We start from the raw sequence: 56,620 nt of genomic DNA, 5'->3' as shown, positions 1-56,620 counted from the left end.
GGTCGGCGACACCGGTGGCGAAGTGCAGGTTCTGTTCGACCAGCAGCACTGTCACCCCGTGCCGTTTGGCCTCGCGCAGCAGGTCGCCGACCTGCTGCACCAGCAGTGGCGACAGCCCTTCGGTGGGCTCGTCGCAGAGCAGCAGCCGGGCGCCCATCCGCAGCACCCGGGCCAGCGCGAGCATCTGCTGCTCGCCGCCGGAGAGCATGGTGGCCGCCGAGTCCCGTCGGGTGTACAGGGCCGGGAACGCCTCGTACACCCGCTCCAGCGACCACGGGTCGGGGCCGACAGTGGGTGGCAGCGTGAGGTTCTCGGTGACTGTCAACGTGGCGTAGCTGCCCCGGTCGTCGGGCACCCAGCCCAGCCCCAGGCGGGCCCGCTTGTGCGCCGGCAACCTGGTGATGTCCCGCCCGTCCAGCTCCACAGTGCCGCGCTGACCGGGGTGCAGCCCCATCACGCAGCGCAGCAGGGTGGACTTGCCGGCGCCGTTGCGGCCGACCAGGGTGACCACCTCGCCGGCGGAAACCTCAAGGCTGACGTCGCGCAACACCTGCGCCTCGCCGTAGAAGGCGGACAGGTTCTCAATGCGCAGCATCGGCGGCTCCCAGGTAGGCGGTGATCACGCGCTCGTCGGCGCGGACCTGCTCGTATGGACCCTCGACGAGGACCTTGCCGGCCTGGAGCACGGTGACGGTGTCGGCGAGACGGCCGACCACGCTCATGTTGTGCTCGACCATCACCACGGTCCGGCCCTGACGGACCCGACCGATCAGCTCGACGGTGCGGTCGACGTCCTCCAGGCCCATGCCCGCGGTCGGCTCGTCGAGCAGCAGCACCTTCGGGTCCAGTGCCAGGGCGATGGCCAGCTCCAGGGCGCGTTTCCGGCCGTACGCCAGGGACGCCGAGGGGGCGTCCGCCAGCTCGGCCAACCCCACCATGGCCAGCAGTTCGTCGGCCCGTTCGGTGTAGCGGCCCATCAGCTTCGCCGACCGCCAGAACCGCCAGCCCAGCCCGCTGGGCGACTGCAACGCCAGCGCGACGTGTTCGCGCGCGGACAGTTGGGGAAAGAGACTGGTGATCTGGAACGAGCGGGCCACACCGAGCCGGGCCACCTGCTCGGGGGGCAGCCCGGTGACGTCCCGTCCGGCCAGTTCGATCCGGCCACCACTGGGTCGCAGGAAGCCGGTGAGCAGGTTGAACAGGGTGGTCTTGCCCGCGCCGTTCGGGCCGACCAGCGCGTGCACGCTGTCCGACGCCACGTCGAGGTCGACGTCGTCGACCGCCCGGAAGCCCCGGAAGTCGCGGGTCAGCCCACGGGCCGACAGGAGCGCTTGCCCGGCCATCGCCTCATCCTCCGCACGTCGCGGCGACGGTCGGTTCGGTGACCGTGGTCACAGGCCCGTCGCGTGGACGAAACCTACGGCGGTCCGCCGGAGTCGAACCATGTCGATGAGCTCCATATTCGACCCACGTTTGGCGTGCGCGAACTCCACTCCCCGCGCCGTCGACTTGACCAGACCCCCTAGGTTGATGATCCACACAGCCCATCGGAAGGTCCCCACCCCATGCCCGTCGGCTTCACCATGGCGATCGTCTTCGCCGTCGCCCTGGCGGTCAGCGCCGTCGTCGCTCTCGTCGCTCCCGCACGGTCGCTCAAGCGGATGGCCGCCCTCGCGGCGCTCGGCTTTCTCGCCCTCACGCTGGTGGTCGGCGTCGCCTCCAGCGCCCACTCGGTGCCCATCCGCTCGGTCGGCATCGTCACCAGCTTCGGCAAGCCCACCGGTGAGGTGACCGGCTCTGGCCTGAAGTGGGTGGCCCCCTGGCAGAAGGTCGGCGAGTGGGACGCGGGCCGCCAGAAGTACGACCACATCGGCGGCAACAACTGCGTACGTGTGCGCACCGGCACCCTCGCCGACGCCTGCGTCGAGGTGCTCGTCGAATGGCAGGTCAAGCCGGAGAACGCGCCGAAGCAGTTCATGGACTACAAGGGCGACTTCGGCAGCTTCCGGGGTCAGCGGGTGGGTGTGCAGCTCGACAGCGCGGTCAACGACGCCTTCGCCGCGTACAACCCGCTGGAGAAGATCGACGCCCAGACCGGCGACCTCAACGTCGACCTGAAGCCGTTCGCCGCGAACATCAAGACCAGCGCGGAGGCCCGCCTCGCCACCGACGTGGACATCCTCTCGGTGACCATCACCCGGGTGAACCACGACGACAAGACCGAGGGCAACATCAAGGCGTTCCAGGACAAGCTGGCGCAGACCCGCAACCTGGAGCAGGACCGCAAGAACGCCGAGATCTCCAAGCAGATCACCGAGACCAACGCCAAAGTCGACAAGGTGACCCGTTGTCTGGAGATCGCGGAGAAGAACGGCGCGAACCCGGGGCTCTGCATCAACCCGGGCATCGTCACCGGCAAGTGACCCGCAATCCCAGGACGATCACCATCGGTCACCTTCGCCGGGGCGGATACGGCACCAAGCGGTATACCTCAGAGGCATATTTATACCTCTGAGGTATACCGCTCCCCGGCAGATCGACATGGCGGGTCAGCCGGGCCCACGGTGGAGGCCGTGAGGAATCACTCGTCTAGGCGAAGCTGAACAGCGGCGGGAAGACGAGGACCACGATCCAGGCCCACGCCGCGTACACCGGCAGGTAGCCGGTCTGCCACCGTTCGAGCGCCGCGAACGGCGTGCGCCGACGGATGAAGGACAGCAGCAGCCACGCCGACCACGCGAGGTTGACCAGCAGAATCACGTTCTCGCCGAGCGCGGCCGCCCGGTTCGGCGTACCGCCGTACTCGTCGGTGATGCGCCCGGTGATCTCCAGCAGCACCAGCACGTCGATGGCCAACGCACTGACCACGAGCGCGAGTTGGAGCTTGTCGAACGGGCCGGGCGGGGCCAGCGGGTCACGGGCCGAGAGTGAGTAGAGCAGCAACCCCAGCACCACGACCAGCAGGAGGTCGAAGAGGAGCAGCGCCTCCCGCTCGACGTCGATGCCGTGGCTGGTCCAGACGACAGCGACGAGGAAGGCGAGCAGGGCGGCCGTGAAGAGCGGGGTGAACAGCCGGGTGAGGACCGGCGCGATGTTCTCGACGACACTCTGCTTGGCCTCGACGAGCCACCCGGCCACCACGACCGCGGCCGCGGCGCCACCGGGCAGCAGCCACTGCGAGATGAACGCCTCCGGGACGATCCCGATGGCCGCGAAGGTGTTGAACAGGAACGCGGAGAGCACGCCGCCACCGAGGGCCATCAGCACCAGGTAGATGAACCACTCACCGGTGAACCGGATGAAGTCCATGCGTCGACGGGAGGAGCGCCAGTCGTCGGCGACATAGGCCAGGCCGACCACCAGCCATAGGGCGATGGGCAGGTGGACGCTGGTGACGACAACGGACTGTGAATCGTCCGCCAGAGGGTAGGCGTTAGCCGCCACGGCGCCGAGAACGAAGAGCACCGCCAGTGCCGCGATCACCGTCCGTCGGGCCCCCCGGCGCCAGGCCAGGTACGCCGCCAGCCAGGGCAGCGCGAACAGTGTGAAGTTCCGCGCGTAGAACGAGCCGTCGTCGGCGAAGCTCAGCCCGAACAGCGCCGGCACCTTGACGGACACCACAGCACCCGCCGCACAGCCGAGCATGACCCACAGGTCCCGGCGGGAGCGGGTGCCGCCGACCGGGCTGCCGGAGTCGCCGGTCAGCACCAACTGCTTCCACAACCGTTCGGAGTGTTCCCGGGCGAACTCGCGGGAGAGGTCGTCGAGGCTGCCCATTCGTTTCACAGCGACCAGGAACGCCTCGTCCGGGCTCAGGCCAGCAGCGACGAGCTCGTCAACGGAGCCACGAAGGTGGTCTTCCAGTTCGTCGGCGTCCACCGCTTGCAGCTCCCGGCGGCGCAGCACGTACTGGCGCCACTGCTCGAACTGCGCTTCAAGCTCCTGCGGCCCCTCGTGCGCCGTCATGCCAGGCCCTCCAACGGGTGCACCGTCAGCGGCGCGCGGTCGTGCCAGATCTCCTTGAGCGCACCCACCACCGTGTCCCACTGTCGGCGCTGTTCGGCCAGCTCGGCCAGACCCCGGTCGGTGATGCGGTAGTACTTGCGCTTCCGCTCGCCGGCGACCGCCTGCCAGCTCGACTCCAGGTGACCGAGGCGCTCGAGCCGGTGCAGCAACGGGTAGAGCAGCCCTTCGGTCCAGTCCAGCTCACCCCCGGACAGCTCGTTGATCCGCCGGAGGATGGCGTAGCCGTAGCTCTCGCCCTCCGCCAGGATGCCGAGCACCATCGGCGTCGCCGAGGCGGCGACCAGATCCTTGGCGACCTTCATGAAACCCCCACTCCGAAACCTAGAGGTACGATGCATAGTACTGCTAGGTATCGCTCCCGGCGCAACGTCCCGGGACGAGAGGTCAACCGAATCGCCGTTCCGGGCAGCTGTGGTGCCGCGAACGGCATGGTCCGGGTTAGCCTTGGCGCATATGGCTACCTTTCGCAGCGCCTCAGTGCTCCTTTCCTCAGACGGCACCAGGACCCCCGGCACCGCCGCGCTCTTCGCCGAGCCGGCCCGTAGGGGCGGGATTCCGCCCTGGGCAGGCGACTTCCGACCCGCCAACAGCGCCGGCAACGGCCCCAAGAACGCGGTCGGCAAGACCTTCACGTTGGAACTGCCCGACGGCAGCACCGGCAAGGTCGTCGTCCAGGGCCTCAAGAGCGGCAAGGGCGGCGTCGTGCTGGCGCTGATGGGCGAGGACGCCCCACCCTTCTGACCAGTCGCCCCGGCCTCGTTGCCCGGGTGCCCAGGGTTGGCCCTTCCCGGGTCGACCCAGGGCACCTGGCCAACCACGCCAGTCGCCCCCGACAAATCGCTGGGACTGCGACGAGTTGACATCGCAGCTCGACACCGAGTGCGAGTGGCTCATCGCCAACGGCGTCCTCCCCACCGACCTGGTCACGCGCAACCGCCAGGTCGCCGAGGCGGCGCTCCGGCCGTGGACCCCGGTGTTCACGCACGGCGACCTACAGATCACCCACGTGTTCGTCGACGGTGACCAGATCACCGGCGTACTCGACTGGTCCGAGGCGTGCCAGGGCGACGCCCTCTTCGACCTCGCCACCTTGACACTCGGCCACGAGGAGCACCTCGGCGACGTCCTCGCCGGTTACCGCGCCGACGTCGACCTCGACGTGATCCGCGCGTGGTGGTCGTTGCGAAGCCTGCTGGCGATCCGCTGGCTCGTCGAGCACGGCTTCGACCCGTGGGCACCAGGCTGCGAAGTCGACGTGCTGAGATCGTCGACGCGCTGAGTTCCCGGCTGTGACCAGCGTCAGTCCAGGGTGACCACCCAGCGAGCGCCCTCGCCCCGCGCCAGTCTGTCGAACGCCGCGGGCGCCTCGTCCAACGGAACCGTCCCGCTGACCAGCACACCCAGATCCAGTGCACTGTCGGCGAGTTCGGCAGCCAGCACCGGCACCTCCCGGTCCGGATCGGACGAGCCGTACACCGAGGAGCGCAGCGTGCGCGCGGAGTGGAAGATGTCCAGCGCGCCCAGGCTGACCATGTCGTCCTTGGCGCCCATGCCGACCACCGTCACCGCTCCCCCGCGCCGGGTCAGCCGCCAGGCGGCGCGGATGGTGGCGGCCCGACCGACGCACTCGAAGGCGTGGTCGACGCCCCGGCTCTCGGTGCGCGCCCGTACCTCCTTGGAGAGCCGGTCGTCGGAGAGCAGGAAGTCGGTCGCCCCGGCGGCCAGCGCCAGGTCCCGTTTCGCCTCGGCGACGTCGATGGCCAGGATCGTCGTGGCACCGGCCCGCCGGGCCGCGCTGAGCACGGCGAGCCCGACCCCACCGAGCCCGACGACAGCGACCGACTCGCCGGGTGTCACCCGGGCGGTGTTCCGGACCGCGCCGACGCCGGTGAGCACCGCACAGCCGAGCAGTGCGGCCTGCTCGGGCGGCAGCCCGGCGGGGATCGGGATGACGGCACGCTCGGGTACCACGACCGCCTCGGCGAGCGCGCCGAGACCGAGGGTCAGGTGCAGCGGGACCCCGTCGTCGGTCTCGCCGCGCGGCACTGTCGGGGCCGTGGTGTCGGCGCAGAGCCACGGCTCGCCGCGCCGACACCACCAGCAGGCCCGGCAGGCGGGTGCCCAGTTGAGCACGACCGGCGTGCCGACGGTCAGCTGACTGCCCGGCCCGACCTCGGCCACCACGCCTGTCGCCTCGTGCCCGAGCACCAGTGGGAACCTCGCGGCGAGGGTGCCGTTGACCATGGACAGGTCGGAATGGCAGACACCGGCCGCCCGGATCGTCACCCGCACCTCGCCGGGGCCGGGCGCTGGCAGGCGTACCCGCTCGACCCGCAGCTCGGCGCCGGACCCACGCGCGACCAGCGCGCGAACAATGACCGGCGCGGACGCCGGCTCGGTGCCGCCACCCGGAGCGGCCGGGGACAGTTCGGGGTCGGTCATCGCTGGATCGCCTTCAGCTCGCAGAACTCGGCCAGCCCGTGCACGCCCAACTCCCGGCCCAGGCCGGACTGCTTGTAGCCGCCGAACGGTGCGAGCGGGTTGAACGGCGCACCGTTGATGTCGACAGCGCCGGTGCGCAGCCGCCGGGCCACGGCGAGCGCCGCGTCGGTGTCGGCGGACCAGACCGCGCCGGCCAGCCCGTACTTCGAGTTGTTGGCGATGGCGACCGCCTCGTCGGTGTCGGCGAACGGGATGACGGCGAGCACCGGGCCGAAGACCTCCTCCTGGGCGAGCGCGCTGTCGGGGTGCACGTCGGCGAAGACGGTCGGGGCGACGAAGTGCCCCCGGGTCGGCACCGGGGCGTCGGGCCCGCCGGCGACCAGCCGGGCGCCGTCGGCGAGGGCCCGGTCGATGTGGCCACGCACCCGCTCGGCCTGGGCGGCGGAGACCAGCGGGCCGAGCCGGGTCGCCGGGTCGAACGGGTCGCCGAGTCGGTAGCCGGCCACCGCCGTGGCGATCAGGTGGAGGGCTTCGTCGTACCGGTCGCGGTGCACCAGCATCCGGGTCCAGGCGGTACAGGTCTGCCCGGAGTTGAGCAGGGCGTTGCCGACGCCCACCTTGACGGCGGTGGCCAGGTCGGCGTCGGGGAGGATCACGTTGGCGGACTTGCCGCCCAACTCCAGCGCGACCCGGGCGATCCGGTCGGCGGCGAGCCTCATGATTCGCGCGCCGGTGGCGGTGGAGCCGGTGAAGGAGACCAGGTCGACGTCGGGGTGCCCGGCGAGCGCCTCACCGACCACCGGCCCGGTGCCGGGGACCAGGTTGAGCACGCCCGGCGGCAGGCCGGCTTCGGTGACCGCGTCGAAGAGCAGGTACGCGGTCAACGGGGTCAGCTCACTGGGTTTGAGCACCACAGTGCAACCGGCGGCCAGGGCGGGTGCGAGCTTCGCCATCACCTGGTGCAGTGGGTAGTTCCACGGGGTGATCGCGCCGACCACGCCGATCGGCTCGCGGACGACCAGGGAGTTGCCGATGCTCTCCTCGACCGGCACGCGGGCGGCGAGCGCGACGTGGTCCCGCAGCACTGTCAGTGGGAGCCCGACCTGCACCCGGGTGGCGAGCTTGAGCGGCGAGCCCAGCTCCACGGCGATGGTGCGGGCGAGGTCGTCGGCGCGGGCGGTGAGCGCCGCGTGCAGCCGGTCGAGGTGGGCGGAGCGCTCGGCGGGGGTGGCGCCCGACCAGCCGGGAAACGCGGCCCGGGCCGCGGCCACTGCGCGATCCACGTCGGCAGCGGTGCCGGCCGGCACCTGCCCGATCAGCTCTCCGGTGCTCGGGTTCTCCACATCGATGAGACCGGCGTCGGCGGGAGGCGTCCACTCCCCGCCGACGTGCAGGTGGCGCCGGAGGCGCAGGGAGTCGGGCAACAGCGACGGCGGGGCGGCGAGGTCCATGTCGTCCCTTCGAGGGTGGGCGATGGGCGATGGCGACGGGGGTCGCGACGGGCGATGAAACTAGCGCTGGGAGTTTGGACGCTACCCCGTGGGCCGAGCGGACTCCACCGTCTCGACGGTGCGGGTGTACTCGGCGGCCAGACCGTGCAGCAGGGCGTCTAGGCCGAGGGCGAAGGCGCCCTCGTCCACGCTCTGCTGGTGTTCGGCGAGCCGGTGGGCCTGGCGCAGGTGCGGGTAGTGCGCCGCGTACAGCTCCGGGTCCTCGACGAAGCCGCGGGCGAACGAGCCGAGCGCCGACCCGGCCACGAAGTAACGCAGCGCCGCGCCGATGTGGGTGGCGCGGGCCGGCGGCCAACCGGCCCGGACCAGCCCGCCGTAGACCGCGTCGGCCATGGCGAGGGCAGCCGGTCGTCGACCCGGCCCCTGCGCCAGGTACGGCACGATGTTCGGGTGCGAGGTGAGCGCCCGCCGGTACGACCACGCCCAGTCCCGCAGCGCCGCGAGCCAGTCCCGGCTGGCGAAGCCGCTGGTGTCGACGGCACCGGTGACAGTGTCGGCGACCGCGTCGAGGATCTCGTCCTTGGTGGCGAAGTGGTTGTAGAGCGAGGGGCCCTGTACCCCGAGCGCGGCGGCGAGTCGGCGGGTGGAGAGCGCGCCGAGCCCGTCGGCGTCGATCAGCGCGAGCGCCGTCTCGACGATCCGGTCGCGGGTGAGCAGAGGCCGTCGAGGTCGGGGCACGTCAGAACTCCTCGGTCTGCGGTGTCCCTCCCCGTGGGAACACCTGTTCACGCACCCTATCGGGGACCGCCTGCGGGCAGGCGTCACCATGTCGGCCGGAGAAGGGGTCTGGACGAATGAAAACTTACACCGCTAGTTTATGAGGAACCGCTACGGCCCGTGGCGGCACACCACCACGCCGACCGAGGGGGAACCGTGGACTTCGCACTGTCCGACGAGGAACGCGCCGTCCGGGACACCGTGCGCGCGTTCATCACCCGCGAGGTGATGCCCCTGGAAGCGGAGGTGCTCCGCCGGGAACGGGCGCACCAGCCGGGCCTCGACCACTCCGAGGTGCGCGAACTGCAACTCAAGGCGCGCAAGTTCGGCTTCTGGGGCCTGGCCACCCCGGAGGAGTACGGCGGGATGAACCTGCCGGCCGTACTCCAGTCGTTGATCTGGACCGAGCTGGGCCGCACGTTCGTGCCGTTCCGCTTCGGCGGCGAGGCGGACAACATCCTGTTCCACGCCACCGAGGAGCAGAAGCAGGAGTTCCTCATCCCGACCATCGAGGGCGAGCGACGCTCCTGCTTCGCGATCACCGAGCCGGGCGCCGGATCCGACGCGGCAAACATCCGGCTGTCCGCCCGCCGCGACGGCGACGACTGGATCCTCGACGGCGAGAAGACCTTCATCACCGGCGGCCACGACGCCGACTTCGCCATCGTGGTCGCGGTGACCGACCGGGATAAGGGCGCCCGCAACGGCGGCGCCACCGCGTTCCTGGTGGACCGGTCGATGGGCTGGCGCTCCGAGTTCATCCAGACGATGGGCGAGGGCGGGCCCGCGTCGCTCATCTTCGACGGCGTACGCGTGCCGCACCGCAACATCCTCGGTGAGATCGGGCAGGGCTTCACGCTCGGCATGGAGTGGATCGGCAAGGGGCGTTACACCATCCCGTCGCACGCCATCGGCATCGCCGAGCGGGTGTTGCAGATGGCCATCGAGTACGCCAACACCCGGGAGACCTTCGGCACGAAGATCGGCACCAACCAGGCCATCCAGTGGATGATCGCCGACTCCGAGACGGAGCTGGAGGCGGCCCGCTGGCTGGTGCTGCGCTCGGCGTGGACGGTCGACGCGGGCCTGGACCCCCGGCACGCCTCGTCGATGGGCAAGCTCTACGGGGCCGGCATGGTCAACCGGGTGGTCGACCGGGTGCTCCAGATCCACGGCGGCATGGGCTACACCCGAGAGCTGCCGATCGAACGTTGGTACCGGCAGGTCCGGCTCTACCGGATCTTCGAGGGCACCGACGAGATGCAGCGGCTGATCATCTCGCGGGACCTGCTGCGCGGCTACACCAAGATCGGTGGCCACCTGGCCTGACGTCGAATGTCCGGCCGCCGTGAACAAAGTAGGTCCGCCGGCCATCTACCCCCATGACAGCTGCCACTCAGCCAAGGGGGATGTTCCATGCACCTACGAATCAGGGCCGTGGCGACGGCGATCGTCGTCGCCACGGTCGGCGCCGTCGCCATCCCGGCCGCGCCGGCGTCGGCCAACGTCAGCCAGGGGTACATCGCGGGCTCGGGCACCTGGACCGACGACTGGAACGACGAGGGGCCCATCTCCGCGTCGACCCGGTCGTACAACAACGTCGTCGCCATGTGGCAGAAGATCCTGGTTGCCGACGGCTACCTTGCCGCCTCCGGCGTCGACTGCAGGTTCGGTGCGGTGACGACGGCCGCCACCAAGCGGTGGCAGAGCGACAGGGGCCTCGTGAGCGACGGCGTCGTCGGTCCCAAGACACTCGCCAGGGCAGCAACCCGCCTCACCACGTACGAGAGCGACAACTGGTTCTACTACGACGGGCTCGGCAGCAACTTCATCTACTTCGGCCGTCTCCCGGACGGTAGGTGGGACATGAGCCTCGGGGTCGACCTGGAGTGGAAGCCTCTCGCGTACACGCACGCGAACTTCAGCATCTGCTCCTGACCGGCCGGCCGGCCGTGCCCCACAGCGGGCACGGCCGGTCTAACCGGTCAACGCCGTGAGCGCGGCGTCCACGTCGGCCTCGGTGGAGTAGATGTGGAACGAGGCCCGGACCCGTCCGGCGCGCACCGCCGCCCGGATGCCGGCCGCCGCGAGGCGCTGCTCCGCGTCCGGCACGTCCACGCTGACGATGGCGCTCTCCCCCGGCGCCCGGCCCAGCCCGGTCAGGAACCGGTTGGCCAGCGCCACGTTGTGCGCCCCGATCGCCGACACGCCGATCTCGGCGACCACGTCCAGGGCGGGCGCCGCACCGACCCAACTGAACCAGGCCGGTGAGATGTCGAACCGGCGGGCGTCGTCGGCCAGCCGCAGCGGCGGGCCGTAGTAGGAGGCGTGCGGGTCCCGGCCCGCGTACCAGCCGGCCGCGTCGGGGCGCAACCGCTCACGCAACCCGGGGGCCAGATAGGCGTACGCGGTCCCGCGCGGATTCATCAGCCACTTGTAGCCGCCCACCGCCACCGCGTCGGCCCGGCTGCCGTCGAACGGCAGCCAGCCGCACGCCTGGGTAGCGTCCACCGCCACCAGCGCGTCGTGGGCGCGGGCCGCTGCCACGATCTCGTCGTACGCGGCGACCGCCCCGTCAGCCGACTGCACCAGGCTGAACGCCACCAGGTCGGTATCGGCGTCGATGGCGTCGACCAGAGACTCCAGCGGCACCGTGCGGACCTTGACGCCACGCTCCTCCTGAACCAGCCAGGGGAAGAGATTCGAGGTGAACTCGACCTCGGGGACCACCACAGTGGCACCCGCCGGCAGCGCCGCCGCGACCGGCGCGAGGAGCTGCGACACCGCCGCGCCGACCGCCACGTCACCGACCGGCACCCCGATGAGGTCGGCGAAGGTGACGCGAGCCCGGTGCGTCGACTCGCCCCAGCCCTCCCACGACGTACGACCAACCCGCCAGGCCGCGAGAGCCTCCTGCAACGCCGCCCACGCCGGCTCCGGCGGCAACCCGTAGCTGGCGGTGTTCAACCAGCCAGGCTCCGGCTGCCACAGCTTCTGCGCCTGCTCGATCTCCATGTCGTCGACGTTAGGCCGAGCGACGCGCGACGGGCACGGCCAATCGGCGATCGGCGGCCTGTCAGATGCGGACGAAGTCCTGACCGAGCAACGCCCGCAGCCTGGTCAGCGCGCGGGCGTTCTGCATCTTGACCACCGACACGGAGACGTCGAGGGTGCTGGCGACGGCCTCGACGCTCTGGTCCTCCCAGTGCCGGAGCACCACGATGGCCTGGTCGCGGATCGGCAGGGTGGCCAACGCCTGGAGCAGGGCGACGTGCAGCTCCGTGGTGTCGTCGGGCCGTTGCGGCGACCCCTCCGGCAGCTCGGCGAGCACGACCTCGGCGGCGCTGCGCCGCTTGTTCTGGTCGAAGACGGCGTTCATGAGGACCCGACGGCTGTACGCCTCAAGGTTCGCGGTGTGCCGGATCCGGCCCCAGTTCGCGTACATCTTCGCGAAGGTCGTCTGGGTCAGGTCCTGGGCGAGGTGCCAGTCGCGACACATCAGATAGGCGGTACGCCGAAGCCTCGGTGCGGTGGTCTCGACGAAGGCGGTGAACTCCGCCTGCTGGGCGCTCTGCTCACGCCGTCGAGCCGCGCCCCAGCGGGCAGCCGCCATCAGTCGACCGCCGACGCGTTGGTGCCGGCCGGGCAGTCGATGCCGATGATCTCGTCGACCCCGGACAGGCGTTTGACGCGCTCAGCCAGCTCCGCGTACCTCGACCGCACGACGAGCGTGATCCGGAATGACTCCGGCAGTTGGCTGGGCACGATGTGGTCGACGAGTTCGGGAGCGTCCGCGTACACCTTCTTGAACTTCTTCAGCGCCTCTTCGCGGCTCTCATACGCCACCGTCCCGACCGCCGGGTCCGCGTCCAGCGCGCGGTTGACCGCGCTGCGCTGCTGGTCGGTGATCTCGGGAGCAAGGTAGACCGCGGCGTCGGTCGCGGTCTCGTCAGCGGGGGCCTGGCACGCCCTGTTCACGAGCATGCCGAACGCCGCCGGCACCGTCGTCGGTGGCGGCGCCGACCGTTGCGGCGGTGTCGCCACGTTCACCGCCCCCACGGCCGCGACGGCGATCACGGCGGCAACACCTGTCGCCACCAGCCGTTGTCGGCGTCGACGCAGGCCGGTGCCGGCGGTCACCGCGTCACCGACCAGGTCGACCAGGGGTAGTTCCGGCTCGTCGGCGACAGCGCGGTCGAAGAGCACCCGTAGGTTCTGATCCATGTTTCCTCCCGTGGCCCCGGTGGGCTTCCACAGGTCATGACTGGTTGGGACACCGGATCGGTCACATCGACCCCGGCGGCACCGGTGTCACCGCTTCCGGGAGCGCCCGATCGACTCGTCAGCAGCGGGCAGGGGGATCCGGGCAAGACTGTCGGCGAGGCCGGCGAGCCACCGGTCGACCTCCACCAGGTGCCGGACCGACTGATGGTCGGCCTCGCCGAGGAGCGGACGGATCCGGTCCAGCTGATCGACGCAGCTGGTCGAGACCGGTGCCCGGTCCGACGTCCGGCCGTGGGCGACCTCGTCGGCGAGGGCGTCGTACGCCGATCGCAGGCGCGCGGCGGAGTCCCGCAGCAGCGCCGCCGCCCCGGGCCAGTCGGCGAGGCAGCCGGGCGGGTTGCGGCGCAGCAGCGACTCCGCGCCGGGCACGACGTGGTGCCCGGCGCTCAGCACGGCGTCCCAGTTCACCTGTTGACGGTGCGGATCGTGCCGCTCAGAGTGGTACTGGCAGTACGACGAGTCGATCAGGATCATCCGGCGACGGACCCGGGCGAGGGCACGCGCGGGTGGCGGAGCATCGCCGAGCATCGACTGGACCGTCTGTTCGACAGCGTCCGCGCTGGCCGCCAGGTACCGGGTGGCGTTGTGCCGCAGGTCATGGCCCGCGCCGCGCGGCCAGATCGCCACCCCGGCGAACACACCGATCACCGCGCCGAGCAGCACGTCGACGAGGCGGGCCTCGGCGAGCCGCCACCCTTCCGGGCTGAGCTGGGCGAAGACGACAGTCAGCAGCACTGTGAACAGCGCCTGCTGCCACACCGGACCGAGCAGGCGGCCGACGCCGAAGGCCAGCAGCAGGGTGACCGGCAGGACGACGGCGTACACGATCGGATCGTCGACGACAACCATCACCCCGCCGCTGACGACCGCACCGATGATCGTGCCCAGCACGGCCGGCCGCAGAGCGGTACGGGTGTCGGCGGCCGACGTGCGCAGGACCGTGAGGGTGGCCAGCAGCACCCAGAAGCCGTGGGTCAGCTGCAACACCCCGGCGGCCACCCGGGCGATGGCCAGCGCCACGGCCAGCCGCAGCGAGCTGTGCAGGTGGACCGAGCGCGGCGCCAGGTGGGAGCGGAACTGCCACCAGTACAGCGTCCACGGGCTGCGTCGGGCGTACTCGAACAGCGCCGAGGAGGCGTCGTCGCCGCCGAGCCGCGCCCCGGTGGCCACCCGGGAACCGACGACGAAGACCCGCACCTGGTCCGCGAGGGCCAGCGCGGTCGCGTCCCTGCACAACCGTGGTACGTCCGGCGCGTCGCGGACCTGGCCGTCTCCCACCGGGTACGCCGCCTCGGCTCGTCCGACCGCCACATCCAGGTCGGCCGGGGTCACCGCCGGGGCACCCGGCGACAGGCTCCGGCCGACCGCGCGGGTGGTGTCCGCGCACGAGCGCAGCAGACGCGCCGCCGCCAGGTCCGGGATCGGCTCCGGCGGGGCGTCCGCCGCCAACCGGTCCGCCTCGCCGAGCACCTCCCGTAACGCGGCCGCGCAGATCCGCAACGCCCGATCCTGAGCGCCCGCCGCGGTGGGCGCCCACGCCGGAGGGCTGCGGTTCAGCTCGATCGCCGCCACCACGTCGTGCGCCCGCTCGCGCCGCCCGTCCGGGTCACCCGCAGCGGCGTGCGGGTCGGTCAACTTCTCGGCGGCGGCGTCGAGGAAGGCGGCGACGCCGTCCGCCGCCTCGGCGAGGCGCTGCCGGTAGGAGACCGGCACCGGGTCGGGCCAGAGAAACACCTCGGCCGCGGCGAGCAGCACGACGGCGAGGGTCACCCCACCGAGTCGCTCCGGCAGGATGTCCGGCTGGTACGGCGGGAACGACGCCAGGATGTAGAAGAGCTGGAACGCGCTCGCCAAACCCACCAGACGCGGGTTGCCGACCCCGGCGAACGCCACCACGAACCCGACGACCAGCATGCCACCGGCGGCCGCCCAGGTGCTCCACGCCAACAGCGAGCCCGCCGCGATCAGCGCCCACACCACCGGCAGCGACAGCACGAGGAGCCGCGCCCGTTGCGGCGCCGGACCAGGGAGCTGCGCGAACGACCCGGCGGCGATCGTGCCGAACAACCCGTACGTGGCGAGCGTCGAACTGCCCGCGCCGTACCGGCAGCCGTAGAAGACGACCGACGCGACGAGCGTCAGCCGGGCCGCGCGTCGCAGGATGGCGTCACCCGGGTCACGGCGGCGAAGCCGGCCAAGGAGGCTGGTTCCGAGCACTACCGCTCCCCCGGTTCGTCGCAGCACCCCTCCCCGGCCCACCATTCTCCACCGCGCGCCGCGACCGGCGACGGGTTGGCGACGAATCACCGCCGGGAGCCGCCGAGCAGGCCGAGCCGGAGGGCCCGGAACAGGGTGCCGGGGCGGCTCAGGGCGGCCGGGTGGTCGAGCATGGTGGTGACCCGACCCAGCCGGGCGTTGAGCACCGGGTCGGTCAGCGACGCCCGGAAGAGCAGGTCCCCGAACCACTTGGTGACCTTGTAGCCGGGCGGGTACGGCCCGTCGACGTGCGGCAGCTCGATGTCGGCGGTGGTGGAGATCTGCCAGGCGGCGTCGACCACCACGCGGACCTGGTCGAAGTACGCGTGCGCGGGCTCGTCGTGCGGCTTCGGACCGGAGCGCAGGTACTTCGACAGACAGGAGGCGTGCAGTGTCGCGGAGGTCATTCCCTGGCCGTACACCGGGTTGAAGGACGCGACCGCGTCGCCGGCGGCGACCAACCCGGCGGGCAGACGGTCGAGCTTGTGGAAGTCGCGGCGTCGGCTGTCCGCCTGGTGGTACGTGACCACGCCACCGAGCATCTCCCCGCGTTCGGCGATGTCACCGAACATCTGCGGGTAGTGCTCCCGGCAACGGGCCGTGAAGTCGGCGACGTCGCGGCTGGGCCGGTCCCCGTCGTAGCCGGCCACCAGCATGATCCAGCGGTCCCCCTCGACCGAGTTGATCCCACCGATCCGGGCGGTACGCCCCTTGCCCGCCATGGTGTGGAAGACCGCCACCCAGGCGTCGCTGACCGACTCGTCGCGCTTGAAGAGCGCCGTGGCGTAGTTCAGCTTGATCGGCATGCGGTGCAGCGGCGGGCGCGGCCACCCGTGCTCGGCCAGCCAGTCGCTCAACCGGCTGGACCGCCCCATCGCGTCGACCACCAGGTCCGCCGCTTCGACGATGGGCTCGGTGCCACCCTCGGGCACGTACCGGGCGCCGGTGACCCGCCGCTCGTCGAAGAGCAGACCCTCCGCCCGGCCGTACACCATGCGGATGTTGTCGATGGTGAGGGTGCGTCGGCGGACCAGCGCCTCCAGGAACGGACGCGTGGTGATCAGCGCCGGCCCGGTGCCGGTCGCCGCGGGCGGCAGACCCAACATGCCGTTCACGAAGACCTTCGCCGTGCCCGGGTCGCGCGGTGGCGGCGGGGCGCCGAGCGCGAGCGCCTCCTCGGCGATGCCGGGAAACCAGCGCTCCAACTGGACCTGACCGGCGGGCAGCAGCGCGTGCACCTGACTGCCCTGGGGCACACCCGGCCGTGGACCGGCGCCGACATCGGACGGATCCCGTTCGATGATCAGCACTTCCTCGGCGTGGTCGCTCAACACCCGGGCCGCCAGCAACCCGGCCATGCTGCCACCGAGCACCACCGCCCGTCGCATGACCACTCTGGTCTCGGCGGGTGGTTCGGCCGTCGCTATCTCGGCGAAGAGCCGGGACGGAGAGGGGGGCATGCGATCACTCCTCGAACGGTCGGGATACCTCGGCATCCACGACCGTAACCATCGCGGGCCCCGTCGTCAGCGCTGAGTTGGCCCGCCACTTCGAGCTGGCGCCCCGGATGCGGTAGTCAGACAGGCGGCGAGCCCCGCCGGCCGGGACCGCGCCGGGGCCGGCCACTGATCAACTCGACTTTCAGGAAGTCGCGGTGTCCGGGCGGCTCGGATGCCCCGATTTTCGGGATGCCGAGTGGATCACGGCCGGAGGGGGTCGCGGCGGCGCTGCGCTGCCGGACCGGGGTCGCGGCGGCACTCGGCCGCCGCGACCCGGTGCACGCCGTGACTCAGGCCGGGGCTCCGGCCGGCGCGGCCTGCTTCTCGTCGGGGTGGGACGCCGCCTCGTCGTCGTGCTCGTCGACCATGGTGGCCTCGTCGAACGGGTCGTTGCCGCTCAGCACACCGGCCGCCCGCTCCCGGTCGAACTCCCCAGTCCAGGTTCCCACCAGTACGGTCGCCACCGCGTTGCCGGCGAAGTTGGTCAGCGCCCGAGCCTCCGACATGAACCGGTCGATGCCGACGATCAGCCCAACCCCGTCGACGAGGTCCGGGCGGTGCGACTGGAGGCCGCCGGCCAGCGTGGCCAGCCCGGCGCCGGTGACCCCGGCGGCGCCCTTCGACGCGATGATCATGAACAGCAGCAGTGAGATCTGCTCGCCGATGGCCAGCGGCTTACCCAGCGCGTCGGCGATGAACAGCGACGCCATGGTCAGGTAGATCGCCGTACCGTCCAGGTTGAACGAGTAGCCGGTCGGCACCGTGATGCCGACGACCGGCTTGCTCACACCGAAGTGCTCCATCTTGGCGATCAGCCGCGGCAGCGCCGACTCCGACGACGAGGTCGACAGGATCAGCAGGAACTCCCGGCCCAGGTAACGCAGCAACGAGAAGATCGAGATCCGGGCCACGAACCACAGCAGCGCGCCCAGGAACACCAGCACGAAGATCAGACAGGTGGCGTAGAAGCCCACCATGATCTGGGCGAGGCTCTTGAGGGCGTCGACGCCGGTCGCGCCGACCACGGCGGCCATCGCGCCGAACGCCCCGATCGGCGCCAGCCACATGATCATGGCGAGGACCTTGAAGACGACCCGCTGGATGACGGTGATGGCGCTGAGCACCGGCTCACCGCGCCGGCCCATGGCCTGGACGGCGAAGCCGACCAGCAGGGCGACCAGCAGCGTCTGGAGCACCTTGCCCTCGGTGAGCGAGGAGAGCAGCGTCGTCGGGATGATCCCGAGCAGGAAGTCGGCCGTACCAGCGGCCTCGTCACCGGCGGCGGCCTTGCCGGAGCCGACGAGGTCCGGGCCGAGGTTCAGGCCCGAGCCGGGGTGGATGAGGTTGCCGACGACCAGGCCGATGGCCAGCGCGACGGTCGACATGGTCAGGAAGTAGCCGAGGGCCAGGCCGCCGACCTTGCCGACCTTCGCGGCCTGCCGGACGGAGCCGACGCCGAGCACGATGGTGCAGAAGATGACCGGGCTGATCATCATCTTGATCAGGTTGACGAAGCCGGTGCCGATCGGCTTGAGTTCCTTGCCGAAATCGGGCGCGACCAGGCCGACCACGATGCCGGCGACCACGGCCACGATGACGGCCAGATACAGGTAACGGGTACGGTCCCGGCGGGCCGCCGGTGCCGGGGTGGTGGCGGATGCGGTGGTGTCCATGTCGACAATGTGAAGCGCGTCTCACCCGTTGACAGCCTTGCGGTCATTCTGTTCACCGCGATGGCAGAAACGGTGGCGCGACGAGGGAGGTGGTGGAGGTGGCCCGACGCCAGTGGAGCATCGCGGGGCAACTCTTCGCCCTCCAGGCGATGGTGGTGACGCTGCTCGTGCTGGCCGGCGCGGCGGGCGCCGTCTGGTTGGCCCGCAGCGACTCCCGCCAGGCCGCGCAGGAGGAGGTGCTCGCTGTGGCGCAGACCGTGGCCGGCTCCCCCGACGTCCGGGCGGCCCTCACGACCGCCGACCCCGCCGGGGTCCTCCAGCCGTACGCCGAGTCGACCCGGAAGGCCACGGGCACCGACTTCGTGGTGGTGATGGCCCCCGACCGCACCCGTTTCTCGCACCCGACCCGGGACCGGATCGGCGAGCCGTTCGTCGGTGAGATCGGGCCCGCTCTGGCGGGCCGCGCGTTCACCACCACCAACGTCGGGACGCTCGGCGAGTCGGTGCGCGCTGTCGTTCCGGTGTACGACGAGCAGCGACGCCTCGTCGGTCTGGTCTCGGTGGGCATCACCACCCGCGAGATCGACAAGAAGCTGCTCGGCCAGCTGCCGGTGCTGTTCGGTGTGGTCGCGCCGGCTCTGGCGCTCGCCGCGACGGGCTCCTGGCTGCTCAGTCGCCGGCTCCGCCGCCAGACGCACGGTCTGGGGCCGGCCCAGATGACGCGGATGTACGAGTACTACGACGCCGTTCTGCACTCGGTGCGCGAAGGTCTCGTCGTGCTGACCACCGATCGTCGGGTGGCGCTGGTGAACGACGAGGGCCGCCGGCTGTTGGGGCTCGACGCGGACGCGCCGGTGATCGACCAACCGGTGGCCGGGATCGACCTGCCGCCCGCGGCGGCCGAGCTGCTCGACTCCGGGCGTGACGCCCGCGACGAGCCGATCCTCGCCGGTGACCGGGTGCTCGTCGCCAACCAGCGGACCACCCGCTTCGAGGGCGCGGTGCTCGGCACCGTGCTGACCCTGCGCGACCAGACCGAGCTACGCACCCTGGCCAGCGAGCTGGATTCGGTGCGCGCGTTGACCGAGGCGTTGCAGGCGCAGACCCACGAGTCGGCCAATCGGCTGCACACGGTGCTGACCCTGGTGGAGCTGGGCCGCGCCGACGAGGCGGTCCGGCTCGGCACCCGGGACCTGGCCCTCGCCCAACAGCTGACCGACCGGGTGGTCGGCGCGGTGACCGAGCCGGCGTTGGCCGCCCTGCTGCTCGGCAAGTCCGCACAGGCCGGTGAGCGCGGGGTGGATCTGGTCATCGAGCCGGACTGCCGCCTCGACGACAGTCCGCTGCCGACCGGTGACCTGCTCACCGTCGTCGGCAACCTGGTCGACAACGCCCTGGAGGCGGTGGCCGGTACGCCGGCACCCCGCCGGGTGCGGGTCTTCGTCGGCGCTACCGACGACGAGCTGGTGGTCCGGGTGGCCGACAGCGGCCCCGGTCTGGCACCGGAGCGGGTCGCCGACGCGTTCCGGCGCGGCTGGTCCACCAAGAGCACCGGCCGGGGCCTCGGCCTGGCGCTGGTCGGGCAGGTGGTGCGCCGGCACGGCGGCAGCGCCGAGGTCTGTCGCTCCGACGACGGCGGCAGCCTGTTCACCGTCCGGCTGCCGAGCAGGATCGAGCGGTCATGACCGCCATCCGGGTGCTGGTCGTCGAGGACGAGCCGCTGCTGGCCGAGGCGCACAGCGCGTACACCGAACGGGTTCCCGGTTTCGTGGTGGTCGGGGTGGCGCACACCGCGCGGGCGGCGATGGCGGCCCTGCGCGCCAACGACGGCGGCGACGTGGACCTCGTACTCCTTGATTTTCGGCTGCCGGACCTGCACGGCCTGGACGTCTGCCGGGCGCTGCGCGCGGCCGGCAGCAGCGTCGACGTGCTCGCGGTGACGTCCGCGCGGGACCTGGCGGTGGTGCGCACCGCCGTGTCCCTCGGGGTGACCCACTACCTGCTCAAGCCGTTCACGTTCGCCGCGTTCCGCGACAAGTTGGAGCGGTACGCCGACTACCGCGCCCAGGCGCTCGCCGACGGCGAGGTCGCCGCCCAGCACGAGGTGGACCAGATGTTCGCCACCCTGCGCGGCACCGCCGGGCACAGCCTGCCCAAGGGGCTCGACGCGCAGACCCTCGATCGGGTACGCGCCGCGCTCACCGACGGCACCCGCGCGGAGGTCGGGCTGTCAGCGACCGAGGTGAGCGCGCTGAGCGGCATCTCCCGGGTGACCGCCCGCCGCTACCTGGAGTACCTGGTGACAGTCGACCGGGCGGCCCGCAGCCCCCGCTACGGCACCCCTGGCCGCCCCGAGGTCGAGTACCGACCCAGGTGACCACAGCGTCGCTCCGGCTGAGTCTGTTTGTCTTTTGAGCGTCATACCTCTGAGTCATATTTATGACTCAGAGGTATGGCCATGCGAGGCGGAAAGGCTAGCCGTGACATCGAGCAACGCCGGACGAAAGCGCAAATGGTCAACGGCTGAGCATGTGCCGGCCGAGGAGTTGGCCCGCCGCCAGGGCATTCAGCCGGTCGTCTCCGTGGACGACCTGGCCGAGCAGCTCAGGCGATCTGACGGAGGTCGTCGCCGTAGTCGAAGATGATCCGCATCCGGGCGCCGAGCGCTCGTGCGTATCGGCTCAGCGTCGCGACCTCGTTGGCCTCCAGGTCACCGTTCTCGATCTGGCTGACCCGGCCGGGCGTGACACCCATCAGCTCGGCCACCTGCCGCTGGGTCAGGCCCAACCGCTTCCGCTCTTCGGCAAGGTGGAACGCGCTGATCCACGCCTCGGTACGAGCACGCTCTGTGTCGAGCGCTTCATCGTCCCCGTCATGCAGCTCAGCCCGGATGTCGTTCCAGTCATGAAAGTCGCCCATCAGCCCTCCCTCCGTTTCCTCTCGAAGGCAAGCCAGCCCTCGTACGCAATCTCCGCCGCTGGAATCGCCTTGTCGTACCACCGACTCCAATCCCCTGCCTTATTGCCGGCCACCAGCAGCACGGCCTGGGACCACGGATCGAAGACGAACAGCACGCGAACGGCGACGTCCAGCGGACGCCCCAGGCCCGGACCGGTGTCCGCAAGCATGTCGATCGCTACGTTGACGGACCGGTACGTCGCCGGGTCGATTTCTCGCAGGGACCGCAACCAGTCGCGGACATCCGTTGTCGTCTTGATCGCCCAGCGACGTGGCGGCTCATGAGACATGGACCAACTATAGCCTGGCCTATACACCGAGCGCTGCGCCTTATTGCCGTGGCGGGGCGGAGATCCGTTGTTAGACTTGCCGGGTTGGGTTAGCGGTACGACCAGGGAGACCAGACATGGCGGGTGACGACGACATCTCCGGGTGAGACCGGATGTGTTCGGCCATCGGTTCGGCGCGCGTAGGCGCAGCCGCCGAGGCCATGACGTCGTTCCACCGGTTCCCGTTGTCGTCGGGCGGCTGAGGCGCGCCCACCCCACCCTTTGAGGTCACTCGCATGTCTGATGCGTTCATTGTCTGCTCGAACCTGTCCTTCTCCTGGCCGGACGACACCCCGGTCTTCTCGGAGCTGTCCTTCACCGTTCCCGGCGGTCGCACCGGCCTGGTCGCGCCCAACGGCGCCGGCAAGAGCACCCTGCTGCGGCTGATCGCCGGGGAGCTGCGGCCCAGCGGCGGCAGCGTCACCGTCGACGGTGTGCTCGGCTACCTCCCGCAGACGCTGCCGCTGGTCGGTGACCTGAGCGTGGCGCAGGTGCTGGGCGTGGCCGGGCGGATCGCGGCGCTGCACGCCATCGAGGCCGGCGATGCCAGCGAGGAGCACTTCGCCACCATCGGCGACGACTGGGACATCGAGGAGCGCACCCGCTCGGAGCTGGACCGGCTCGGCCTGGGTGAGCTGTCGCTCGACCGCCGGCTGCACACCCTCAGCGGCGGCCAGGTGGTCTCGCTCGGCCTGGCGGCGCAACTGCTGCGCCGCCCGGACGTGCTGCTGCTCGACGAGCCGACCAACAACCTCGACCTGGAGGCCCGGCACAAGCTCTACGACGTCCTCACCGAGTGGTCCGGGTGCCTGCTGCTGGTCAGCCACGACCGGGAACTGCTGGACCGGATGGACCGCATCGCCGAGCTGGACCAGGGCGAGATCCGCTGGTACGGGGGCAACTTCACCGCGTACACCGAGGCGGTGCAGGCGGCACGGGAGGTGGCCGAGAGCAACCTGCGCAACGCCGAGCAGGAGGTCAAGCGGGAGAAGCGGGAGATGCAGCAGGCCCGGGAACGGGCCGACCGGCGGGCCAGCAACGCCTCGAAGAACCTGAAGAACGCCGGCCTGGCCCGGATCGTCGCCGGTGGGCTCAAGCGCAGCGCGCAGGAGTCGGCGGGCAAGGCGCAGGAGACACACTCGTCCCGGCTCGGTCAGGCCAAGGCCCGACTCGACGAGGCCGGCCGGGCGGTACGCGACGAGGACCGCATCGTCGTGGACCTGCCCGACACCACCGTCCCGGGCGGGCGCACAGTCTTCTCCGGCCACGGGATGCGGGCCCACTTCGACGACCGGGAGCTGTTCGGCGGCGACGGCGCCGACCTGGTGATCCGGGGGCCGGAACGGATCGCCCTGACCGGGGCGAACGGCGTCGGCAAGTCGACGCTGCTGCGCCTGGTCAACGGTGACCTGCAACCGTCCGGCGGTGAGCTGAAGCGCGGCGAGGGACGGATCGCGTACCTGTCGCAGCGGCTGGACCTGCTGGACCTCGACCGTACGGTAGCGGAGAACTTCGCCGCGTACGCGCCGAGCCTGCCGGACGCCAAGCGGATGAACCTGCTCGCCCGGTTCCTGTTCCGCGGTGCCCGGGTGAACCTGCCCGTCGGGGTGCTCTCCGGCGGTGAGCGGCTGCGCGCCACCCTCGCCTGTGTGCTCTGCGCCGAGCCGGCGCCGCAACTGCTGCTGCTCGACGAGCCGACCAACAACCTGGACCTGGTCAGCGTGGGTCAGTTGGAGAGCGCGCTGTCGGCGTACCAGGGGGCGTTCGTGGTGGTCAGCCACGACGAACGGTTCCTCGCCGAGATCGGCGTGCAGCGCTGGTTGCGGTTGGCCGACGGCCAACTGCGCGAGATCAGCGCCCCCGAGCGGGTCTGAGCCCAGCGGTCCGGCCGGCGCACGCCGGCCGGACCGAGGCCGGCTCAGCTCACGTTGGCCGGGCCGAGGACGCTCTTCAGGTCACCCATCAGCGCGGTCGTCGCCGCCACCCGGAACGGGCCCAGCCGCAGGGTGGTGGTGCGCCCGCCGTTCTGGAGTTTGACGTGCACCTCGGTGTCGCCGGGGTGCAGCACCAGGGTCTCCTTGAGTTTCTCCACCAGCGGCGGCGTGCAGCGGTGCACAGGGATGGTGAGGGTGACCGGCTTGTTGGTGGCGCTGGTGCTGACGTCCGGCATGGACATGTCCATCGCCATGATCCGTGGGGTGTCGTCGCGGCGGTCCACCCGACCCTTGACCACCACGATGGCGTCCTCGGCGATGTACTGCCCGATCACCTCGTAGGTGTTGGGGAAGAACAGCGTCTCCACCCCACCGGCCAGGTCCTCCAGGGTGGCCGACGCCCAGGCCCGGCCCTGCTTGGTGACCCGGCGCTGCACTCCGGAGAGGATGCCGGCGAGGGTGACGACAGCCCCGTCGGGCACCCCGCCCTCCTCGGCCAGGGAGGCGATGGTGGTGTCGGCTGCCGCGTTGAGGATGTGCTCCAGGCCGAACAGCGGGTGGTCGGAGACGTACAGGCCGAGCATCTCCCGCTCGAAGGCCAGCTTGTCGCGCTTGTCCCACTCGCTGTCGCCGATGGTCGGCATCACAGTGGTGCTGCCGGTGTCGGCGTCACCGAAGCCGGCGCCGAACAGGTCGTACTGGCCGACGGCCTCCTTGCGCTTGACGTCGGCGTACGCGTCGATCGCGTCGGCGTGCACCGCGAGCAGGCCCTTGCGGGGGTGGTCGAGGGAGTCGAAAGCGCCCGCCTTGATCAGCGATTCGATGGTCTTCTTGTTGCAGACCACGGCGTCCACCTTGGACAGGAAGTCGTAGAAGTCGGCGTACTCGCCCTTCTCCTCCCGGCAGCGCATGATCGAGGCGACCACGTTCGCCCCGACGTTGCGGACGGCGGCGAGGCCGAAGCGGATGTCCTTGCCGACCGGGGTGAACGGCCCGGCCGAGGTGTTCACGTCCGGCGGCAGCACCTGGATGCGCATCCGGCGACACTCGGCCAGGTAGAGCGCCATCTTGTCCTTGTCGTCGCCGACGCTGGTCAGCAACCCGGCCATGTACTCGGCCGGATAGTGCGCCTTCAGGTACGCGGTCCAGTAGGAGACCAGGCCGTACGCGGCGGAGTGCGCCTTGTTGAAGGCGTATCCGGCGAACGGCACCAGGACGTCCCACACCGCCTGGATCGCCTCGTCGGAGTAGCCGCGCTCGCGGCAGCCGTCCCGGAACGGGATGAACTCCTTGTCGAGGATCTCCTTCTTCTTCTTACCCATGGCCCGGCGCAGCAGGTCCGCCTGGCCGAGGGTGTAGCCGGCGAGGATCTGCGCGGCGCGCTGCACCTGCTCCTGGTAGACGATCAGGCCGTGGGTGGGCTCCAGGATCTCCCGCAGCGGCTCCTCCAGCTCCGGGTGGATCGGCGTGATCTCCTGGAGGCCGTTCTTGCGCAGCGCGTAGTTGGTGTGCGAGTCGACGCCCATTGGGCCGGGTCGGTACAGGGCCAGGACGGCGGAAATGTCCTCGAAGTTGTCCGGCTTCATCAACCGCAGCAGGGACCGCATCGGCCCACCGTCGAGCTGGAACACGCCCAGGGTGTCACCGCGGGCCAGCAGCTCGTACGCGGCCTTGTCGTCCAGCGGCAGGCCCAGCAGGTCGAGCTTCCGGCCGTGGTTCAGCTCGATGTTCTTGACCGCGTCGTCGATGATCGTCAGGTTGCGCAGGCCGAGGAAGTCCATCTTCAGCAGCCCGAGCGACTCGCAGGTCGGGTAGTCGAACTGCGTGATGATCGCCCCGTCGGCGTCGCGGCGCATCAACGGGATGTGCTCGATGATCGGCTCGGCGGACATGATGACGCCGGCGGCGTGCACACCGGTCTGCCGGATCAGCCCCTCGATGCCCTTGGCCGTGTCGATCACCTTGCGGACGTCCGGGTCGGAGTCGTACAGGCCGCGGATCTCGCCCGCCTCCGCGTAGCGGGGGTGCTTGTTGTCGAAGATGCCGGTGAGCGGAATGTCCTTGCCCATCACCGCCGGTGGCATGGCCTTGGTGATCCGGTCGCCGACCGCGTACGGGAAGCCGAGGACCCGGGCCGAGTCCTTGATCGCGGCCTTCGCCTTGATCGTGCCGAAGGTGGCGATCTGGGCGACCTTGTCGTCGCCCCACTTGTCGGTGACGTACTTGATCACCTCGCCGCGCCGGCGCTCGTCGAAGTCGATGTCGACATCCGGCATCGAGACCCGCTCGGGGTTGAGGAACCGCTCGAAGATCAGGCCGTGCTGGATCGGGTCCAGGTCGGTGATGCCCAGCGCGTACGCGACGAGCGACCCGGCGGCCGAACCACGGCCCGGACCCACAGCGATGCCCTGGTTCTTCGCCCACTGGATGAAGTCGGCGACCACGAGGAAGTAGGACGGGAAGCCCATCTGGTTGATGACGCCCAGCTCGTACTCGGCCTGGACGACGTGCCCCTCGGGGATGCCGTTCGGATAGCGGCGGGCCAGGCCGGCGAAGGTCTCCTTGCGGAACCAGGACTCCTCGGTCTCCCCCTCGGGCACCGGGAAGCGCGGCATCAGGTTGTGGAACTCGAACATGCCCTTCGGGTCGACCTTCTCGGCCACCAGCAGGGTGTTGCGGCAGCCTTCCTGCCACAGCTCGGACGAGTCCACTGCGCGCATCTGGTCGGCGCTCTTGATGAAGTAGCCGCCGCCCTCGAACCGGAACCGGTTGGGGTCGTCGATGTTGCTGCCGGTCTGCACACAGAGCAGCACGTCGTGGGCGGTGGCCTGCGCCTCGTGGGTGTAGTGGGAGTCGTTCGTGACCACCGGCGGGATGTCCAGCTTGCGGGCGATCTCGGTGAGCCCCTCGCGGACCCGGCTCTCGATGGAGAGGCCGTGATCCATGATCTCCAGGAAGTAGTTGTCCTTGCCGAAGATGTCCTGGTAGCTGGCGGCGACCTTGAGGGCCTCGTCGAACTGACCCAGCCGCAGCCGGGTCTGCACCGCGCCGGACGGGCAGCCGGTGGTGGCCATGATCCCCTCGGCGTGCTCGGCGATCAGCTCCATGTCCATCCGGGGCCACTTGACGTAGTGCCCCTCCATGGAGGCGCGCGAGTTGAGGGTGAACAGGTTCTTCAGGCCCTGCGCGTTCTTCGCCCACATGGTCTTGTGGGTGATCGCGCCGTTACCGGAGATGTCGTCGCTCTTCTGCTCCGGGCGACCCCACTTGACCCGCGCCTTGTGATAGCGCGACTCCGGCGCCACGTACGCCTCGACGCCCAGGATCGGGGTGATCCCGGCGGCCATCGCCTGGTTGTAGAAGTCGTTCGCGCCGTGCATGTTGCCGTGGTCGGTGATCGCCACAGCGGACATGCCCAGCCGCTTGGCCTCGGCGAACAGGTCCTTCAGTCGGGCCGCTCCGTCGAGCATCGAGTACTCGGTGTGCACGTGCAGATGCGCGAACGAATCAGCCATGCGTGGCGCCCCCCGGCGGTGTGGATCTTGTTGGTCGGAGCCGACCGGGACCTACCCTACCGAGGTGATCTCGGCGGCTCCACCGTCCGCGCCGAGGGTGGCCCTCGTCTCCTGATCCTCCCCGGGTGCGCCTAGTCTCGGAGGATGGCGAGGTACTACGACGTACACCCGGAGAACCCACAGCCCCGGGTCATCGGGCAGGTCGCCGACCTGATCCGCAGCGGTGGGCTGGTCGCCTACCCGACGGACTCCTGCTACGCGCTCGGCACCCAACTGGGCAACCAGGACGGGCTGGACCGGATCCGGCAGATCCGACACCTCGACGACCGGCACCACTTCACGCTGGTCTGCCACGACTTCGCCCAGCTCGGCCAATTCGTGCAGATCAGCAACTCGGTCTTTCGCCTGGTGAAGGCGTCCACCCCGGGCAGCTACACGTTCATCCTGCCGGCCACCAAGGAGGTGCCCCGCCGGATGCTGCACCCGAAGAAGCGGACCGTCGGCGTGCGGGTGCCCCGGCACACCGTCACCCAGGCGCTGCTGGCCGAGTTGGCCGAGCCACTCGTGTCCAGCACGCTGGTCCTGCCCGGCGACGAGGAGCCGATGACCCAGGGCTGGGAGATCAAGGAACGGCTCGACCACCAACTCGACGCGGTGCTCGACGCCGGCGACTGCGGTAAGGAGCCGACGACAGTGATCGACCTGTCCGGGCCCGAGCCGGAGATCCTGCGCAGGGGCGCCGGGGACGTCTCCCGCTTCGAGTAGCGGGTCGGGTGCCGGACCGAACGGGGGCACGCGGGCCGCACCGGTCGTACGCTCAGGGATCGGCACCGGCGAGCATTGGACATCCGGCATGCCCGACGCGGACGACATCGACGCCCTGGCCCGGTCCGCCGCGCACGGCGACCCGGCCGCGCTGAACGCCCTGCTGGTCGCGGTGCGCCCGGAGGTGCTGCGGCTGTGCGCCCGGTTCCTGCCCAGCCGGGAGGACGCCGAAGAGGCCTGCCAGGACACCTTGCTGGCGCTGGCCGGCGGCATCACCCGGTTCGAGGGGCGCTCCTCGTTCCGCACCTGGCTGCACCGGCTGACCGCCAACCGGGCCCGCTCCACGTACCGCACGCTGCGCCGCCGCTGCCGGTTGGAGGCCGAGGGCGTACCGCTGCCCGACCAGGCCGACCCGCGACGGACCAGCGTGGTCGCGGGCACCCGCCTCGACCTGCTCGACGCCTTCGACGCGGTCCACCCCGACCTCGCCGAGGTGGTCGCCCTGCGCGACGTCCTCGGGCTGAGCTACCCGGAGATCGCCGCCCTGCTCGACGTGCCGCTGGGCACTGTGAAGTCCCGATTGCACCTGGCCCGGCGGCAGGTCCGGCAACGGCTCGGCGCGCAATGAGCCGCACGTCGTTCCGCCGGGTCGTCGTCGTCCTCGCGGTCACCGTGGCGGTCGCCGGCTGCGGCGGCGCCGACGCCGTCTCGCCCCTGCCCGTCCAACCGCCCGGACCGACCCGTTCGACGCCGGCCCCCACCGCGATCCCCACGATCTCCGCGATCGCCGCGCCCACCGGGTCGCCGTTCCGACCGCCGCCGACCAGCGCGCGCCCGGCCGCGCCACCGCCCGCACCCACCAGAACAAGGGGTACGCCCCGAACGACTCCCCCGCCGACCGACGCGACGCCGGCCTGTCAGGGCGCTGTCCGCTACGACCTGCCGCTCGCCGAGACCGAGATCGAGCTGCTCACATCGCTCTGCTTCGCCACCGGCGGGGTGCTGCGCATCCAGGGCATCGGGCCGGGGCTCGTCACAGTGGACCGCCCGGAGTTGGTCTCCCAGCAGTACGAGGCGGGCGTGGTGGACATCCGCTTCGTCCGCGCCGGCACTGTCGCCGTGACGATCCCCAAGGACGGCCGGGAGCACACCATCACCGTGGTGGTCCGCTAGGGGCGGGTTGGGCCGCACCTACCGCAGGTGTACGCCGGCGAGCAGGGTGTCCACGAAGTCGGGTCCGCCGTCCGCGGGTGGGGCGATCTGCACGTACACCAGGGCGGGTCGGCCGGGGTGCAGAGCGGCCGACTCGATGATCTGCGGCCGACCCCGCTCGCAGCGGTACGCCACCACTGTCCACTCGACGCCGGCCTGCCGGGTGACCCGGGCCGGCGCGGACGTGCAGTCGCCGTGCGTGCGCTCGGCCAGGAACCCGGCGGGCGTGGCGCGGGCCGCCGTGCTGGCGGAGAGGCCCACGAACGCTCCGGGCAGGCGAGGGTCGGCTGCCCAGCGGCGGGGTTGCGGCGACATCACCAGCGCCGGTTCGGGTTCGCCGTCGGCGCCGTACTGACCGGCCCAGGTGGCACCAGTGGCGGACCAGCCGGGCGGCAACGTCACTGTCAGCGGCCCGGTCGCGTACGTGCCGCCGACCGACCGCGCCGACCCGGAGCCACCCGGCTCGGCACCCGCCACACCCACCGCGGCGACGGCCACCACAGCGGCCCCGGCCCGCCGCAACCGGTACGAGCGGGCCGGCCGAGGTTGGTGCCGCACCGGACCGGTCACCGTAGCCGGCCCCGCCGGGCCGGTCGCGCGGATCAACGCGGCGTGCAGGGTCGCGGCATCGGGGTAGCGCTCGGCCTGGCGGTGGGCGGTGGCCCGGGCGAGCACCGCCGCGACCGCCGGAGGCACGTCGTCCCGAAGTCGGATCTCCGGGGAGTGCCGAGGCGGATGGGGCCTGGTCGGGTTCGCGCTCGACGGGTCGGCGGCCAGCAGTCGGATGCCGAGCCGGCCGAGCCCGTACACGTCGGCGCGGGTGTCGACCACCGCCCCCGGATCGTCCTGCTCGGGGGCCATGTAGCCCGGGGTGCCGGCCCGGGCGGTCAGCCCGGAGGCGGCGGCGAGCGCCTTGGCCAGGCCGAGGTCGGCGATCAGCACCTGTTCCCCGCCGCCGGGGCCGGCGGAGCGGAACAGGATGTTGCCCGGGGTGAGATCACGGTGCACGACGCCGTGGCGGTGCAGCACGGCGACCCCGGCGCAGACCTCACCGAGCAGCCGCAACGCCGTCGGCGCGGGGATCTCGCCAGCGGCCAGCCGGTCCCGCAGGCTGCCCCCGTCCGCCCAGGCCAGGACCGCGTACGGGCGGCCGTCGGGCAGCTCACCGACGGCGTGCACCCGGATCAGCCGCTCGTGCTCCAACCGGCGCAGCAACCGGGCCTCGTCGAGGAAGCGTTCCCGCACCCGTAGGTCGTGGCTCCAGTTCTCGGCCAGCACCTTGATCGCCACGTGCGCGTCGAGCGCCCGGTCGTAGCCCAGCCAGACCATCGCGAACGAACCGACGCCGAGCAGTCGCTCGACGGCGTAGGGCCCGATCCGCAGTGGAGCCGTCACCCGTCTCACCCCCGGCCAGCACGGTCGGTCGGCGTTCCTCTGCACAGTAGACCCGGCCGGTCGCAATCCCGACGAACCGTTGGCCCTGGCGCGGTGACTAAGAGGGCAGGAGACCCATCACCGAAGGAGCCACGATGAACCGTCCCGCGATCCTCCTCACCACCGCCGCGTTGGCGCTCGGCACGCTCGTCCCGGCGACGGTAGCCGGCCCGGCGGCGGCAGCGCCCCAGGCCGGCGGCACCGCGCCCGCCTCGGCCCGCGGTCCGCTCGCCGTCGACCCCGGGCACAGCCACCCGCAGGTGCTCAGCGTTCGTGGCGTCGGCGTGTACCGCATCGGCGCCAGCCTGGCGTCGCTCACCACCAACGGGCACATCGACTGGACCGTGCCGACCTGCGGCGGGGTGGTGCACGCCGGCGCGACCGGTTCCTGGGCGGGTGTGATCCTGCTGGCCTTCCGCGACGGGCGACTGGTGGAGGTCGGTACGGCCACCGCGCCGCCGCAGTCCCCCGCCGGCGCCACTGTCGGCATGTCCTTCGACGAGTTGGAGGCGATCTACGGCTGGCGGGGTTCGCTGATCCGCAACGACGCGGGGGACGCCGAGGCGTACCTGGTCCGGGCGGGGTCGCGGGTGGAGCTGTTCACCGGCCACCCGATCCGGCCGGGGGTGGGCTACTTCCAGGTCGGCCCGGCCAGCTTCGTCGAGCGGAACTTCCGGCAGGGCGTGTCCTGCTGAGTCTTCCCAGGTGCGGGGCGTCCGATGTCGACCGGGCGCCCCGCACGTCGTATCGGCCCGAAACGGAGGTTGGGCGGACACGATGATGTCGGGTGGACAACACTGTGTGCCACACAGTATGGTGTGACACATGGTTAGCGAGGACGTTCTACGGACGCACCTACAGGAGTTGCGTCGAGGCACCGTCGTGGTGGCCAGCCTGGTCGCGCTACGCCGACCGGACTACGGCTACGCACTGCTGCAACGGCTCAGCGACCACGGCTTCCCGGTCGACGCCAACACCCTCTACCCGCTGCTGCGCCGCCTGGAGGACCAGGGGCTGCTGACCAGCGAGTGGAACACCGAAGAGAGCCGACCGCGCAAGTTCTACCGGACCAGCGACGAGGGCGAGTCGATGCTGAACCGGCTCCTCGACGACCTCGCCGCCGTGCAGACCTCCATCACCGGGCTGATCCAAGGAGTGGACCGATGAACACCCTGACCGACCGCTACCTCGCCGCCACCCTGCGATCGGTGCCCGCCCAGCGCCGCGACGAGATCGCCACCGAGCTGCGGGCCTCCATCGAGGACATGATCGACGACCGCACCGGCGGTGGCGCGGACCCGACAGTGGCCGAGCGGGAGGTGCTCACCGAGCTGGGCAACCCGGACGAGCTGGCCGCCCGGTACGCCGACCGCCGGTTGCAGCTCATCGGCCCGACCTACTACCTGGTCTGGCTGCGGCTGCTGAAGCTGCTGCTCAGCTTCATCCCGGCGCTCGTCGGCACGATCGTCGCCATCGTCAAGGTCGCCGAGGGCAGCGGTTTCGGGGCCATCGGGCCGGGCATCGTCGTCGCCCTGCACGTGGCCGTGCACATCGCCTTTTGGCTCACAGTGACCTTCGCGATCATCGAGCGCTCCCAGACGACGGTGGACCTGCCCGGCTGGACGGTCGACCAACTTCCCGACGCCCCGGTGCACCGGGGCATCCCGCTCGCCGACACCGTCGCGTCGGTGATCATGCTGGTGCTGACCATCGCGTACCTGCCGTTCCAGCACTACCAGTCCTGGGTGCGCGGCACCGACGGCGAGAACATCCCGCTCCTCGACCCGGCGCTCTGGTCGTTCTGGCTGCCGGCGCTGATCGTGGTCCTGGCCGGCAGCGCGGTGGTCGAGATCGTCAAGTACCGGATCGCGCACTGGACCTGGACGCTCTTCGGCGTCAGGGCGTTGCTCAGCCTGGCCTTCGCGGTGCCGCTGATGTGGCTGGCTCTCACCGACCGACTGCTCAACCCGGCCCTCGGCGAGCGGCTCAGCTGGCTGGCGAATGCGGACAACCGCAACGTCCTCGGGGCGACCATCGCGGTCGGCGCGGCAGTGGTGGTGGTCTGGGACCTGATCGACACCGCAGTGAAGACCCGGCGGCAGACGGCGTGAGTGATCCCCGACCCGACGGCCCGGCGCGTACCCCGCGCCGGGCCGTCGCCCGTCGTGGTGACCACGGCGGGCCGCCCGGTTGGAGGGCCTGGTGGGCGGCGTGGCATCGTTCCCGGATGACAGTGGCACCGCGACCGGAATGGCGTCGTCCGGGTCCGACGGCGGAGCAGCGCCGAAACGACCTGTGGATCGGCCTGGGGATGACCGGGCTGGCGTTGGTCAGTCTGACCCTGGCCCGCAGCACCGGCGCGTTCCTGCTGGGCCCACCGCCGTCCGGGCCGGAGCAGCTGTTCTGGACCGTCGCGGTGACCCTCCCGCTGATCTGGCGACGACGCTGGCCGACCGCGACAGTGCTGGTGGTCGCGGTGGCGTTCATCGCCGCGCAGGCCCGCTCGGCCCCCGAGAGCCAGTTCTCCTCCTGGGCCCTGTTCTGCGCCCTCTACACCGTCGGCGCCTGGGGCCAGGACCGCCAACTGTCCCGCCGGCTGCGGATCGGCGTGATCGCCACGATGTTCGCCTGGCTCGGGATCTACTACGCGGTGATGATCGACCACATTCCGGCGGACACCTTCGCCGACGCGGTCGGGCCGGTACCCCCGGTGCTCGCCGCGATGGTCAACGGTGTGCTGCTCAACGTGCTGGTCTTCGGCTTCGCGTACTTCTTCGGCGAGACCGCGTGGGTGGCCGCGCGCCGCGAGCACGAGCTGCGCGCCCAGGCCGAGGATCTGCGCCGGTCGCAGGCCGAGGCCCGGGAACGGGCGGTGCTCGGCGAACGGGTCCGGATCGCCCGCGAGCTGCACGACGTGGTCGCCCACCACGTGTCGGTGATGGGCGTACAGGCATCCGCCTGCCGCCGGGTGTTCGACCGCGACCCGAACAAGGCCCGCACGGCGCTGACCGCCATCGAGCAGAGCGCGCGCACCGCCGTCGACGAGCTGCGCCGGATGCTCGGCGTGCTGCGGACCTCCGCCGGCACCGACGCCACGCCGCCGGCGGCCGGCGGCGTCGAACGGATCGACGAACTGGTCGAGCGGGCTCGGGCCGCCGGGCTGACTGCCACCCTCGGGGTGTACGGCGACCCGGTCGCGTTGCCCGAATCGGTCTCCCAGACGGCCTACCGGGTGACGCAGGAGGCGGTAACCAACACCCTGAAGCACGCCGAGGCGGCCCTGCTCGACGTGCGGGTCCGGTACCTGGCCCGGGAGGTGGAGGTCGACGTGACCGACGACGGGCGGGGCGGCGGCCGGGCCGACACCGTCGGGTTGGGCCTGATCGGCATGCGCGAACGGGTCACCGCCCACGACGGCGACCTGGAGGCCGGGCCGCGGGCCGGCGGCGGTTGGCGGGTACGCGCCCGCTTTCCCCTGGCGGCGTCGGACCGGCCGGTGGGCCCACAGCGGGAGCCGAGCGACAGGCAGCAGGCGGCAGCCGGCGCGGAGCCGTCGGCATGAGCGCGGCAGCCCAGCAGGCACCCGACACCGGACCGACGGTGCGGGTGCTGCTCGCCGACGACCAGCACCTCGTCCGTACCGGCTTCCGGGTCATCCTCGAGGTGGAGGACGACATCGAGGTGGTCGGTGAGGCCGCCGACGGCGAACGGGCCGTCACCATGACCCGAGCCACCCGCCCCGACGTCGTACTCATGGATGTCGAGATGCCCGGGATGGACGGCCTGGAGGCCACCCGGCAGATCGTCGCCGACGGCCCCGGGGCGCCCGCGGTGCTGATCCTCACCACGTTCGACCGCGACGACTACCTGTTCGCGGCGCTGCGGGCCGGGGCCAGCGGCTTCCTGCTCAAGAACGGCACGCCGGAGGAGCTGATCGAGGCGATCCGGGTGCTGGCCAGGGGCGACGGTCTGCTCGCCCCGGAGATCACCCGCCGGGTGATCTCCACCTTCGCCCGACCCGGCGACCCGGCGGGCACCGCCCACCGGGGCCCGGAAGCCGACGCCGCGCTGGCCGAGCTGACCCCGCGCGAACGGGAGGTGCTGATGCTGCTCGCCGCCGGGTCGAGCAACGCGGAGATCGCCACGGCCATCCACCTGGGGGAGGCGACGGTGAAGACGCACGTGAGTCGGGTACTGGCCAAGCTCGGCCTGCGCGACCGGGTGCAGGCCGTGGTGTTCGCGTACGAGAACGGGGTGGTCCGCCCCGGCGGGTGACGGCGTCCGCCGCGAGGTGGACCCGCCCGCTCACCCGCCGGGCGGACGGCGCAGCGGCGTGATCGATCTAGCGTGAGTGCGTGACCAGAACGCTTCGCCTCGACGGCGTCGACCGCAGCTTCGGCGACCGTCAGGTGCTCAGGAACGTGTCCTTCGAGGTGTCCGCTGGCCGGATGACCGGTTTCGTTGGCGCCAACGGCGCCGGCAAGACCACCACCATGCGGATCATCCTGGGTGTGCTCGCCCCCGACGCCGGCGAGGTGAGCTGGGGCGGCACGACGCTGACCCGGCAGGACCGCCGGCGCTTCGGCTACATGCCGGAGGAGCGGGGCCTCTACCCCAAGATGACCACCCGCGAGCAGGTGGCCTACCTGGGCCGGCTGCACGGGCTGGACGCCGCCGCTGCACGACGTTCCACCGACGCGCTGCTGGACCGCGTCGGGCTCGGCGAGCGCGGCGACGACCTGCTGGAGACGCTGTCGCTGGGCAACCAGCAGCGCGCCCAGATCGCCGCCGCGCTGGTGCACGACCCCGAGGTGCTGGTGCTCGACGAGCCGTTCTCCGGCCTCGACCCGCTGGCAGTGGAGACCGTCGTGGCCGTGCTGCGGGAACGGGCCTCGGCCGGCGCGCCGGTGCTCTTCTCCAGTCACCAGCTCGACGTCGTGGAGCGCCTCTGCGACGACCTGGTGATCATCGGGGACGGGGTGATCCGGGCCGCCGGCAGCCGGCAGCAGCTGCGCGACTCGTACACGGTGCCCCGCTTCGAGCTGGTCGTGGAGCACGACGCCGGCTGGGTACGCGACCACCCCGGGGTGACACTGGTCGAGTTGGACGGCGCGCGGGTGGTCTTCGACCTGCCGGCCGGCACCGACGAACAGCCCGTGCTGCGGGCCGCCCTCGCGCGCGGCCCGGTCCGCGCCTTCCGCCCGGTCAGCCCCTCGCTCACCGAGATCTTCCGAGAGGTCACCCAGTGAACGTCACCCAGGCCACCCGGCTGGTCGCCGAACGCGAGATCCGGGTCAAGCTGCGCGACCGCACCTTCCTGTTCGGCACGCTGTTCTTCCTGTTGATCGCCGCGGCCGGCACCATCCTGCCGCCGCTGTTCTCCGGCGGGCCGTCCACAGTGGCGGTGACCGAGAGCCTGGCCGCGCCGCTGCGCGCCGCCGGGCTGGAAGTCCGGGTCGTGCCCGATGACCGGGCCGCCGAGCAGGCCGTCCGCGACGACGACGTGGACGCTGCGGTGGTCACCGGACCAGCCGTCCTGGCCATGGACGACGCCCCCGACGACGTGGTGAGGGCCCTGAGCACCCAGCCGACCGTCCGCCTGCTCGATCCGGACGCGGTCGATCCGGTGGTGGCGTTCCTGGTGCCGTTCGTCTTCGCGTTCGTCTTCTTCATCACCTCGCAGACGTTCGGTGTGCAGATCGCGCAGAGCGTCATCGAGGAGAAGCAGACCCGGATCGTGGAGATCCTGGTCGCCGCCGTGCCGGTCCGGGCCCTGCTGGCCGGGAAGGTGGTGGCCGGGGCCATCCTGGCGTTCGCGCAGATCGCCCTGATCGCGGTGGTGGCGGTTCTCGGGCTGCAGATCGGTGACAGCGGAGGTCTGCTCAGCCTGCTCGCCCCGGCGATCGGCTGGTTCGTGCCGTTCTTCCTGATCGGTTTCGTGCTGCTCGCCGCCATGTGGGCCGCGGCCGGCGCGCTGGCCAACCGGCAGGAGGACATCGCCGCCGTCTCGACGCCGGTGCAGCTCGCCGTCATGCTGCCGTTCTTCGCGGTGATCTTCCTGAACGACAACGCCACAGCGATGCGGGTGCTGTCCTACCTGCCGTTCTCGTCGCCCACGGCCATGCCGCTGCGGCTCTTCACCGGCGACGCGGCCGGCTGGGAGCCGATCGTCTCACTGGTCCTCCTGGTGCTCGCCGCCGGCGCGTTCCTCCTCGCCGGGGCCCGGGTGTACGAGGGGTCGCTGCTGCGCACCAACGGCCGGACCTCGCTGCGTACCGCCTGGCGGGAGCGGGAGACGATCGGCTGAGCCAGCGGTCCGCCCCGCGCGGGCGTCGGTGTCCTGATCGGATGCCGGCGCCCGCTGCCGTACGGCACCGTTCCGAGCGCTGTTCGGTGGCCGTGAACTGCGCGAACACTCCTACGTTGAGCCGATCCTCACGGCAACGACCTGGTCGTCGCCGGTTTCCGGACCGGAAAGGCTCTCGATGTCCCCACCGATCAACGCACGGCAACTCCGTCGTCTGCTCAGCCTCGTGCTCGCGGTCGCCCTCGCCAGCACCCTCACCGCCCTCGTCCGGCCCGCGCCGGCCGCCGCCGCCCCGGGCGACCTCATCCTCAACGGCACGTTCGACAACGGCAGCACCCAGCCCTGGTGGACCCGGCTCGCCTCGACCAGCACCACTGTCAACGCCGGGCAACTGCGCGTCCGCACCAGCGCCACGGTCGGCAAGCCCGTCTGGGAGGACCTGGTCGGTCACTTCGAGTTCGGGGTGACGGCCGCGCAGTCGTACCGGTTGCAGTTCGACGCCTCGGCCGACGTCAACCGTTCGCTGCGCGTCTCGGTCTCCCGGGCGGACACGCCCTTCACCTCCGCTGTCGACCAGAGCGTTGCGCTGACGTCCTCGATGCGCCGGTTCTCCTTCGACTTCGCGTCCCCGTTCGGCGACCCGAAGGCGGTGCTGCTGTTCCACTTCGGCGGCCAGGCCGCCTCGACGGTGCGGTTGGACAACATCTCGCTCACCCCGCTGGCCGTGAACCCGGCCACCGACCCGATCCTGTACTGGAACGGCATCCTGCTGGCCACGTACAAGGCGCTGGACCTGCCACCCACCTCCTCGTCCCGCGAGGCCGCCATCCTGCACGCGGCGATGCACGACGCCGCCGTCTCGGTCACCGGGGTCGGCAACCCCTACCGGGTACGAGTGCCGGTCAGCTACCCCGGCACCATGGACAACGTCGTGGCGCCGTCCCTGCACGCGGCCATCGACCGGGCCGCGTACGACGTGCTGACCGCGCTGTACGGCGGTCAGGGCCAGTCCTACTCCCAGGCCCTCGCCGCCGCTGTCGCGCTCCGGCCGTCCGGGGTGAACGCCGCCGAGGTCGCCCGTGGTGAGACCGTGGGCGTGGCGGCGGCCGCCGCCAACCTCCAGGCCCGCGCCAACGACGGCTCCGGCAACAACACCCCGTACCAACTGGACGGCGTACCCGGCTCGTGGCGGCCGACCAACGGCAAGGCAGCGGTCAGCCCGAACTGGGGCTTGGTCACCCCGTTCGCGCTCACCTCGGGCCAGCAGTTCCGGCCCGGTCTGCCGGCCGACGCCAACGGGTACGACGACCTGCTCGGCAAGGACGAATACGACACCCAGGTGCGGGAGATCCGCGACTACGGCGGTCGGACGTCGTCGCTGCGGACCCCCGAGCAGACGCAGATCGCGTTCTTCTGGGCCAACGACCTGGGGGGCACGTACAAGCCACCGGGTCAACTCTTCTCACACACCCGGATCGTGTCGGAGCAGCGTCAGCTCGGCATCCTGGCCAACGCCCGACTCTTCGGGCTGGTCGCCCTCGCCCTCGCAGACGCCGCCATCGCCGCCTGGGACGCCAAGTACCAGACGCCCATCGACCTGTGGCGGCCGGTGACCGCCATCGAGGCGACGGAGGGCACCGGTTGGCAGCCGCTGTCGCAGACCCGCGAGGGGGTGCCGTACACGCCGGCCTTCCCGGCCTACATCTCCGGGCACGCCACCTTCGCGGGGGCCTGGTCCGCGGTGATGAAGAGGTTCTTCGGCACCGACGCGATCGCCTTCGACGCCACCACTGACGATCCGCACGCCGTGGACGTGGTCCGGCACATGACCGGCTTCGACCACGCCGCCGAGGAGAACGCGCTGAGCCGGATCTACCTCGGCGTGCACTATCGGTTCGACGCGGAGGCCGGGCTCGCCACCGGCCGTTCCGTGGGCGCGTACGTCTTCGCCAACCGCCTGCGACAGTGATTCGTCAGTCGGGATAACGGGGGGCTCCCCGTCCGGTTCGTGGACCGGCCGGGGAGCATCACGCGTGACCGCTACGCCGCGCAGTTCCAGTGGCCGAAGTCGCCGGTACGAGACCAGACCTCCCGTGCCGTCCTGATGTTCCAGGCCGCGTCCAGCGCCGTCTGGCGGTCGACGCCGAACCGGGACACCTCCATGTCGCTGAACTGGAACAACCCCCAGCGCCGCGTTCCGTCCTCGCCGACCTCCACCCGGTACGGGTCCAGGCCGGACAGGCAGCGCGCCACCTGCACCGCCCCGGCCGGGTCCTCCGGGAACGTCCGCCGCAGATGTTTGCCGATCCGGTCCTCCGACCAGCGGACGGGCACCTTGCGATCGCCGGCCAACTCGTCGAACAACCGCTCGTCCGCGGTGCCACTGACCGGCAGAGCGCCGAACGCCTGGAACACGATCACCCGGCTGGTGGTGTCCGGGCCGAACCAGCCGTCGACCGGCACTGTGAGTCCGTCGGCCACCAGGTGCTCCTGGAGGCTCAGCACGCAGGGGCCGTACATGCCCTGGCGCAGCACCTCCGGGCAGCCATCGGTCGGTGAGCCGTCCACTGCGGGAGGGGCGAGGGGTCGCAGCGCCCCGGCCGCCCCGACCGTCAGGACGCCGAGCACCGCCAGCAGCGCCAGCCGAAGCCAGCGACGCGCCGGCCAGGGCGCTTCGGGTCGCTGTGGAATCGAGCCGACGCTCGGGCGGATGTTCGCCGCGACGGCCGCGGACGGGCCGGCAGGGGTCCGTGCCGCGTCACTCTCGGCTCGACAGTGCTCGCCGAGGCGAGCCTCGAGGTCCCGCCGTGTCTCCAGCCACCTGTCGACCTCGACCGCCGGGGTGCCGCAGGCGGTCAGCAGCGCGACGACGGTACGTTCCCGGGGCAGCGTCGTCCGCCCCAGCATCGTCGCGAGGGTGCTCGGCGGCAGCCAGTGCCCGGCCGCCGAGGCTCGCCGGGCGAGCTCCCGATAGGTCAGACCGGAACGCCGCCGCACCTCCCTGAGCAACGCCACGTACTCCCCCGCCGTGGCCGCCTGCGGCACCGGATCCCGGACAGCGTCATCCATCGAATCTCCCCGTGTCGTTGGTGTGGTCGGGCCCGAACCCGTGCCGGCGCGAGCCCGTCGGCCGTACGCCGCTCAGCGGCGCGGCCATCGAGAAAAGACGCTAGGTAACCCGGTCGACCAGGACAATGCCCCGGTCGCCGCGCCGGGCTGTCCGGGCAGCTCAGAGCGGCATGTCCGGATCCTGTCCGACCATCTCGGACAGTCGCCGGGACCCGATTTGCCCTCGCGTCCGCGGGGTCTGGAGAATCGGGCGATGACCACGGGGGAGCTACGCCCGGACGACGCGTCCGACCCGGCCGAGTTCGTCGAGATGCTGCGCCAGCTCAAGGACCGGTCAGGGCTCACCTACCGGCAGCTGGAGCTGCGTGCCGCGTCGACGGGTGACGTGCTGGCCCGCAGCACCGCGGCGGACATTCTTCGCCGGTCCACACTGCCGCGCCCCGAGGTGGTGGCCGCGTTCGTGCGGGCGTGCGGCGCGGAAGATCAGGTCGAGACGTGGCTACGGGCCCGGCACCGCCTCGCGGCAGGTCAGTTGGCCCCGCCGTCGCCGGCAGCGGACGCACCGCCGGTCGACGCGGTTGCGACCGTGGCCCCGGAGCACTCTGGCTCGGCCCGCCCACGCTGGTTCGCGCGGCCCGCGCCGCTGGCGCTGCTCGTCGTCGCCGCTCTGCTGGCCACGCTCGGCGTGGGCTTCTGGATCGAGCGACGCGACGATGAGCAGGGAAGGGCCGCGCAAACCACCGATCCGACCGCATCGGCGGGTGGCGGTGCGCGTTCGCCGAGCGCGGGGCTCAGTCAGATCCGCCCCGTCCGCAGCCCGCACCTCTGCCTCACCGAGGGTCGCGATCGCACCGGCCAGTACACCAAGGAGATAGCGGTCCAGCGGCCCTGCACGGAGGCCATCCCACCGGACACCTCGCTGGAACCGGTGGCCGACGGAATGTTCTTCATCCACTGGGTCCACCCGGTGCTCGGGAAGGGCTGCCTCACCATCCGCGAGGAGGATCCCGGTCGGAACCTGCTCGAACCCTGGAATGAGAAGGATTGCAGCGCGAGCAGGTCGAAGCAGGTGTTCCACTTTGAACCGACCGGAGCGACGCCCGACGCGTACCGCATCCGGCCCGACCGTACCGAGTTGTGCGTCGGCCTGCGCGACGACGACAGCGCCGTGGCGGACGCCGCGCTGGTCGAGCCGTGCACCGGCGGCCCGGATCAGGTGTTCCTGGTCAACGCGCTGCCCGGCAACTGACGTCGGCGCCGCTCAGCGCGCGGGTGGCACCTGATCCCAGCCGGCGGGCAGCGGGGGCGCCGTCCAGGTGGGGTCGGGCTGCCAGGTGGCCCACGCCGGGTCCCACCAGCGCTCACCCCCGTCGAGCAGGGCGGCGATCCGGTCACCCTCGGCCTGGATGGCGTCCCCCATGCCCGGGTAGCGCCCCTCGACGAGGCGCTGGGCGAACATCTCCACGTCCTTCCAGACGTACCGGTCGGCGTCCGCGCCCCACCACAGGTCCAGTTCGTGGTCCAGGGTGTCCACCCCGATCGGGGTACGCCGCACCGGGTCCTGGAGGTTGAAGTACCAGCCGGCGAAGTCGCGCCCCGGCCCGGTCCAGAACACGTCGATCGAGTGCGCCTCACCGGGGCGTTGCAGCATCAGCTTGCCGTGCCCGGACCAGGAGCGGTGCCCGGCGGCCTCCCACGGGTGCCGCCCGCAGGGGAAGACGCCCGTGTCCGGGAAGCCGAACTCGGCCCCCGGTGGGAGGTAGAGGGCGAGCAGGTCAGGCGAGTCCTCGACGCAGATCGTCGGGCAACCGAACCAGACCTCACCCCGCAGCACCTCACGCCGCACCACGGTGTCGCCGGCCGCGAACGGTTCCGCCACCACCAAGGCACCTCCTCGTTCGCCGCCCGCCGGCAACCCCCGCCGCGATCTTGCACTTCCTGTTGCCGGTATGCCCTGCGTGACCCGGTCTGTCGGGTCAGAAAGTGCAAGATCGCGGCGGGGTGAGGCGGGAGCGGGGCTGGGGTCAGGCGTCGACCGCGGCCATCACGTCGTCGCTGACGTCGAAGTTGGCGTAGACGTTCTGGACGTCGTCGCAGTCCTCCAGGACGTCGATCAGCTTGAAGATCTTGCGCGCGCCCTCTTCGTCCAGCGGCACGTTGACGCTGGGGATCAGCGAGGACTCGGCCGACTCGTACTCGATGCCGGCGTCCTGCAACGCCGTGCGCACCGGAATCAGGTCGGTCGGCTCGGAGACCACCTCGTACGCCTCGCCGAGGTCGTTGACCTCTTCGGCGCCGGCGTCGAGGACGGCCAGCATCACGTCGTCCTCGCTGGTGCCCTCCTTGGGGACGATCACCACGCCCTTGCGGGAGAACATGTACGACACCGAGCCGGCGTCGGCGAGCGAGCCGCCGTTGCGGGTCAGTGCGGTGCGCACCTCGGTCGCCGCGCGGTTGCGGTTGTCGGTGAGGCACTCGATGAGCATGGCCACGCCGCTCGGGCCGTACCCCTCATACATGATCGTCTGCCAGTCGGCGCCGCCGGCCTCCAGGCCGGAGCCACGCTTGACGGCGCGATCGATGTTGTCGTTCGGCACCGAACTCTTCTTCGCCTTCTGGATGGCGTCAAAGAGCGTCGGATTGCCGGTGGGGTCGCCGCCGCCGATCCGCGCGGCCACCTCGACGTTCTTGATCAGCTTGGCGAACATCTTGCCGCGCTTGGCGTCGATGACGGCCTTCTTGTGCTTGGTCGTCGCCCACTTTGAGTGGCCGGACATCTTCTACCTCCGTTGCTACCCGCCGTCTGCATCGACCGCACCGCTCACGCCCCGCTCCCACCGGCGCACGCGGAGGTGCCGGTCAGCTCTGGTGGAAGCCGTGGCGGGCAGATGGCCCTGCCGAATCTCCGCAATCCTACCGACGTCCCCCGGGTCCCTGTCATGCACCGCGCACGGCACGGCCGGCCGGCCCCGACGGACCAGGGCAGACGGGACAAAAACCCGGTCCGGGCCGCGACCGCGGCGAGCATCATGGACAGCCCGGCGCGGTCGCCCGCCGGTTCAGGAGGCGGCGCGGACCAGGTCCACGAAGTACGCGTGCACCCGCAGGTCACCGGTGAGCTCCGGGTGGAACGAGGTGGCCAGCAGGTTGCCCTGTCGGACCGCCACGATCCGGTCGGCGGCCGGGCCATCGGAAATCACCCCGATGACCTCGACGCCGGCACCGACCCGCTCGACCCACGGCGCGCGGATGAACACCGCGTGGAACGGCTCCCCGGGCACCCCGACGACGGTCACCGGCGCCTCGAACGAGTCGACCTGCCGGCCGAACGCGTTGCGCCGGACGGTCATGTCGATGCCGGCGAAACCCCGCTGGTCGGGTCGACCGTCGAGCACCTCGGTCGCCAACATGATCAACCCGGCGCAGGAGCCGTAGACCGGCATGCCGTCGGCGATCCGCTTGTCGATCGGCTCGCGCATCTCGAAGATGTCGGCGAGCTTGCTCATGGTGGTGGACTCGCCGCCGGGGATGACCAGCCCGTCGACCGCGTCCAGCTCCACCGGACGGCGGACCGGGCGGGCGTCCGCGCCCGCAGCGGCCAGCGCCGCCACGTGCTCGCGGACGTCGCCCTGGAGCGCGAGCACACCGATCACGGGTGCCGTCATGGTCGCACCATTCCTCTCCGCGTCACGCCGCCCGGAAAAGAGCGTTCACCAACCGCGCTCGGCCAGCCGGTGCGGCTGCGGGATCTCGTCGACGTTGATGCCGACCATCGCCTCGCCGAGCCCCCGGGAGACCTTGGCCAGCACGTCCGGGTCGTCGTGGAAGGTGGTCGCCTTGACGATCGCGGCGGCCCGCTGAGCCGGGTTGCCCGCCTTGAAGATGCCGGAGCCGACGAAGACGCCCTCCGCGCCGAGCTGCATCATCATCGCCGCGTCGGCCGGCGTGGCGATCCCGCCCGCGGTGAACAGCACCACCGGCAGCTTGCCGCTCTCGGCGACCTCCTTGACCAGCTCGTACGGGGCCTGCAACTCCTTGGCCGCGACGTACAGCTCGTCGGTCGGCAGCGAGGCCAGCCGGCGGATCTCCTGGCGGATCTTGCGCATGTGGGTGGTGGCGTTGGAGACGTCACCGGTGCCCGCCTCGCCCTTGGAGCGGATCATCGCCGCGCCCTCGGTGATCCGGCGCAGCGCCTCGCCCAGGTTGGTCGCGCCACAGACGAAGGGCACTGTGAACGCCCACTTGTCGATGTGGTTCGCGTAGTCGGCCGGGGTCAGCACCTCGGACTCGTCGACGTAGTCCACGCCGAGCGACTGGAGGATCTGCGCCTCCACGAAGTGGCCGATGCGGGCCTTGGCCATCACCGGGATGGACACCGCCTCGATGATTCCGTCGATCATGTCGGGGTCGCTCATCCGGGACACCCCACCCTGCGCGCGGATGTCGGCGGGCACCCGCTCCAGGGCCATCACCGCGACGGCGCCGGCGTCCTCGGCGATCTTGGCCTGCTCGGCGTTGACGACATCCATGATCACGCCGCCCTTGAGCATCTCGGCCATGCCCCGCTTCACGCGGGCGGTGCCGACGACGGGGGCGGTACCGGTGTTCGACGCGGTGTTTTCGGGCACGGGTCATCGCTCCTTGGACATGCTCTGGGGGTGGCAGCGAAAATGCTACGCGCGGTGCAACGCCGCACCGACAGCCAATCAGACCCCCGGTGGCCTGCACTGTGGCAGTGGTCACCGGCTCGTCGCGGGAGCCACGGAGACCGTCGGAGGTCAGGCGGCGGGGACGTCCGCCGGCACGACGAGGGTCGGGTCGTCGATGTCGAAGTAGCGCGGCCACTCCCGGCCCCGCCCCATCCGCAACAGGCGCACCAGCGGCCGGCTGCGCGCCGAGCGGGCGTCCCGGACCAGGTCGGTGTGCACCTGCCGGGACAACGCGAGCCGACGACTCGCGGCGATGACCGCCGCGCAGTCCGGGTCGCCCGGGTCCAACTGGACGCCGCGCAACTGCCGGGTCAGGTCGTTCTCCGCCGCCTCCCGCTCGTCCGGGCTGGCGTCCAGGGCGATCCGGGCCGCCGCGTACAGCTCGACGCCGAAACGCCGCTCAGCCAGGACCGCGGCTGCCGCCGCGCGGCGCAGCAGGTGGGCGTCGAGGGCCCGGGCCGCCAGCTCCGCGCGGCCCTGTAGCCGCTCGACCCGGCCGGCGGTCCAGATGAGGTACGCCGCGACAAGCCCCACGACCACGCTCGCGGCCACCACCCACCACATGTGCGGCATCGTAGTGCTGCTCCGTTTCGTCCGATTGGGCGCGGCCGGACCGGTCCCACCGGTCACCGCCGCACCATCCGTCACACCGGCTCAGCTCAGCCCCACCCACTCCTGGTCGATGACCCGCCCGTCGGTTGCCTCGATCGCCGCTGCGTATACCTCCAGAACGCGACGAGCAACCACCGGCCAGTCGAAATTCGCGACCACCTGATCGCCGCAGGCACTCAGCGCGGCCCGCGCGGCCGGGTCGTCCAGCAGCTCGGCCAGCACGTCACGCAGCCCCACCGGGTCACCGGTGGGGAAGAGCCGACCGGCCCGCCCACCGTCGAGCACCCGTCGGAACGCGTCCAGGTCACTGGCGGCGACCGTCGTACCCGCTGCGAGGGCCTCGGTGAGGATCATGCCGAACGACTCACCGCCGGTGTTCGGTGCGACGTAGAGGTGCACACTGCGCAGCATGCGCGCCTTGTCCGCTTCGCTGACCAGGCCGAGGAACGTGATCTGCTCGTGCAGTTCGGCCGGGAACTGGTCGTACAGGTCGTCGGGGTCACCCGGGCCGGCGACGAGCAACCGCAGACCGGGCCGGGTGGCGGCCAGCGCCACGAACGCGTCGCGCAGCACCGGGAAGCCCTTGCGTGCCTCGGTGAACCGGCCCAGGAAGCCGAGCGTGCCGCCGGTGCCGGCCGCGCACTCCCCCGGCCAGCCCGGCAACGGCTCGGCGTCGGCGAACTTGGCCACCGCCACCCCGTTGGGGATCTCCACCGCACCGCCGTCCATGTGCTCGACCTGCACCTTGCGGGCCAGCGCGCTCACCGCGATCCGGGCCGTGATCCGCTCCAACACGATCTGGAGCACACCCTGCGCGGCGGCGAGGACCCGCGAACGGGTCATCGCGGTGTGGAACGTGGCCACCACCGGGCCACGGGCGGAGAGCACGGCCAGCAGCGACAGACTCAGCGTGAGCGGCTCGTGCACGTGCAGCACGTCGAAGTCGCCGTTGGTGATCCACCGTCGCACCCGGGCGGTCGACACCGGGCCGAACGCGATCCGGGCCACCGAACCGTTGTACGGCAGCGGAACGGCCCGGCCGGCGGACACCACGTACTCCGGCAGCGGCGAATCCTCGTCGGCCGGCGCGAGCACGCTGACCTCGTGGCCCAGCGCGATCAGCGCCTCGGCGAGGTCCATGACGTGGTTCTGCACCCCACCGGGCACGTCGAAGGAGTACGGGCACACGATGCCGATCCGCATCCGTCAGCCCACCTCCTCAGGCCGGACCGGAGGCCGACGAGGGCAGCGCCGCGCTCTCCCCCGACCTCGACTGGTCCAGCCACATCCGCTGCAACATGTGCCAGTCTTCCGGATGCCGGGCGATACCCGCCGCCAGACCGTCGGCGATCAGCTGGGTCAGCGACCGGACCCGCTGGTCCAGCGGCCCCGCCTCGGGGCCCGGCACCGGCAACGGACCAGCCAGCGACGCGCAGGCGGCATCCGGTTCGTACCACAGCGAGGCCACGTAGAGCGGCGCGCCGGTGTGCAACGCGAGCAGCGCCGGGCCGGCGGGCATCCGGGTCTTCCCGCCGAAGAAGTCCACCTCGACCCCGCGGGCGGAGAGGTCCCGGTCGGCCAGCAACGGCACCACCGCACCGGCCCGCAGCCGGTCCAGCAGCACGTCGAACGCCGGACGTGGCCCCCCGTGGGTCGGCAGGATCTCCATCCCCAGACTCGCCCGGAAGGCCAGGAACCGCTTGTACACGCCCTCCGGCTTGAGCCGCTCCATGACAGTGGTGATCGGCCAACCGGTGGCCGCCACCCAGGCGCCCGCGGCATCCCAGTTACCGGAGTGCGGCAGGGCCACCACCGCGCCCCGACCGGCGGCCACGTCGGCGGCGAGCAGCTCGGCGCCGTCGAGCCGGAAACCGGACAGGATCTGCGACCGGCTCAGGGCGGGCAGCCGGAAGGCCTCCATCCAGTACCGGGCGTACGAGCGCAACCCGCGCTTGACGAGATCGTCCAACTCGGCGTCGGGCAGCTCCGGGCCGACCACCCGGCGCAGGTTCGCGCGCAGTCGGGCCGTACCCCCGCCGCCGGCGCGGTGGGCGCGGTCCGCGCCCGCCTGAAACGCGGCCGCCACCAACGGCCGGGGTAGCGCGCGGAGCACCCGCCACCCGGCGATGTAGCCCAGCTCGGTGAGGTTCACGCGACTCGGCCGCCGGTCGTCGTCCGACGCCGGGTCGTCGGCGCGCCACTCACGCCTGGCCGTCCGGCTGGAGCTGCTGGGCCTGGCGGTAGACGTGCGTCATCCGCTGCCCCACCGTGAAGATCGACACGGCGGCGAGCAGCCAGAGCGCGATCTCCAGGGCCCGATCGACACCGACACCGGTGAGGATCCCGCCGACCCCGACGATCAGCAGCCGCTCGGTGCGTTCGGCGATGCCCACGTTGCAGGTCATGCCGAGCCCTTCGGCGCGGGCCTTGACGTAGGAGACCAGGCTGCCGGCGGCCAGGCAGACCAACGCGGCGGCCACTCCGGAGTAGTTGCCCTGCGTGGCCAACCAGTACGCGACGGCGCCGAAGACGGCGCTGTCGGCGACCCGGTCCATGCTTGAGTCGAGGAAGGCGCCGAATTTGGTGGAGCCGCCGCTCATCCGGGCCATCGTCCCGTCGAGCAGGTCGGTGAGCGCGAACAGGGTGACGATCAACGCGCCCGCGACCAGGTGGCCGCGAGCACCGAAGCCGAGCGCGCCGACGAGCACACCAACGGTGCCCGCGACGGTGACGGCATTGGGGGTGACGCCCGCGCGCAGCAGGGCGCGGGCAATCGGCTCTACGACGCGGGTCATCCCCGCGCGGGCCGACACTTGGAAGATCTTCGCCATGGCGGTCCCCACGATAACGGTCCGCCCAGCTCCGGCGATACGGACGGTACCGCCGACCCGCCCGGGGGAGGCTTGTGCCTACCCGGCAACGGGTGTGAGATCGAGCCGGGAGGTGAGCCAGCTCACCCGTCCGCCCGTCCCGTTCCCGCTGTGCAGCAGACCACCGGAGGATATCGCCGCGCACTCGCCCCGGGCCGCTTCCCGTCGCGCGGCGGTCGCCACCACCACCGGCTGAGGGAGGTGCGCCCCATGGCGCAGAAGAGTCACGAGAAGGGTTCCACCGGCGGCACGCCGGTGGTGACCGAGCCCGAGCGGGTCCGCAACGTGGTGCTCGTCGGGCACTCCGGGGCGGGCAAGACCACACTGGTCGAGGCCCTGCTCGCGGCGACCGGCACGATCGGCCGCGCCGGCACCGTGGTCGACGGCACCACTGTCGGCGACCACGATCCGGCCGCCGTACGCCAGCAGCGCTCGGTCAGCCTGTCCTGCGCGCCGCTGCTGCACAACGGCATCAAGGTCAACCTGCTGGACACCCCCGGGTACGCCGACTTCGTCGGTGAGCTGCGCGCCGGGCTGCGGGCCGCCGACGCCGCGCTCTTCGTGGTCTCCGCTGCGGGCGGCATGGACGCGGCCACCGTCGCGCTCTGGGAGGAGTGCGCAGCCGTCGACATGCCCCGCGCGGTCGCGGTGTCCCGGCTGGACCAGCCGCGCGCCGACGTGGACGAGACGGTGGCGCTCTGCCAGCGCCTCTTCGGTGACAACGTGATGCCGCTCTACCTGCCGATGCTCGGCGACGACGGGGTGTCCACCGAGGGTCTGCTCGGCCTGATCACCCGTCGGGTCTTCGACTACAGCACCGGGCTCCCCGCCGACGTCCGCGACCCGGACCCGGAGCACCAGCGGGCCATCGACGAGTCCCGCGACGAGCTGATCGAGGGGATCATCGCCGAGAGCGAGGACGAGACCCTCATGGACCGCTACCTCGACGGCGAGGAGATCAGCGACGAGGTGCTCATCGACGACCTGGAGAAGGCCGTCGCCCGGGGCCACTTCTACCCGGTGGTGCCGGTCTGCGCCCAGACCGGTGTCGGGCTGGACGTGCTGCTGGAGGTGCTGACCGCCGCGTTCCCGTCGCCGCTGGAGCACGAACTGCCGGCGGTGACCGGCGTGGACGGCTCGCCGCGTCCGCCGCTGAGCTGCGACCCGGCCGGGCCGCTGGTCGCCGAGGTCGTCAAGACCACCATCGACCGCCACGTCGGTCGGGTCTCGCTGGTCCGGGTCTTCTCCGGCACGCTGCGCCCCGACCAGACCGTGCACGTCTCCGGGCACGGCATGGCCGAACGTGGGCACCCCGACCACGACGCCGACGAGCGGGTCGGGCACATCTACACCCCGCTGGGCGCCACACTGCGGGAGGTGTCGCTCTGCGTTGCCGGTGACATCTGCGCGATCACCAAATCGGGCAGCGCCGAGACCGGCGACACCATCTCGACCAGGGACGAGCCCCTGCTGATCGCCCCCTGGGAGATGCCGGAGCCGCTGCTACCCGTGGCGATCGCCGCCCGCAGCCGCGCCGACGAGGACGCCCTGGCCCGCAACCTCGCCCGCCTGGTCGCCGGCGACCCCACCCTGCGGCTGGAGCGCAACCCGGAGACCCACCAACTGGTGCTCTGGTGCATGGGCGAGGCACACGCCGACGTGGTGCTCGACCGGCTGCGCGCCGGCGGCGTCGAGCTGGACACCGAACCGGTCAAGGTGTCGCTGCGCGAGACCCTGACCGTGCCCGCGAAGGGGCACGGTCGCCACGTCAAGCAGTCCGGCGGCCACGGCCAGTACGCGGTCTGCGACATCGAGGTCGAGCCGCTGCCCCGCGGCAGTGGCTTCGAGTTCGTCGACCGGGTGGTCGGCGGCGCGGTGCCGCACAGCTACATCCCGTCGGTGGAGAAGGGCGTCCGCGCCCAGCTGGAGCGCGGGCTGGTCGCCGGGCACCCCGTGGTGGACCTGCGGGTGACACTGGTCGACGGCAAGTCGCACAGCGTCGACTCCTCCGACGCGGCCTTCCAGACCGCCGGCGCGCTGGCGCTGCGCGACGCCGCCGAGCGTGGCCAGCCGGCCCTGCTGGAGCCGATCGACGAGGTCACCATCCGGGTGCCCGACGGCTCGGTGGGCACGGTGATGGGCGACCTGTCCGGCCGGCGCGGCCGGGTGCTCGGCACCGAACCGGACCCGGACACCGAGGGCCGCACCCTCGTCCGCGCCGAAGTGCCGGCCACCGAGCTGCTTCGGTACGCCGTCGAGCTGCGCTCGATGACGGCCGGCACCGGCACCTTCCGCCGCCACTTCGTCCGCCACGACCCCATGCCCGCCCACCTGGCCGACCAGGCCCGCAAGGAACAACTCCCCTAAACCCAGCCCGACCCGGCCCGGCCCGGCGATCTTGCACTTTCTGTTGTCCTCATGTCGCTGTTGCGGCACAAGTCGCCGCAGGAAGTGCAGGATCGGCGGGGGCTGGCGTGACGCCCTGGGGACTACGGGTGGACTGTGGGGTGGGTGGGGCGGGGCCAGTGGGGGCGGTCGGCGTCGCGCAGGGCCGCGGTGCGGACGGCGGCGAGCTGACGCTCCACCTCGACGAACTGGTCGGCCGGCAGCGGGCCCCGGTGCAGCGCGGCGGCGTTCTCCTCGACCTGGGCGACCGTACGGCAGCCCGGGATCGGGATGGTGCGGCCGTTGCGCGCCCAGATCCAGCCCAACGCGCCCTGGGCGAGGGTGCGCCCGTCGGCGGTGAGCGCGGCACGGACCGCGCCGACCCGGCGTAGCCACTCCGGTGCCGGCCGGCCACCCCGGAACCACTCCAACCAGCCCGGGGCCAGCCCGCGTACGTCGTCGCGGGGCAGCGTCGACCCGGCCGAGTACTTGCCGGTGAGCAGCCCCATCCCGAGTGGGCCCCGGTTGACGCTGGCCAGGTCGTACTTCTCGCAGACGGCGAGCAGCTCGGGGGCGTCGCGCAGCACCGACAGGGCGTGTTGCACGGCGGTGGCACCGGCGGCGGCGTGCCCGAACGCGGCAGCCCGGTCGGTGCGGTCGGTGCTCCACCCGTACGCCCGGATCAGGCCCTCGGCCACCAGTTCCTCACAGGTCCCGATCAGCGCCTGCGCCCGCGGTACCGACAGGTCGGCAAGGTGCAGCTGATAGAGGTCGATCCGATCGGTGCCCAGCCGGCGCAGTGAGGCGGTCACGGCACTGCGCAGGTACCCGGGCGACGCGTCCTCGCCGGTGGCCTGCCGGCTGGCCTCGTCAAAGGTGTAACCCCACTTGGTGGCGATCACGGCGTCGTCGCGGCGACCGGCGAGCGCGCGACCGAGCACCCGCTCACCGTGCCCGGCCCCGTACGTGTCGGCAGTGTCGAAGAGGGTGATGCCGAGGTCGAGGGCCCGGCGTACCGCCCGCACCGACTCGTCGTCGTCGACAGCGCCCCAGCCCAGCGGCTGGGTGCCCTCCGCCCAGGGCCCGCCGATCGCCCAGCACCCCATGCCGAGGGCGCTGACCTCGATGCCGCTGCGCCCCAACACCCGTGTCGTGACTGCCATCGGCCGATCGTGCCACCTTCGGCGGGCCGGGGCGCAGCAGATCCGCGGGCGGACACGCGGGCGCATGGAGACGGTCACGGTGCGGCATGATCAATGCCATGCGACGGCTCGGGGTGGACATCGGCGGAGTCATCATCGAGCCGGCCGACGACGACGCGGACACGTCGTTCTTCGGCGCGCACTACCTGCGTACCCCGGTCGTCGTCGGGGCGTTCGACGCGCTCGCGGCGCTCGGCCCGGCGTTCGACGAGGTGCACCTGGTGTCCAAGTGTGGGGAGGCCACCGAGCGGCGTACCCGGGAGTGGCTGGCCCACCACGACTTTCCGGCCCGCACCGGCATCCCGGTCGAGCGGGTCCACTTCTGCCGCACCCGACCGGACAAGGCGCCGATCGCCGGACGCCTCGGCCTGACCCACTTCGTGGACGACAAGCTGGAGGTGCTCGGCTATCTCGACTCGGTGCCGCACCGCTTCCTGTTCCGGCCCCGAAAGGCCGAGGTCGCCGCACACGCCGCGCTGCTGCCCCGCGTACGCCGGGTGGAGAGCTGGTCGGAGCTGACCCCGCTGCTGCGCGCCGACTAGCCGGACCGGTGGAGAGGCCGCGCGACCGGCGCGGCGCGGCCGACGACGGTCAGGACGGCCAGGCGCGGGCGAGCAGGTCGCGGGTGTCGCCGAGCAGCTGCGGCAGGACCTTGGTACGGCCGATCACGGGCATGAAGTTCGCGTCGCCGCCCCAGCGCGGCACCACGTGCTGGTGCAGGTGCGCGGCGATGCCGGCGCCGGCCACCCCGCCCTGGTTCATGCCCAGGTTGAAGCCGTGGGCGTTGCTGACCTTGCGGATCACCCGCATGGCGGTCTGGGTGTACGACGCCAGCTCGGTGGTCTCCGGCACGTCCAGGTCGGTGTAGTCGGCGACGTGCCGGTAGGGGCAGACCAGCAGGTGCCCCGGGTTGTACGGGTAGAGGTTGAGCACCACGAAGACGTGCTCGCCCCGGGCCACCACCAGGCTCTCCTCCGGGGGCAGCTGCGGCCCTCGGCAGAAGGGGCAGCCGGTGGGCTTCTCGTAGCCCTCGGCCGGGCGGTCCTCGCCGGAGATGTAGGTCATCCGGTGCGGCGTCCAGAGCCGCTCCAGGCCGTCCGCCATGCCGTCACTGTCCGTGTGCCGTTCCGCCCCTGTCACGAGCCGATCCTACGGAGCCGCGCGGGCACGCCGCGACACCCGCCTTCGGGAAACCCGGGACTGCAAGTTCTTGACGGATCAAAGTCGAAGCATGAAACTTCCATGCATCCACGTACTTCCATGCATTGATGGAGGGCTACATGTTCCGACGGCTCGGCAGGTTCCTCGCGGCACTGGCGTTGACCGCCGCCACCACAGTGGCCGGCGTCACCCTCACTGCCGGCGCGGCCCAGGCGGACGGCTGCTACACCTGGGGACGCACCCTGTCCCAGGGGGCGTCCGGCGAGGATGTCCGGCAACTCCAGATCCGGGTCGCCGGCTACCCCGGCTACGGCGCGGTGCTCACCCTCGACGGCGCGTACGGCCCGGCCACCCGATCGGCGGTGATCCGCTTCCAGCAGGCGTACGGGCTGCCCGCCGACGGCATCGCCGGCCCACAGACGTTCAACCGGCTCTACGCCCTCCAGGACGACGACTGCACCCCGGCCAACTTCAGCTACCCCGAGCTGAACAAGTGCAACAGTGACTGGTCCGGCGGCGCCGTCTCGGCGAGCACCGCCCGATTCAACGCGCTCGTCTCGATGTGGAAGCTCCAGGCCATGCGGCACGCCCTCGGCGACGTGTCCATCGCGATCAGCAGCAGCTTCCGCAGCTACGCCTGCAACAGCGCAGTCGGCGGAGCGTCGAACAGCAGACACCTGTACGGCGACGGGGTCGACCTGGTCGGGTCCCCGTCGTTCTGCCGGCTGGCGCAGCAGGCCCGCTACCACGGCTTCGGGCAGATCCTCGGCCCCGGCTACCCGGACCACAACGACCACACCCACGTGGCGGCGGTCGGAGGCTGGTCAGCGCCGAACTGCGGCATCTGACACCCAGCACCGCCTCCGGGCGAAGATCATGCTCGAACATGGAAGTAGTGGCCTCCCCCATTGGGGAGGCCACTACTTCCTGGATCGAGCACGATCACGCGGTACGCGGACCGCCTGCGGCGGTTTCGCTACTCGGCGGCGGCGGACGGGCCGATGTTGGTCCGTGAGCTGACCACGTCCAGCACGTGGGTCACGGCCTCGGCGACCGGCACCCCGTTGCGCTGGGAGCCGTCGCGGTAGCGGAACGAGACCGTACCGGCGGCCACGTCGTCGTCACCGGCGATCACCATGAACGGGATCTTCTGCTGCTGCGCCGTCCGGATCTTCTTCTGCATCCGGTCGTCACCCGCGTCCACCTGGGCCCGGATGCCCTCGGCGCGCAGCGCCGCGACGAAGCCGTGCAGGTAGTCGGTGTGGTCCTCGCGGATCGGGATGCCCACCACCTGAACCGGCGCCAGCCAGGCCGGGAAAGCGCCCGCGTAGTGCTCGGTGAGCACCCCGAAGAACCGCTCGATCGACCCGAACAGCGCACGGTGGATCATCACGGGCCGCTGGCGGCTACCGTCGGCGGCCTGGTACTCCAACGCGAACCGCTCCGGCTGGTTGAAGTCGACCTGGATGGTGGACATCTGCCAGGTCCGGCCGATGGCGTCACGGGCCTGCACGGAGATCTTCGGCCCGTAGAACGCCGCGCCGCCCGGGTCGGGAACCAGGTCCAGGCCGGAGGTCTCGGCGGCGGTCCGCAGCGCCTCGGTGGCCTCGGCCCAGTCCTCGTCGGCCCCGATGAACTTCGGCGAGTCGTCCCGGGTCGACAGCTCCAGGTAGAAGTCGTCCAGGCCGTAGTCGCGCAGAAGGTCGAGCACGAAGCTGAGCAGCGTGGACAGCTCGCCGGCCATCTGCTCACGGGTGCAGTAGATGTGCGAGTCGTCCTGGGTCAGGCCGCGGACCCGGGTCAGTCCGTGCACGACGCCGGACTTCTCGTACCGGTAGACAGTGCCGAACTCGAACATCCGCAGCGGCAGCTCCCGGTACGACCGCCCGCGCGACCTGAAGATCAGGTTGTGCATCGGGCAGTTCATCGCCTTGAGGTAGTAGTCCGCGCCCTCCAGCTGCATGGGCGGGAACATGGTGTCCGCGTAGTACGGGAGGTGACCGGAGGTCTGGAACAACTGCGCCTTGGTGATGTGCGGGGTGTTGACGAACTCGTACCCCGCCGCCTCGTGCCGCTGGCGGGAGTAGTGCTCCATCTCGCGGCGGATGATGCCGCCCTTGGGGTGGAAGACCGCCAGGCCGGAGCCGATCTCGTCGGGGAAGCTGAACAGGTCGAGGTCCGCGCCGAGCTTGCGGTGGTCGCGCCGGGCGGCCTCCTCCAACAGCTTGAGGTACGCCTTGAGCTCGTCGCGGGTCGGCCACGCGGTGCCGTACACCCGCTGCAGTTGGGGGTTCTTCTCCGACCCCCGCCAGTACGCGGCGGCGGAGCGCATCAGCTTGAACGCGCCGATCAGTCGGGTGGTCGGCAGGTGCGGACCGCGGCACAGGTCCGACCAGCAGACCTTGTCCTCCTTGGCGTCGAGGTTGTCGTAGATGGTCAGCTCGCCGCCGCCCACCTCCATCACCTCGTCGGTGTCCAGGCCCTCACCCTTGACCTCGATCAACTCCAGCTTGAACGGCTCGTCGGCCAGCTCGGAACGCGCCTCGTCCAGGCTGCCGAAGCGGCGGCGACGGAACCGCTGCCCGGACTTGATGATCTCCTGCATGCGCTTCTCGAGCTTGCTGAGGTCATCGGGCTGGAACGGCTTCTCGACGTCGAAGTCGTAGTAGAAGCCGTTCTCGATGGGCGGGCCGATGCCCAGCTTGGCCTCGGGGAAGATGTCCTGCACGGCCTGGGCGAGGACGTGCGCGGTGGAGTGGCGTAGCACGTTGAGCCCGTCGGGCGAATCCAGGCTGACCGGCTCGACGACGGTCTCCTCGGCCGGCGTCCAGTCCAGGTCGCGCAGCTGGCCCTGCGGGTCGCGGACCACGACGATCGCCTTGGGGCCGTTCGCGGGCAGTCCGGCCGCGGCCACCGCGTCGGCCGCCGTGGTCCCGGCGGCGACGACGACGGGGTCGGCCACGGCGGGGGTACGGGGTGCGGACACGGTGACTCCTCCAAGTGGTACGAAACGGTGCCGATCCTCGGCTCCTGCCGATGCTATCGGTCGCCCCGCCTCCGACCGGGAACGGCACCTCCTTACCGCCGTCGTTGAACCTTTCGCGCCTCGCAGCCGAACTAGAAGGTGTGGCCGGAAACCGGTGCCGGCCGCGTCGACACGGATGGGGGCACGAGATGGCGAGCACGTACGGCGGTGGCCGTCGGCGGCGGATCGTGGCGGCGACCGCGGTGACCGCCGCTGGGCTGCTGCTCTGGCCTGGCGCGGCGTACGCGGCGGACGTGACGACCACCCCGGCCGAGGCCCGGCAGGGCGACGCGGTACGGCTGGAGTTCAGCGTTCCGGAGGAGCGGGCCGGCACGAAGACCAAGCAGATCGAGGTCCGGCTGCCGGCCGACGCGCCGATCGCCGAGGTCTACCCCATGTCGGTGAACGGCTGGGCGCCCCGGATCAGCTCTCGCACCCTGGACAAGCCGGTGGCCGGTATCCACTCTTCCGGGGTGAGCACTGTGACGACCGCGGTGACCTGGGTCCGGGTCGGTGCGAGTGACAGCGGGCCGGCTCGGCTGGCGCTCTCCATGGGGCCGATGCCGCAGGCGGAACGGCTCACCTTCGAGGTCGTTCAGACGTACGCCGATGGCACTGTGGTCCGGTGGGCGGACGCCGCCGGCCCGCACCGGGCCCCGACTCTCGCCCTGCTGCCGGCGGCGCCCGGCGCGGCGGGTCCGGCCGCACACGGCGGGCACGCCGGC

At 71.4% G+C, this 56,620-nt stretch carries 53 protein-coding genes (1 of these 53 cut by a window edge); 24 read left to right on the top strand and 29 right to left on the bottom strand.

What is annotated here, in order from left to right:
• Together GUI43_RS23055 and GUI43_RS23050 are read right to left on the bottom strand one after the other, a co-directional pair.
• Positions 1–595: the 5' portion of an ABC transporter ATP-binding protein gene (locus tag GUI43_RS23055; protein WP_112606145.1), read on the bottom strand. The gene continues 98 nt to the left of window position 1, outside the view; only the first 595 of its 693 coding nucleotides appear in the window; it begins with the start codon at positions 593–595; the stop codon falls past the left edge of the window.
• Positions 582–1,343, bottom strand: a complete 762-nt coding sequence (locus tag GUI43_RS23050) for an ABC transporter ATP-binding protein (protein ID WP_112583343.1) — start codon at positions 1,341–1,343, stop codon at positions 582–584. Before GUI43_RS23050 ends, GUI43_RS23055 begins: the two co-directional genes overlap by 14 nt.
• A gap of 222 nt (positions 1,344–1,565) precedes the next feature.
• Here GUI43_RS23050 and GUI43_RS23045 point away from each other — a divergent pair, with 222 nt between their 5' ends.
• On the top strand, positions 1,566–2,423 hold the full coding sequence (locus GUI43_RS23045; protein ID WP_112699769.1) for an SPFH domain-containing protein: 858 nt from the start codon (positions 1,566–1,568) through the stop codon (positions 2,421–2,423).
• A 166-nt stretch (positions 2,424–2,589) separates the two neighbouring features.
• Here GUI43_RS23045 and GUI43_RS23040 read toward each other — a convergent pair whose 3' ends face one another.
• Together GUI43_RS23040 and GUI43_RS23035 are read right to left on the bottom strand one after the other, a co-directional pair.
• Complete coding sequence (locus GUI43_RS23040; protein WP_112583345.1) at positions 2,590–3,966, bottom strand: permease prefix domain 1-containing protein; 1,377 nt, start codon at positions 3,964–3,966, stop codon at positions 2,590–2,592.
• A complete protein-coding gene (locus GUI43_RS23035; RefSeq protein WP_091401794.1) occupies positions 3,963–4,328 on the bottom strand; it encodes a PadR family transcriptional regulator in 366 nt (121 codons plus the stop codon). The genes GUI43_RS23040 and GUI43_RS23035 overlap by 4 nt, the downstream gene beginning before the upstream one ends.
• A gap of 151 nt (positions 4,329–4,479) precedes the next feature.
• Between GUI43_RS23035 and GUI43_RS23030 the strand changes: the two genes are divergently transcribed.
• Both GUI43_RS23030 and GUI43_RS23025 read left to right on the top strand, forming a co-directional pair.
• The gene (locus GUI43_RS23030) at positions 4,480–4,767 is read left to right on the top strand and encodes a hypothetical protein (protein ID WP_030488337.1); all 288 of its coding nucleotides are present in this window, start codon (positions 4,480–4,482) and stop codon (positions 4,765–4,767) included.
• Positions 4,768–4,882: 115 nt separating this feature from the next.
• The gene (locus GUI43_RS23025; protein ID WP_211326749.1) at positions 4,883–5,305 is read left to right on the top strand and encodes a phosphotransferase; all 423 of its coding nucleotides are present in this window, start codon (positions 4,883–4,885) and stop codon (positions 5,303–5,305) included.
• Positions 5,306–5,325: 20 nt separating this feature from the next.
• On the opposite strand, the gene GUI43_RS23020 is transcribed toward GUI43_RS23025, so the two are convergent.
• The 3 genes from GUI43_RS23020 to GUI43_RS23010 all read right to left on the bottom strand — a co-directional run bounded on the left by GUI43_RS23020 (position 5,326) and on the right by GUI43_RS23010 (position 8,657).
• A complete protein-coding gene (locus GUI43_RS23020; RefSeq protein WP_249037826.1) occupies positions 5,326–6,468 on the bottom strand; it encodes an alcohol dehydrogenase catalytic domain-containing protein in 1,143 nt (380 codons plus the stop codon).
• Complete coding sequence (locus GUI43_RS23015; protein ID WP_112699768.1) at positions 6,465–7,919, bottom strand: aldehyde dehydrogenase family protein; 1,455 nt, start codon at positions 7,917–7,919, stop codon at positions 6,465–6,467. Before GUI43_RS23015 ends, GUI43_RS23020 begins: the two co-directional genes overlap by 4 nt.
• 81 nt (positions 7,920–8,000) lie before the next feature.
• Positions 8,001–8,657 carry a TetR/AcrR family transcriptional regulator C-terminal domain-containing protein gene (locus GUI43_RS23010; protein WP_112699767.1) on the bottom strand — a complete coding sequence of 219 codons (657 nt, stop codon included), beginning with the start codon at positions 8,655–8,657 and terminating at the stop codon, positions 8,001–8,003.
• 195 nt (positions 8,658–8,852) lie between these two features.
• Here GUI43_RS23010 and GUI43_RS23005 point away from each other — a divergent pair, with 195 nt between their 5' ends.
• Complete coding sequence (locus tag GUI43_RS23005; RefSeq protein ID WP_112583443.1) at positions 8,853–10,025, top strand: acyl-CoA dehydrogenase family protein; 1,173 nt, start codon at positions 8,853–8,855, stop codon at positions 10,023–10,025.
• A gap of 87 nt (positions 10,026–10,112) precedes the next feature.
• Positions 10,113–10,634, top strand: a complete 522-nt coding sequence (locus tag GUI43_RS23000; protein ID WP_112699766.1) for a peptidoglycan-binding domain-containing protein — start codon at positions 10,113–10,115, stop codon at positions 10,632–10,634.
• A gap of 39 nt (positions 10,635–10,673) precedes the next feature.
• On the opposite strand, the gene GUI43_RS22995 is transcribed toward GUI43_RS23000, so the two are convergent.
• The 6 genes from GUI43_RS22995 to GUI43_RS22970 form a co-directional block, all read right to left on the bottom strand.
• Positions 10,674–11,711 carry an aminotransferase class V-fold PLP-dependent enzyme gene (locus GUI43_RS22995; RefSeq protein WP_112583349.1) on the bottom strand — a complete coding sequence of 346 codons (1,038 nt, stop codon included), beginning with the start codon at positions 11,709–11,711 and terminating at the stop codon, positions 10,674–10,676.
• A gap of 61 nt (positions 11,712–11,772) precedes the next feature.
• Positions 11,773–12,309: a SigE family RNA polymerase sigma factor gene (locus GUI43_RS22990; protein WP_112583350.1), complete on the bottom strand. Its 537-nt coding sequence runs from the start codon at positions 12,307–12,309 to the stop codon at positions 11,773–11,775.
• Positions 12,309–12,920: a permease-like cell division protein FtsX gene (locus tag GUI43_RS22985; RefSeq protein ID WP_112583351.1), complete on the bottom strand. Its 612-nt coding sequence runs from the start codon at positions 12,918–12,920 to the stop codon at positions 12,309–12,311. The genes GUI43_RS22990 and GUI43_RS22985 overlap by 1 nt, the downstream gene beginning before the upstream one ends.
• Before the next feature lie 87 nt (positions 12,921–13,007).
• Positions 13,008–15,197: an FUSC family protein gene (locus tag GUI43_RS22980; RefSeq protein ID WP_249037825.1), complete on the bottom strand. Its 2,190-nt coding sequence runs from the start codon at positions 15,195–15,197 to the stop codon at positions 13,008–13,010.
• Positions 15,198–15,283: 86 nt separating this feature from the next.
• Positions 15,284–16,696, bottom strand: coding sequence for an FAD-dependent oxidoreductase (locus GUI43_RS22975; RefSeq protein ID WP_211326748.1), 1,413 nt, complete (start codon positions 16,694–16,696; stop codon positions 15,284–15,286).
• A gap of 329 nt (positions 16,697–17,025) precedes the next feature.
• Positions 17,026–18,408 (bottom strand): cation:dicarboxylate symporter family transporter, encoded by a 1,383-nt coding sequence (locus GUI43_RS22970; protein ID WP_112699763.1) that lies wholly within the window; start codon positions 18,406–18,408, stop codon positions 17,026–17,028.
• Positions 18,409–18,506: 98 nt separating this feature from the next.
• Here GUI43_RS22970 and GUI43_RS22965 point away from each other — a divergent pair, with 98 nt between their 5' ends.
• Positions 18,507–20,093, top strand: a complete 1,587-nt coding sequence (locus GUI43_RS22965) for an ATP-binding protein (protein WP_112699771.1) — start codon at positions 18,507–18,509, stop codon at positions 20,091–20,093.
• Positions 20,090–20,785: a response regulator gene (locus tag GUI43_RS22960; RefSeq protein ID WP_112699762.1), complete on the top strand. Its 696-nt coding sequence runs from the start codon at positions 20,090–20,092 to the stop codon at positions 20,783–20,785. The genes GUI43_RS22965 and GUI43_RS22960 overlap by 4 nt, the downstream gene beginning before the upstream one ends.
• Positions 20,786–21,012: 227 nt before the next feature.
• On the opposite strand, the gene GUI43_RS22955 is transcribed toward GUI43_RS22960, so the two are convergent.
• A complete protein-coding gene (locus GUI43_RS22955) occupies positions 21,013–21,327 on the bottom strand; it encodes a transcriptional regulator (RefSeq protein WP_091401771.1) in 315 nt (104 codons plus the stop codon).
• Entirely contained in the window at positions 21,327–21,656 is a 330-nt protein-coding gene (locus tag GUI43_RS22950) for a type II toxin-antitoxin system RelE/ParE family toxin (protein WP_112699761.1), read from the bottom strand. Before GUI43_RS22950 ends, GUI43_RS22955 begins: the two co-directional genes overlap by 1 nt.
• Positions 21,657–21,931: 275 nt before the next feature.
• Between GUI43_RS22950 and abc-f the strand changes: the two genes are divergently transcribed.
• Positions 21,932–23,569, top strand: coding sequence for a ribosomal protection-like ABC-F family protein (gene abc-f, locus GUI43_RS22945; RefSeq protein ID WP_112602081.1), 1,638 nt, complete (start codon positions 21,932–21,934; stop codon positions 23,567–23,569).
• A 44-nt stretch (positions 23,570–23,613) separates the two neighbouring features.
• On the opposite strand, the gene dnaE is transcribed toward abc-f, so the two are convergent.
• Positions 23,614–27,144 carry a DNA polymerase III subunit alpha gene (dnaE, locus tag GUI43_RS22940; protein WP_112583357.1) on the bottom strand — a complete coding sequence of 1,177 codons (3,531 nt, stop codon included), beginning with the start codon at positions 27,142–27,144 and terminating at the stop codon, positions 23,614–23,616.
• 144 nt (positions 27,145–27,288) lie between these two features.
• Between dnaE and GUI43_RS22935 the strand changes: the two genes are divergently transcribed.
• From GUI43_RS22935 to GUI43_RS22925, 3 genes are all read left to right on the top strand, one after another.
• Positions 27,289–27,909 (top strand): L-threonylcarbamoyladenylate synthase, encoded by a 621-nt coding sequence (locus GUI43_RS22935; RefSeq protein ID WP_112699760.1) that lies wholly within the window; start codon positions 27,289–27,291, stop codon positions 27,907–27,909.
• Positions 27,910–27,997: 88 nt separating this feature from the next.
• Positions 27,998–28,537: an RNA polymerase sigma factor gene (locus tag GUI43_RS22930; RefSeq protein WP_112677982.1), complete on the top strand. Its 540-nt coding sequence runs from the start codon at positions 27,998–28,000 to the stop codon at positions 28,535–28,537.
• Entirely contained in the window at positions 28,534–29,082 is a 549-nt protein-coding gene (locus GUI43_RS22925) for a hypothetical protein (protein ID WP_112699759.1), read from the top strand. Before GUI43_RS22930 ends, GUI43_RS22925 begins: the two co-directional genes overlap by 4 nt.
• Positions 29,083–29,100: 18 nt before the next feature.
• On the opposite strand, the gene GUI43_RS22920 is transcribed toward GUI43_RS22925, so the two are convergent.
• The gene (locus tag GUI43_RS22920) at positions 29,101–30,516 is read right to left on the bottom strand and encodes a serine/threonine-protein kinase (protein ID WP_112699758.1); all 1,416 of its coding nucleotides are present in this window, start codon (positions 30,514–30,516) and stop codon (positions 29,101–29,103) included.
• Positions 30,517–30,650: 134 nt separating this feature from the next.
• On the opposite strand from GUI43_RS22920, the gene GUI43_RS22915 reads away from it, so the two are divergent.
• The 8 genes from GUI43_RS22915 to GUI43_RS22880 all read left to right on the top strand — a co-directional run bounded on the left by GUI43_RS22915 (position 30,651) and on the right by GUI43_RS22880 (position 38,831).
• The gene (locus GUI43_RS22915) at positions 30,651–31,250 is read left to right on the top strand and encodes a hypothetical protein (protein ID WP_112699757.1); all 600 of its coding nucleotides are present in this window, start codon (positions 30,651–30,653) and stop codon (positions 31,248–31,250) included.
• A gap of 130 nt (positions 31,251–31,380) precedes the next feature.
• Positions 31,381–31,722 carry a PadR family transcriptional regulator gene (locus tag GUI43_RS22910; protein ID WP_091401756.1) on the top strand — a complete coding sequence of 114 codons (342 nt, stop codon included), beginning with the start codon at positions 31,381–31,383 and terminating at the stop codon, positions 31,720–31,722.
• A complete protein-coding gene (locus GUI43_RS22905; protein WP_112583366.1) occupies positions 31,719–32,666 on the top strand; it encodes a permease prefix domain 1-containing protein in 948 nt (315 codons plus the stop codon). Before GUI43_RS22910 ends, GUI43_RS22905 begins: the two co-directional genes overlap by 4 nt.
• Before the next feature lie 116 nt (positions 32,667–32,782).
• On the top strand, positions 32,783–34,117 hold the full coding sequence (locus GUI43_RS22900; RefSeq protein WP_112699756.1) for a sensor histidine kinase: 1,335 nt from the start codon (positions 32,783–32,785) through the stop codon (positions 34,115–34,117).
• Positions 34,114–34,830: a response regulator gene (locus GUI43_RS22895; protein WP_112583368.1), complete on the top strand. Its 717-nt coding sequence runs from the start codon at positions 34,114–34,116 to the stop codon at positions 34,828–34,830. The genes GUI43_RS22900 and GUI43_RS22895 overlap by 4 nt, the downstream gene beginning before the upstream one ends.
• 80 nt (positions 34,831–34,910) lie before the next feature.
• Complete coding sequence (locus GUI43_RS22890; protein ID WP_112583369.1) at positions 34,911–35,804, top strand: ABC transporter ATP-binding protein; 894 nt, start codon at positions 34,911–34,913, stop codon at positions 35,802–35,804.
• On the top strand, positions 35,801–36,862 hold the full coding sequence (locus tag GUI43_RS22885) for an ABC transporter permease (protein ID WP_112583370.1): 1,062 nt from the start codon (positions 35,801–35,803) through the stop codon (positions 36,860–36,862). Before GUI43_RS22890 ends, GUI43_RS22885 begins: the two co-directional genes overlap by 4 nt.
• Before the next feature lie 178 nt (positions 36,863–37,040).
• The gene (locus GUI43_RS22880; protein WP_112699755.1) at positions 37,041–38,831 is read left to right on the top strand and encodes a carbohydrate binding domain-containing protein; all 1,791 of its coding nucleotides are present in this window, start codon (positions 37,041–37,043) and stop codon (positions 38,829–38,831) included.
• Between the two features lie 71 nt (positions 38,832–38,902).
• Here GUI43_RS22880 and GUI43_RS22875 read toward each other — a convergent pair whose 3' ends face one another.
• Complete coding sequence (locus GUI43_RS22875) at positions 38,903–39,931, bottom strand: helix-turn-helix domain-containing protein (protein ID WP_112699754.1); 1,029 nt, start codon at positions 39,929–39,931, stop codon at positions 38,903–38,905.
• A 253-nt stretch (positions 39,932–40,184) separates the two neighbouring features.
• Between GUI43_RS22875 and GUI43_RS22870 the strand changes: the two genes are divergently transcribed.
• On the top strand, positions 40,185–41,180 hold the full coding sequence (locus tag GUI43_RS22870; RefSeq protein ID WP_112699753.1) for a helix-turn-helix domain-containing protein: 996 nt from the start codon (positions 40,185–40,187) through the stop codon (positions 41,178–41,180).
• 12 nt (positions 41,181–41,192) lie between these two features.
• Here GUI43_RS22870 and GUI43_RS22865 read toward each other — a convergent pair whose 3' ends face one another.
• The 8 genes from GUI43_RS22865 to pgsA all read right to left on the bottom strand — a co-directional run bounded on the left by GUI43_RS22865 (position 41,193) and on the right by pgsA (position 48,083).
• Positions 41,193–41,810 carry a ribonuclease FAU-1 family protein gene (locus tag GUI43_RS22865; protein WP_249037824.1) on the bottom strand — a complete coding sequence of 206 codons (618 nt, stop codon included), beginning with the start codon at positions 41,808–41,810 and terminating at the stop codon, positions 41,193–41,195.
• A gap of 145 nt (positions 41,811–41,955) precedes the next feature.
• Positions 41,956–42,708, bottom strand: a complete 753-nt coding sequence (locus tag GUI43_RS22860) for a YebC/PmpR family DNA-binding transcriptional regulator (RefSeq protein WP_112583375.1) — start codon at positions 42,706–42,708, stop codon at positions 41,956–41,958.
• A gap of 282 nt (positions 42,709–42,990) precedes the next feature.
• The gene (pdxT, locus tag GUI43_RS22855) at positions 42,991–43,596 is read right to left on the bottom strand and encodes a pyridoxal 5'-phosphate synthase glutaminase subunit PdxT (protein ID WP_112699752.1); all 606 of its coding nucleotides are present in this window, start codon (positions 43,594–43,596) and stop codon (positions 42,991–42,993) included.
• A gap of 45 nt (positions 43,597–43,641) precedes the next feature.
• Positions 43,642–44,559 (bottom strand): pyridoxal 5'-phosphate synthase lyase subunit PdxS, encoded by a 918-nt coding sequence (gene pdxS, locus GUI43_RS22850; protein WP_091401733.1) that lies wholly within the window; start codon positions 44,557–44,559, stop codon positions 43,642–43,644.
• A gap of 150 nt (positions 44,560–44,709) precedes the next feature.
• Positions 44,710–45,213 (bottom strand): hypothetical protein, encoded by a 504-nt coding sequence (locus GUI43_RS22845; protein ID WP_112583378.1) that lies wholly within the window; start codon positions 45,211–45,213, stop codon positions 44,710–44,712.
• 81 nt (positions 45,214–45,294) lie between these two features.
• The gene (locus GUI43_RS22840; protein WP_112699751.1) at positions 45,295–46,455 is read right to left on the bottom strand and encodes a glycosyltransferase family 4 protein; all 1,161 of its coding nucleotides are present in this window, start codon (positions 46,453–46,455) and stop codon (positions 45,295–45,297) included.
• 16 nt (positions 46,456–46,471) lie between these two features.
• The gene (locus GUI43_RS22835; RefSeq protein ID WP_112583380.1) at positions 46,472–47,404 is read right to left on the bottom strand and encodes a phosphatidylinositol mannoside acyltransferase; all 933 of its coding nucleotides are present in this window, start codon (positions 47,402–47,404) and stop codon (positions 46,472–46,474) included.
• Positions 47,405–47,453: 49 nt separating this feature from the next.
• The gene (gene pgsA, locus GUI43_RS22830; RefSeq protein ID WP_112583446.1) at positions 47,454–48,083 is read right to left on the bottom strand and encodes a phosphatidylinositol phosphate synthase; all 630 of its coding nucleotides are present in this window, start codon (positions 48,081–48,083) and stop codon (positions 47,454–47,456) included.
• A gap of 249 nt (positions 48,084–48,332) precedes the next feature.
• On the opposite strand from pgsA, the gene GUI43_RS22825 reads away from it, so the two are divergent.
• Positions 48,333–50,489, top strand: coding sequence for an elongation factor G-like protein EF-G2 (locus tag GUI43_RS22825; protein WP_112583381.1), 2,157 nt, complete (start codon positions 48,333–48,335; stop codon positions 50,487–50,489).
• A 122-nt stretch (positions 50,490–50,611) separates the two neighbouring features.
• Here the strand turns inward: GUI43_RS22825 and GUI43_RS22820 are convergent, their stop codons facing one another.
• Positions 50,612–51,670, bottom strand: a complete 1,059-nt coding sequence (locus tag GUI43_RS22820; protein ID WP_112583382.1) for an aldo/keto reductase — start codon at positions 51,668–51,670, stop codon at positions 50,612–50,614.
• 98 nt (positions 51,671–51,768) lie between these two features.
• On the opposite strand from GUI43_RS22820, the gene GUI43_RS22815 reads away from it, so the two are divergent.
• Positions 51,769–52,251, top strand: coding sequence for a hypothetical protein (locus GUI43_RS22815; protein WP_225855422.1), 483 nt, complete (start codon positions 51,769–51,771; stop codon positions 52,249–52,251).
• A 49-nt stretch (positions 52,252–52,300) separates the two neighbouring features.
• On the opposite strand, the gene GUI43_RS22810 is transcribed toward GUI43_RS22815, so the two are convergent.
• Positions 52,301–52,813: an HIT family protein gene (locus GUI43_RS22810; RefSeq protein ID WP_181518504.1), complete on the bottom strand. Its 513-nt coding sequence runs from the start codon at positions 52,811–52,813 to the stop codon at positions 52,301–52,303.
• Positions 52,814–52,989: 176 nt separating this feature from the next.
• Here GUI43_RS22810 and GUI43_RS22805 point away from each other — a divergent pair, with 176 nt between their 5' ends.
• Positions 52,990–53,718 (top strand): D-Ala-D-Ala carboxypeptidase family metallohydrolase, encoded by a 729-nt coding sequence (locus GUI43_RS22805; protein WP_112583447.1) that lies wholly within the window; start codon positions 52,990–52,992, stop codon positions 53,716–53,718.
• Between the two features lie 128 nt (positions 53,719–53,846).
• Here GUI43_RS22805 and thrS read toward each other — a convergent pair whose 3' ends face one another.
• Positions 53,847–55,856: a threonine--tRNA ligase gene (thrS, locus tag GUI43_RS22800; RefSeq protein ID WP_112583384.1), complete on the bottom strand. Its 2,010-nt coding sequence runs from the start codon at positions 55,854–55,856 to the stop codon at positions 53,847–53,849.
• A 188-nt stretch (positions 55,857–56,044) separates the two neighbouring features.
• Between thrS and GUI43_RS22795 the strand changes: the two genes are divergently transcribed.
• On the top strand, positions 56,045–56,620 hold a 576-nt coding region (locus GUI43_RS22795; RefSeq protein WP_170158778.1), incomplete at its 3' end, for a DUF1775 domain-containing protein.

The sequence above is a fragment of the Micromonospora noduli genome (genome assembly GCF_003264365.1).
Taxonomy (GTDB): Bacteria; Actinomycetota; Actinomycetes; order Mycobacteriales; family Micromonosporaceae; genus Micromonospora; species Micromonospora noduli.
Note: the sequence above shows the minus strand (reverse complement) of the source record. Positions and strands in the feature narration are given on the sequence as shown.

Coding starts and splice junctions, on each gene's coding strand:
- GUI43_RS22910 (WP_091401756.1), top strand. CDS start 31,381: ATGGTTAGCGAGGACGTTCTACGGACGCACCTACAGGAGTTGCGTCGA.
- GUI43_RS23040 (WP_112583345.1), bottom strand. CDS start 3,966: ATGACGGCGCACGAGGGGCCGCAGGAGCTTGAAGCGCAGTTCGAGCAG.
- GUI43_RS22895 (WP_112583368.1), top strand. CDS start 34,114: ATGAGCGCGGCAGCCCAGCAGGCACCCGACACCGGACCGACGGTGCGG.
- GUI43_RS22845 (WP_112583378.1), bottom strand. CDS start 45,213: ATGCCGCACATGTGGTGGGTGGTGGCCGCGAGCGTGGTCGTGGGGCTT.
- GUI43_RS22860 (WP_112583375.1), bottom strand. CDS start 42,708: ATGTCCGGCCACTCAAAGTGGGCGACGACCAAGCACAAGAAGGCCGTC.
- GUI43_RS22995 (WP_112583349.1), bottom strand. CDS start 11,711: ATGGAGATCGAGCAGGCGCAGAAGCTGTGGCAGCCGGAGCCTGGCTGG.
- GUI43_RS22880 (WP_112699755.1), top strand. CDS start 37,041: ATGTCCCCACCGATCAACGCACGGCAACTCCGTCGTCTGCTCAGCCTC.
- GUI43_RS22905 (WP_112583366.1), top strand. CDS start 31,719: ATGAACACCCTGACCGACCGCTACCTCGCCGCCACCCTGCGATCGGTG.
- GUI43_RS22975 (WP_211326748.1), bottom strand. CDS start 16,696: ATGCCCCCCTCTCCGTCCCGGCTCTTCGCCGAGATAGCGACGGCCGAA.
- GUI43_RS23030 (WP_030488337.1), top strand. CDS start 4,480: ATGGCTACCTTTCGCAGCGCCTCAGTGCTCCTTTCCTCAGACGGCACC.
- GUI43_RS23015 (WP_112699768.1), bottom strand. CDS start 7,919: ATGGACCTCGCCGCCCCGCCGTCGCTGTTGCCCGACTCCCTGCGCCTC.
- dnaE (WP_112583357.1), bottom strand. CDS start 27,144: ATGGCTGATTCGTTCGCGCATCTGCACGTGCACACCGAGTACTCGATG.
- GUI43_RS22915 (WP_112699757.1), top strand. CDS start 30,651: ATGAACCGTCCCGCGATCCTCCTCACCACCGCCGCGTTGGCGCTCGGC.
- GUI43_RS22825 (WP_112583381.1), top strand. CDS start 48,333: ATGGCGCAGAAGAGTCACGAGAAGGGTTCCACCGGCGGCACGCCGGTG.
- GUI43_RS23035 (WP_091401794.1), bottom strand. CDS start 4,328: ATGAAGGTCGCCAAGGATCTGGTCGCCGCCTCGGCGACGCCGATGGTG.
- GUI43_RS22930 (WP_112677982.1), top strand. CDS start 27,998: ATGCCCGACGCGGACGACATCGACGCCCTGGCCCGGTCCGCCGCGCAC.
- GUI43_RS22985 (WP_112583351.1), bottom strand. CDS start 12,920: ATGGATCAGAACCTACGGGTGCTCTTCGACCGCGCTGTCGCCGACGAG.
- GUI43_RS23045 (WP_112699769.1), top strand. CDS start 1,566: ATGCCCGTCGGCTTCACCATGGCGATCGTCTTCGCCGTCGCCCTGGCG.
- GUI43_RS22955 (WP_091401771.1), bottom strand. CDS start 21,327: ATGGGCGACTTTCATGACTGGAACGACATCCGGGCTGAGCTGCATGAC.
- GUI43_RS22970 (WP_112699763.1), bottom strand. CDS start 18,408: ATGGACACCACCGCATCCGCCACCACCCCGGCACCGGCGGCCCGCCGG.
- GUI43_RS22950 (WP_112699761.1), bottom strand. CDS start 21,656: ATGTCTCATGAGCCGCCACGTCGCTGGGCGATCAAGACGACAACGGAT.
- GUI43_RS22875 (WP_112699754.1), bottom strand. CDS start 39,931: ATGGATGACGCTGTCCGGGATCCGGTGCCGCAGGCGGCCACGGCGGGG.
- GUI43_RS22960 (WP_112699762.1), top strand. CDS start 20,090: ATGACCGCCATCCGGGTGCTGGTCGTCGAGGACGAGCCGCTGCTGGCC.
- GUI43_RS22900 (WP_112699756.1), top strand. CDS start 32,783: ATGACAGTGGCACCGCGACCGGAATGGCGTCGTCCGGGTCCGACGGCG.
- GUI43_RS23000 (WP_112699766.1), top strand. CDS start 10,113: ATGCACCTACGAATCAGGGCCGTGGCGACGGCGATCGTCGTCGCCACG.
- GUI43_RS22990 (WP_112583350.1), bottom strand. CDS start 12,309: ATGGCGGCTGCCCGCTGGGGCGCGGCTCGACGGCGTGAGCAGAGCGCC.
- GUI43_RS22810 (WP_181518504.1), bottom strand. CDS start 52,813: ATGGCGGACGGCCTGGAGCGGCTCTGGACGCCGCACCGGATGACCTAC.
- GUI43_RS23020 (WP_249037826.1), bottom strand. CDS start 6,468: ATGACCGACCCCGAACTGTCCCCGGCCGCTCCGGGTGGCGGCACCGAG.
- pdxT (WP_112699752.1), bottom strand. CDS start 43,596: ATGACGGCACCCGTGATCGGTGTGCTCGCGCTCCAGGGCGACGTCCGC.
- GUI43_RS22935 (WP_112699760.1), top strand. CDS start 27,289: ATGGCGAGGTACTACGACGTACACCCGGAGAACCCACAGCCCCGGGTC.
- GUI43_RS22820 (WP_112583382.1), bottom strand. CDS start 51,670: ATGGCAGTCACGACACGGGTGTTGGGGCGCAGCGGCATCGAGGTCAGC.
- abc-f (WP_112602081.1), top strand. CDS start 21,932: ATGTCTGATGCGTTCATTGTCTGCTCGAACCTGTCCTTCTCCTGGCCG.
- GUI43_RS22815 (WP_225855422.1), top strand. CDS start 51,769: ATGCGACGGCTCGGGGTGGACATCGGCGGAGTCATCATCGAGCCGGCC.
- pgsA (WP_112583446.1), bottom strand. CDS start 48,083: ATGGCGAAGATCTTCCAAGTGTCGGCCCGCGCGGGGATGACCCGCGTC.
- GUI43_RS22805 (WP_112583447.1), top strand. CDS start 52,990: ATGTTCCGACGGCTCGGCAGGTTCCTCGCGGCACTGGCGTTGACCGCC.
- GUI43_RS23050 (WP_112583343.1), bottom strand. CDS start 1,343: ATGGCCGGGCAAGCGCTCCTGTCGGCCCGTGGGCTGACCCGCGACTTC.
- GUI43_RS22840 (WP_112699751.1), bottom strand. CDS start 46,455: ATGCGGATCGGCATCGTGTGCCCGTACTCCTTCGACGTGCCCGGTGGG.
- GUI43_RS22870 (WP_112699753.1), top strand. CDS start 40,185: ATGACCACGGGGGAGCTACGCCCGGACGACGCGTCCGACCCGGCCGAG.
- GUI43_RS22925 (WP_112699759.1), top strand. CDS start 28,534: ATGAGCCGCACGTCGTTCCGCCGGGTCGTCGTCGTCCTCGCGGTCACC.